At 61.1% G+C, this 55,969-nt stretch carries 53 protein-coding genes and 1 pseudogene (1 of these 54 cut by a window edge); 27 read left to right on the top strand and 27 right to left on the bottom strand.

Annotated elements, in window-relative coordinates:
* A pseudogene (locus CE491_RS09230) lies at nt 1-115 on the bottom strand (energy transducer TonB); the annotation flags it as partial.
* 285 nt (nt 116-400) lie between these two features.
* On the opposite strand from CE491_RS09230, the gene CE491_RS09235 reads away from it, so the two are divergent.
* The 5 genes from CE491_RS09235 to CE491_RS09255 all read left to right on the top strand — a co-directional run bounded on the left by CE491_RS09235 (nt 401) and on the right by CE491_RS09255 (nt 4,837).
* The gene (locus CE491_RS09235; RefSeq protein ID WP_110948125.1) at nt 401-1,375 is read left to right on the top strand and encodes an aliphatic sulfonate ABC transporter substrate-binding protein; all 975 of its coding nucleotides are present in this window, start codon (nt 401-403) and stop codon (nt 1,373-1,375) included.
* Nucleotides 1,376-1,509: 134 nt separating this feature from the next.
* The gene (ehuB, locus tag CE491_RS09240) at nt 1,510-2,382 is read left to right on the top strand and encodes an ectoine/hydroxyectoine ABC transporter substrate-binding protein EhuB (RefSeq protein WP_110948054.1); all 873 of its coding nucleotides are present in this window, start codon (nt 1,510-1,512) and stop codon (nt 2,380-2,382) included.
* Between the two features lie 328 nt (nt 2,383-2,710).
* Nucleotides 2,711-3,406, top strand: coding sequence for an ectoine/hydroxyectoine ABC transporter permease subunit EhuC (gene ehuC, locus CE491_RS09245; protein WP_110948055.1), 696 nt, complete (start codon nt 2,711-2,713; stop codon nt 3,404-3,406).
* Complete coding sequence (ehuD, locus tag CE491_RS09250; protein ID WP_110948056.1) at nt 3,403-4,053, top strand: ectoine/hydroxyectoine ABC transporter permease subunit EhuD; 651 nt, start codon at nt 3,403-3,405, stop codon at nt 4,051-4,053. The genes ehuC and ehuD overlap by 4 nt, the downstream gene beginning before the upstream one ends.
* Nucleotides 4,046-4,837 (top strand): amino acid ABC transporter ATP-binding protein, encoded by a 792-nt coding sequence (locus CE491_RS09255; RefSeq protein WP_110948057.1) that lies wholly within the window; start codon nt 4,046-4,048, stop codon nt 4,835-4,837. The genes ehuD and CE491_RS09255 overlap by 8 nt, the downstream gene beginning before the upstream one ends.
* Nucleotides 4,838-5,442: 605 nt before the next feature.
* On the opposite strand, the gene CE491_RS09260 is transcribed toward CE491_RS09255, so the two are convergent.
* The 5 genes from CE491_RS09260 to CE491_RS09280 all read right to left on the bottom strand — a co-directional run bounded on the left by CE491_RS09260 (nt 5,443) and on the right by CE491_RS09280 (nt 9,477).
* Nucleotides 5,443-6,276: a transporter substrate-binding domain-containing protein gene (locus tag CE491_RS09260; protein WP_110948058.1), complete on the bottom strand. Its 834-nt coding sequence runs from the start codon at nt 6,274-6,276 to the stop codon at nt 5,443-5,445.
* On the bottom strand, nt 6,273-7,034 hold the full coding sequence (locus CE491_RS09265) for an amino acid ABC transporter ATP-binding protein (RefSeq protein WP_110948059.1): 762 nt from the start codon (nt 7,032-7,034) through the stop codon (nt 6,273-6,275). The genes CE491_RS09260 and CE491_RS09265 overlap by 4 nt, the downstream gene beginning before the upstream one ends.
* The gene (locus CE491_RS09270; RefSeq protein WP_110948060.1) at nt 7,031-7,690 is read right to left on the bottom strand and encodes an amino acid ABC transporter permease; all 660 of its coding nucleotides are present in this window, start codon (nt 7,688-7,690) and stop codon (nt 7,031-7,033) included. The genes CE491_RS09265 and CE491_RS09270 overlap by 4 nt, the downstream gene beginning before the upstream one ends.
* Nucleotides 7,671-8,336, bottom strand: a complete 666-nt coding sequence (locus CE491_RS09275; RefSeq protein WP_110948061.1) for an amino acid ABC transporter permease — start codon at nt 8,334-8,336, stop codon at nt 7,671-7,673. The genes CE491_RS09270 and CE491_RS09275 overlap by 20 nt, the downstream gene beginning before the upstream one ends.
* 238 nt (nt 8,337-8,574) lie before the next feature.
* The gene (locus CE491_RS09280) at nt 8,575-9,477 is read right to left on the bottom strand and encodes a LysR substrate-binding domain-containing protein (RefSeq protein WP_199885039.1); all 903 of its coding nucleotides are present in this window, start codon (nt 9,475-9,477) and stop codon (nt 8,575-8,577) included.
* Between the two features lie 127 nt (nt 9,478-9,604).
* Between CE491_RS09280 and CE491_RS09285 the strand changes: the two genes are divergently transcribed.
* Together CE491_RS09285 and tauA are read left to right on the top strand one after the other, a co-directional pair.
* The gene (locus tag CE491_RS09285; RefSeq protein WP_199885040.1) at nt 9,605-10,822 is read left to right on the top strand and encodes an MFS transporter; all 1,218 of its coding nucleotides are present in this window, start codon (nt 9,605-9,607) and stop codon (nt 10,820-10,822) included.
* 157 nt (nt 10,823-10,979) lie between these two features.
* Entirely contained in the window at nt 10,980-11,966 is a 987-nt protein-coding gene (tauA, locus tag CE491_RS09290; protein WP_110948064.1) for a taurine ABC transporter substrate-binding protein, read from the top strand.
* 679 nt (nt 11,967-12,645) lie between these two features.
* On the opposite strand, the gene CE491_RS09295 is transcribed toward tauA, so the two are convergent.
* The 12 genes from CE491_RS09295 to CE491_RS09350 form a co-directional block, all read right to left on the bottom strand.
* Nucleotides 12,646-12,951, bottom strand: coding sequence for a DUF1883 domain-containing protein (locus tag CE491_RS09295; RefSeq protein WP_110948126.1), 306 nt, complete (start codon nt 12,949-12,951; stop codon nt 12,646-12,648).
* A 75-nt stretch (nt 12,952-13,026) separates the two neighbouring features.
* Complete coding sequence (locus CE491_RS09300) at nt 13,027-13,797, bottom strand: ABC transporter ATP-binding protein (RefSeq protein ID WP_110948065.1); 771 nt, start codon at nt 13,795-13,797, stop codon at nt 13,027-13,029.
* Nucleotides 13,794-14,576: an ABC transporter ATP-binding protein gene (locus CE491_RS09305; protein ID WP_110948066.1), complete on the bottom strand. Its 783-nt coding sequence runs from the start codon at nt 14,574-14,576 to the stop codon at nt 13,794-13,796. Before CE491_RS09305 ends, CE491_RS09300 begins: the two co-directional genes overlap by 4 nt.
* Complete coding sequence (locus CE491_RS09310; RefSeq protein ID WP_110948067.1) at nt 14,573-16,519, bottom strand: ABC transporter permease; 1,947 nt, start codon at nt 16,517-16,519, stop codon at nt 14,573-14,575. The genes CE491_RS09305 and CE491_RS09310 overlap by 4 nt, the downstream gene beginning before the upstream one ends.
* A 212-nt stretch (nt 16,520-16,731) precedes the next feature.
* Nucleotides 16,732-17,952 carry an ABC transporter substrate-binding protein gene (locus CE491_RS09315; RefSeq protein ID WP_110948127.1) on the bottom strand — a complete coding sequence of 407 codons (1,221 nt, stop codon included), beginning with the start codon at nt 17,950-17,952 and terminating at the stop codon, nt 16,732-16,734.
* 137 nt (nt 17,953-18,089) lie between these two features.
* A complete protein-coding gene (locus tag CE491_RS09320; RefSeq protein ID WP_110948068.1) occupies nt 18,090-19,325 on the bottom strand; it encodes an FAD-dependent monooxygenase in 1,236 nt (411 codons plus the stop codon).
* Between the two features lie 103 nt (nt 19,326-19,428).
* A complete protein-coding gene (locus CE491_RS09325; protein ID WP_199885041.1) occupies nt 19,429-20,391 on the bottom strand; it encodes a PDR/VanB family oxidoreductase in 963 nt (320 codons plus the stop codon).
* Nucleotides 20,378-21,436: an aromatic ring-hydroxylating oxygenase subunit alpha gene (locus tag CE491_RS09330; protein WP_110948070.1), complete on the bottom strand. Its 1,059-nt coding sequence runs from the start codon at nt 21,434-21,436 to the stop codon at nt 20,378-20,380. The genes CE491_RS09325 and CE491_RS09330 overlap by 14 nt, the downstream gene beginning before the upstream one ends.
* Before the next feature lie 212 nt (nt 21,437-21,648).
* Nucleotides 21,649-22,359, bottom strand: coding sequence for a TetR/AcrR family transcriptional regulator (locus CE491_RS09335; RefSeq protein WP_110948071.1), 711 nt, complete (start codon nt 22,357-22,359; stop codon nt 21,649-21,651).
* A gap of 149 nt (nt 22,360-22,508) precedes the next feature.
* Entirely contained in the window at nt 22,509-23,201 is a 693-nt protein-coding gene (locus tag CE491_RS09340) for an RES family NAD+ phosphorylase (RefSeq protein WP_110948072.1), read from the bottom strand.
* Nucleotides 23,195-23,599, bottom strand: a complete 405-nt coding sequence (locus CE491_RS09345; RefSeq protein WP_110948128.1) for an antitoxin Xre-like helix-turn-helix domain-containing protein — start codon at nt 23,597-23,599, stop codon at nt 23,195-23,197. Before CE491_RS09345 ends, CE491_RS09340 begins: the two co-directional genes overlap by 7 nt.
* Before the next feature lie 65 nt (nt 23,600-23,664).
* Nucleotides 23,665-24,390: a GntR family transcriptional regulator gene (locus tag CE491_RS09350; RefSeq protein WP_110948073.1), complete on the bottom strand. Its 726-nt coding sequence runs from the start codon at nt 24,388-24,390 to the stop codon at nt 23,665-23,667.
* A gap of 156 nt (nt 24,391-24,546) precedes the next feature.
* On the opposite strand from CE491_RS09350, the gene CE491_RS09355 reads away from it, so the two are divergent.
* Nucleotides 24,547-25,758 carry a pyridoxal-phosphate-dependent aminotransferase family protein gene (locus CE491_RS09355; protein ID WP_110948074.1) on the top strand — a complete coding sequence of 404 codons (1,212 nt, stop codon included), beginning with the start codon at nt 24,547-24,549 and terminating at the stop codon, nt 25,756-25,758.
* 102 nt (nt 25,759-25,860) lie between these two features.
* Nucleotides 25,861-27,159: an MFS transporter gene (locus CE491_RS09360; protein ID WP_110948075.1), complete on the top strand. Its 1,299-nt coding sequence runs from the start codon at nt 25,861-25,863 to the stop codon at nt 27,157-27,159.
* Nucleotides 27,160-27,258: 99 nt separating this feature from the next.
* Here the strand turns inward: CE491_RS09360 and CE491_RS09365 are convergent, their stop codons facing one another.
* Nucleotides 27,259-27,966, bottom strand: a complete 708-nt coding sequence (locus tag CE491_RS09365; RefSeq protein ID WP_110948076.1) for a CerR family C-terminal domain-containing protein — start codon at nt 27,964-27,966, stop codon at nt 27,259-27,261.
* 98 nt (nt 27,967-28,064) lie between these two features.
* Between CE491_RS09365 and CE491_RS09370 the strand changes: the two genes are divergently transcribed.
* From CE491_RS09370 to CE491_RS09380, 3 genes are read left to right on the top strand one after another with little or no spacing between them, the layout of a single operon-like run.
* A complete protein-coding gene (locus CE491_RS09370) occupies nt 28,065-29,174 on the top strand; it encodes an HlyD family secretion protein (RefSeq protein ID WP_110948077.1) in 1,110 nt (369 codons plus the stop codon).
* Entirely contained in the window at nt 29,167-30,747 is a 1,581-nt protein-coding gene (locus CE491_RS09375) for a DHA2 family efflux MFS transporter permease subunit (RefSeq protein WP_110948078.1), read from the top strand. The genes CE491_RS09370 and CE491_RS09375 overlap by 8 nt, the downstream gene beginning before the upstream one ends.
* Nucleotides 30,744-32,168, top strand: a complete 1,425-nt coding sequence (locus tag CE491_RS09380; protein WP_110948079.1) for an efflux transporter outer membrane subunit — start codon at nt 30,744-30,746, stop codon at nt 32,166-32,168. The genes CE491_RS09375 and CE491_RS09380 overlap by 4 nt, the downstream gene beginning before the upstream one ends.
* Nucleotides 32,169-32,183: 15 nt before the next feature.
* On the opposite strand, the gene CE491_RS09385 is transcribed toward CE491_RS09380, so the two are convergent.
* Nucleotides 32,184-33,329, bottom strand: a complete 1,146-nt coding sequence (locus tag CE491_RS09385) for an MFS transporter (RefSeq protein ID WP_110948129.1) — start codon at nt 33,327-33,329, stop codon at nt 32,184-32,186.
* A 189-nt stretch (nt 33,330-33,518) separates the two neighbouring features.
* On the opposite strand from CE491_RS09385, the gene CE491_RS09390 reads away from it, so the two are divergent.
* A complete protein-coding gene (locus CE491_RS09390) occupies nt 33,519-34,154 on the top strand; it encodes a TetR/AcrR family transcriptional regulator (RefSeq protein ID WP_110948080.1) in 636 nt (211 codons plus the stop codon).
* Nucleotides 34,155-34,226: 72 nt separating this feature from the next.
* On the opposite strand, the gene CE491_RS09395 is transcribed toward CE491_RS09390, so the two are convergent.
* Nucleotides 34,227-35,618 carry an aldehyde dehydrogenase family protein gene (locus CE491_RS09395; protein ID WP_110948081.1) on the bottom strand — a complete coding sequence of 464 codons (1,392 nt, stop codon included), beginning with the start codon at nt 35,616-35,618 and terminating at the stop codon, nt 34,227-34,229.
* Nucleotides 35,619-35,768: 150 nt separating this feature from the next.
* Between CE491_RS09395 and ptrR the strand changes: the two genes are divergently transcribed.
* A complete protein-coding gene (gene ptrR, locus CE491_RS09400) occupies nt 35,769-36,659 on the top strand; it encodes a putrescine utilization regulator PtrR (protein WP_110948082.1) in 891 nt (296 codons plus the stop codon).
* Nucleotides 36,660-36,664: 5 nt separating this feature from the next.
* Here ptrR and CE491_RS09405 read toward each other — a convergent pair whose 3' ends face one another.
* The 4 genes from CE491_RS09405 to CE491_RS09420 all read right to left on the bottom strand — a co-directional run bounded on the left by CE491_RS09405 (nt 36,665) and on the right by CE491_RS09420 (nt 42,033).
* On the bottom strand, nt 36,665-37,351 hold the full coding sequence (locus tag CE491_RS09405) for a RibD family protein (protein ID WP_110948083.1): 687 nt from the start codon (nt 37,349-37,351) through the stop codon (nt 36,665-36,667).
* A gap of 250 nt (nt 37,352-37,601) precedes the next feature.
* Entirely contained in the window at nt 37,602-38,609 is a 1,008-nt protein-coding gene (locus CE491_RS09410) for a lytic transglycosylase domain-containing protein (protein WP_110948084.1), read from the bottom strand.
* A gap of 30 nt (nt 38,610-38,639) precedes the next feature.
* On the bottom strand, nt 38,640-41,018 hold the full coding sequence (locus CE491_RS09415) for a type III effector HrpK domain-containing protein (RefSeq protein WP_234407558.1): 2,379 nt from the start codon (nt 41,016-41,018) through the stop codon (nt 38,640-38,642).
* Between the two features lie 460 nt (nt 41,019-41,478).
* Nucleotides 41,479-42,033: an RNA polymerase sigma factor gene (locus CE491_RS09420; RefSeq protein ID WP_110948085.1), complete on the bottom strand. Its 555-nt coding sequence runs from the start codon at nt 42,031-42,033 to the stop codon at nt 41,479-41,481.
* 244 nt (nt 42,034-42,277) lie between these two features.
* Here CE491_RS09420 and sctW point away from each other — a divergent pair, with 244 nt between their 5' ends.
* The 12 genes from sctW (at nt 42,278) to sctU (ending at nt 53,100) form a co-directional block, all read left to right on the top strand.
* Nucleotides 42,278-43,399 (top strand): type III secretion system gatekeeper subunit SctW, encoded by a 1,122-nt coding sequence (gene sctW / locus CE491_RS09425; protein WP_110948086.1) that lies wholly within the window; start codon nt 42,278-42,280, stop codon nt 43,397-43,399.
* Nucleotides 43,399-45,492, top strand: coding sequence for a type III secretion system export apparatus subunit SctV (gene sctV, locus CE491_RS09430; protein WP_110948087.1), 2,094 nt, complete (start codon nt 43,399-43,401; stop codon nt 45,490-45,492). The genes sctW and sctV overlap by 1 nt, the downstream gene beginning before the upstream one ends.
* Before the next feature lie 18 nt (nt 45,493-45,510).
* On the top strand, nt 45,511-46,476 hold the full coding sequence (gene sctD, locus CE491_RS09435) for a type III secretion system inner membrane ring subunit SctD (protein WP_110948088.1): 966 nt from the start codon (nt 45,511-45,513) through the stop codon (nt 46,474-46,476).
* Nucleotides 46,473-47,822, top strand: coding sequence for a FliI/YscN family ATPase (locus CE491_RS09440; protein WP_110948089.1), 1,350 nt, complete (start codon nt 46,473-46,475; stop codon nt 47,820-47,822). Before sctD ends, CE491_RS09440 begins: the two co-directional genes overlap by 4 nt.
* A gap of 352 nt (nt 47,823-48,174) precedes the next feature.
* On the top strand, nt 48,175-48,627 hold the full coding sequence (locus tag CE491_RS09445) for a YscO family type III secretion system apparatus protein (RefSeq protein ID WP_110948090.1): 453 nt from the start codon (nt 48,175-48,177) through the stop codon (nt 48,625-48,627).
* The gene (locus tag CE491_RS09450; protein WP_110948091.1) at nt 48,608-49,195 is read left to right on the top strand and encodes a type III secretion system HrpP C-terminal domain-containing protein; all 588 of its coding nucleotides are present in this window, start codon (nt 48,608-48,610) and stop codon (nt 49,193-49,195) included. Before CE491_RS09445 ends, CE491_RS09450 begins: the two co-directional genes overlap by 20 nt.
* Nucleotides 49,192-49,914, top strand: a complete 723-nt coding sequence (locus CE491_RS09455; RefSeq protein ID WP_110948092.1) for a type III secretion system protein — start codon at nt 49,192-49,194, stop codon at nt 49,912-49,914. The genes CE491_RS09450 and CE491_RS09455 overlap by 4 nt, the downstream gene beginning before the upstream one ends.
* Entirely contained in the window at nt 49,904-50,308 is a 405-nt protein-coding gene (locus CE491_RS09460) for a FliM/FliN family flagellar motor switch protein (protein WP_110948093.1), read from the top strand. Before CE491_RS09455 ends, CE491_RS09460 begins: the two co-directional genes overlap by 11 nt.
* Nucleotides 50,305-50,958, top strand: coding sequence for a type III secretion system export apparatus subunit SctR (sctR, locus tag CE491_RS09465; RefSeq protein WP_110948094.1), 654 nt, complete (start codon nt 50,305-50,307; stop codon nt 50,956-50,958). The genes CE491_RS09460 and sctR overlap by 4 nt, the downstream gene beginning before the upstream one ends.
* A gap of 7 nt (nt 50,959-50,965) precedes the next feature.
* Nucleotides 50,966-51,232, top strand: a complete 267-nt coding sequence (sctS, locus tag CE491_RS09470; RefSeq protein WP_110948095.1) for a type III secretion system export apparatus subunit SctS — start codon at nt 50,966-50,968, stop codon at nt 51,230-51,232.
* Nucleotides 51,233-52,027, top strand: a complete 795-nt coding sequence (gene sctT, locus CE491_RS09475) for a type III secretion system export apparatus subunit SctT (RefSeq protein WP_110948096.1) — start codon at nt 51,233-51,235, stop codon at nt 52,025-52,027.
* Nucleotides 52,024-53,100: a type III secretion system export apparatus subunit SctU gene (gene sctU / locus CE491_RS09480; protein ID WP_110948097.1), complete on the top strand. Its 1,077-nt coding sequence runs from the start codon at nt 52,024-52,026 to the stop codon at nt 53,098-53,100. Before sctT ends, sctU begins: the two co-directional genes overlap by 4 nt.
* Nucleotides 53,101-53,260: 160 nt before the next feature.
* Here sctU and CE491_RS09485 read toward each other — a convergent pair whose 3' ends face one another.
* A complete protein-coding gene (locus CE491_RS09485) occupies nt 53,261-54,181 on the bottom strand; it encodes a LysR family transcriptional regulator (protein ID WP_110948098.1) in 921 nt (306 codons plus the stop codon).
* 268 nt (nt 54,182-54,449) lie between these two features.
* On the opposite strand from CE491_RS09485, the gene CE491_RS09490 reads away from it, so the two are divergent.
* Nucleotides 54,450-55,769 (top strand): OprD family porin, encoded by a 1,320-nt coding sequence (locus CE491_RS09490; protein ID WP_110948099.1) that lies wholly within the window; start codon nt 54,450-54,452, stop codon nt 55,767-55,769.
* A gap of 110 nt (nt 55,770-55,879) precedes the next feature.
* Here the strand turns inward: CE491_RS09490 and CE491_RS09495 are convergent, their stop codons facing one another.
* Nucleotides 55,880-55,969 carry the end of an AraC family transcriptional regulator gene (locus CE491_RS09495; protein WP_110948100.1) on the bottom strand. Its footprint extends 429 nt past the window's final position, so only the last 90 of its 519 coding nucleotides appear in the window; the start codon falls outside the window, past its right edge; the stop codon is at nt 55,880-55,882.

Raw genomic sequence — 55,969 nt, forward strand, 5'->3', positions numbered from 1 at the left:
GCAGACGCGACAGCGCCAAGGGGCCGCGATAGACCCGGCCCAGGTCGAGCAGCTCGCCGCCCGGCGCCTGACGCCAGAGCACGTCCCGTGCGTTGGCGGTTTGGGCATTACTCATTCGTAACTCCTGCATGTCCACGAGGGTGACAACTGCATTCCAGAGCGTCTGCCTAGGAAAACGTCACTTTCAGATAATCCACGATTCGACTTATCCCTTAAAAGAATATTTAGCTTGAGGATTATCCAAAACGGGCATAAGCGAACGTTTTCATATAAATGGGCAGTCACGTATAAGCTAATAACCAGACGATATTTAAAAAATACTTTTTAGAACTCTATGATTCGTGACTTGGCGTTCGCCAGCCCCTACTCCGGCCCTCTTGATCCCGAGCACGAATTCATCATGCCAACCGCAACCGACCGCAACCGGAAAAACCTTCGCAGTCCTTTACTCGCAGGACTGGCCATCACCCTCGCCTGCGCGCTCGCATTGCCCGCCCAGGCTCGCGAGACGGTACGCATCGGCTACCAGAAATCCTCGACGCTGATTACCTTGCTGAAGGCTCAGGGCACGCTGGAAAAGGCTCTTGGCAAAGACGATATCGACATTACCTGGCACGAGTTTCCGAGCGGATTGCCGCTGCTGGAAGCGCTGAACATCGGCAACGTCGACATCAGTGCCGACGTGGCCGACACCGTGCCTATCTTCGCCCAGGCCGCACAGGCGAAACTGACGTATTTCGCTGAAGAGTCAGCCTCCCCGAGCGCACAGGCGATCGTGGTCGCCAAGGATTCGACGATCCAGCAGCTGTCGGACCTCAAGGGCAAAAAGGTCGCGGTGACCAAGGCCGCCGGCACGCACTACCTGCTGATAGCCGCGCTGAACAAGGCCGGCCTGACGTTCGCCGATATCCAGCCCGCTTACCTGACGCCTGCCGACGGCCGCGCCGCGTTCGAGAACGGCAAGGTCGATGCGTGGGTCACCTGGGAACCCTTCCTCACCAGCGTGCAACGCCAATTGCCGACCCGCACCCTCACCGACGGCACGGGGCTTGCCAATTACAAACGCTACTACCTGACGAGCACGGCCTACGCCAGCGCGCACCCTGAAGTGCTCAAGCTGGTGTATCGGCAATTGCAGGAAGCCGGCAGCTGGATCAAGAAAAACCCGCGCGATGCCGCCCAGGTGTTAGGTCCGCTGTGGGGCAATCTGGATGTGGAAACCGTCGAATCGGCGAACGCCCATCGCAGTTATCAGGTCGAGCCCGTGAAGGCCGATCAGTTGGGCGAGCAGCAGAAAATCGCTGATGCCTTCTTTGCCGCAGGGCTGCTGCCCAGGGCTGTGGACGCCAAGGACGTGGGCATCTGGAAGCCCTGATATATCGATACACACACTCGCACCTGCTCGGCCATCCAAGACGGTCGATTAAGGTGGGTCGCCATCCGACCCGCCTTCTTTGCGGGCAAGGACGCTGCTACAGGTAAACGTTCATCTCAATTTGAGCATCGTTCATGAAAGGCCTGAAACCTCTGTCGCTGTCAGCATTACTCGGATCCGCAGTCCTGCTGAACGCGCTGTTCGCATCCTCTGCCATCGCCGGTCTGCTGGAAAAAGGTCGCACCCAGGGTCTGACCGCCGGGATCGCCAACGAGCAGCCCTACGCCTACATTGACACCAGCGGCAAAACCGTCGGTGCCAACGTGGAAATCCTGCAAGCGATCCTTTCGCAACTGGGCATCACCAAGGTCGAGACACCTATCACCGAGTTCGGCTCGCTGGTGCCGGGTCTGGCTGCCGGTCGTTTCGATCTGATTGGCGCCGGGCTGTTCATCAACCCGGCGCGCTGCAAGGTAATCGGTTATTCCAACCCGGTGACCCGCTCCGGCGGTGCGTTCATCGTCAAGGCCGGCAACCCGCTGAAGCTGCACAGCCTCAAGGACGTCGCGGCCAATGGCAAGGCGCGCCTGGCCACCCAACCGGGCAGTAATCAGGTCCAGGAAGCCAAGGACAGCGGCATCGCCACCAGTAATGTCGTGCTGTTCGACAAGGACACCGAAGCCCTGGCCGCACTGCAGGCCGATCGTGTCGACGTGGTGTATTTCCCGGATGCGGAGGTCATCAGCCTGGTCAAGAAAGCCAACAGCCCGGCCATCGAACGCGCTCTGCCCTTCGACCAGATCCCGGATGCCGAAGGCAAACCGACCTGGAATTACCATGCCTACGGCCTGCCGAAGAATGACCCTGAGTTTACCAAGGCTTTCAACGAACAACTGGCCAAGCTACGCGCTTCGGGCGAGCTGCTGAAGATTCTGCAGAAATACGGCTATACCGAAAACGAGCTGCCACCGGCCGACATTACTGCCGAGCAGCGTTGCAACCGCTGAGGCTGAGATCAAGCAGGCGCTCAGGCGTTGATTCAGTTGATGCAGTGGAACCTGTGGGAGTGAACTTGCTTACGAAGAGGCTGGTACATGCGCAGCACATGTGGCGGGTAACGGTCGGTCTTCGTGAGCAAGCTCACTCCCACAGGGGATAGCGCTTGCTTACGAAGAGGCTGGTACATGCGCAGCACATGAGGCGTGTAACGGTCGGTCTTCGTCAGCAAGCTCACTCCCACAGGGGATAGCGCTTGCAGTGCAAGAGTAGTGAGCTTCAGCAACCTGGTTAATCGTTCGCACGCCCCATCCGGCCCCGACCCACACGAGTACGGCCATGTTCTTCGATCCGACTGCCGTGGAAACGGCACGCTTCATCGCTCGCCAGCTTGCCAACGGCGCGCTGGTGACCCTGCAAATCACCTTCTTCGCGCAACTGATAGTGGTGTCGATGTCCTTCGTCATCGCGCTGATGCGCCTGTCGCCCTGGCGCGTATTGCGCTGGATCGCCACGGTCTACGTCGAAATCCTGCGTGGCATTTCCGCACTGGTGCTGCTGTTCTACTTGTTCTTTATCCTGCCGTTGTTCGGCATCAGCCTGTCGCCGATGACCACCGGCGTTCTCGGCCTCGGGTTGACCTTTTCGGCCTACGGCTCGGAGATCGTGCGTTCGGCCTTGAGCAACGTCAGTCGCGGCCAGCGTGATGCGCTGCAGGCGCTGGACTTCGATTCGATCACCGCGTTTCGCCGCATCGTCCTGCCCCAAGCCCTCCCCTTCATGCTGCCGCCGATGGGCAATCAGTTAGTCGAGCTGCTGAAAACCACCTCGCTGGTGTCGTTGATCACGTTGAGCGACCTGACTTTTTCCGGCGGCCAACTGATCACCACCTTGGGCCAGCAGACGCTGATCTGGAGCATCGTGCTGGTGTGCTATTTCGTCATGGCCTGGCCGATGAGCTGGCTGGTCAAACGTTATGAACGTCGGGTGACGTCGTGGCGGCGTTCTGTTGCAGCCGAGGGGGCCGCCTCATGAATTTCGATTACGCCTTTGCCTGGTCGATTGTCCCGGATCTGTTTCAGGGCCTCCTGGTTACCGTGCAAGTGGTGGTACTGGGATTTTTGCTCGCCGTGCTGTTGGGCCTGTTGCTGGCCATTGCCCAACGCTCGCGCCTGTGCGTCCTGCGGCGCCTGAGCAGCGGTTACCTGAGTTTCTTTCGTAATACGCCGCTGATGGTGCAGCTGTACGTGCTGTTCTTCGCCCTTCCGCTGGTGGGCATCACGCTGCCAGCGGTGTCCACCGGAGTGATCGGGCTGGGCCTGTATTACGGGTCCTATATTGCCGAAGCCTTTCGCGGCGCCATCGACGGCGTACCGGCCGGGCAGTGGGAAGCGGCGCGCGCACTGGATTTCGATTCGGCCACCACCTGGCAGCGCATCATCCTGCCCCAGGCGTTGAAACCGATGCTGCCGGTGCTCGGCAACTACCTGATCGGGATGTTCAAGGAGACGCCTTTGCTGGCGGTCATCAGCATTCCCGAGCTGTTTCAGGCGGCCAAGCAGATTGCCGGCATGACCTATCGCTACAACGAGCCTTATACCGTCATGGCCCTGATGTTCCTGGCGATCAGCGTGCCGACTTCCCTGTTGTTCAAATACTTCGAAAGGCGCAGTCATGCCTGATCTCGCACAGAGCCCTGCGCTCGCCTCACCGCAAATCAGCCTCAAGGGCGTAGTGAAAAACTTCGGCGCCCACCGGGTAATCGATCATCTGGACCTGAGCATTCCCCAAGGCCAGAAAGTCGCCTTGATCGGTCCCAGCGGTTCGGGCAAATCCACGGTACTGCGGCTGATCAAGGGGCTTGAGACATATCAGCAAGGCAGTATTGAAGTGGCCGGCGCATCGGTGCCGGCGCGCTCCTCCAGCTGGCGTTTGCCAGGCACTAAAAAGGCCCCTGTGGTGCATCGGGTCGGCATGGTGTTTCAGCAGTTCAATCTGTTCCCGCACCTGACCGTGCAGGAGAACATCACCGAAGCCCCGTTCCGGGTGTTGAAGCTCAGCCGCGAAGAAGCGCTTGAGCGTGCGCATCAATACCTCGGGCTGGTGGGGCTGAGCCACAAAGCCGACGCCTACCCGGCGCAGTTGTCCGGCGGGCAGCAGCAACGGGTGGCCATCGCCCGCGCGTTGGCGATGCGCCCGCAAGTGATGCTGTTCGATGAAGTGACGTCGGCGCTGGACCCGGAGTTGGTCGGCGAAGTGCTGGCGGTGATTCGCGCCATCGCCCACGAGCAACAGATGACCATGCTGCTGGTGACCCACGAAATGAAGTTCGCCCAAGACATCGCCGATCGGGTGCTGTTCATGGAAGCCGGGAAAATCGTCGCCGATGGCACGCCAGAGCAGATCCTCGTCAACCCGGACAACGAGCGGACGCGGCGGTTTTTGAATCTGGTGGAAAAGCGGTAATGGAACTGTCAGGAAACGGCGGATCGATCTGGCGTTGTCGTTGCCGGAAGGTCAGCCTTGGTGAGCTTGCTCACGACTGCGGCGTATCAGGCGGCCTTGCGTTGACTGAACGGCCGCGTTCGCTGCCGTCGTAACCTCCGACGTCTCCCACGGGGAATGCGTCAATCCGAAGATGCGCGAGCACCGCTGAATGTCCAACCTTTTGGGGGCAGTCCAGGGAGTGAGTCAATCCGAAGATACGCGGGCACCGCTGAACCTGTGGGAGCTTCTGGAGCTGTGCGACAGCGGCGAAGGCGGCGGATCAGGCAACCCGCGAGCTTGCTCACGACTGCGGTGTATCAGGCGGCCTTGCGTTGACTGAACGGCCGCGTTCGCTGCCGTCGTAACCTCCGACGTCTCCCACGGGGAATGCGTCAATCCGAAGATGCGCGAGCACCGCTGAATGTCCAACCTTTTGGGGCAGTCCAGGGAGTGAGTCAATCCGAAGATACGCGAGCACCGCTGAACCTGTGGGAGCTTCTGGAGCTGTGCGACAGTGGCGAAGGCGGTGGGTCAGGCAGCCCATCTCTAGCAGGCTGACCCACCGCGTTCGTCCGGATGCAGCCTTACGGCTTCCAGGCGCCGCCTTCGACGATGACTGCCGCAGGGTCGGTGCCTTCAGCCAGTTGGCTGCGCACGTATTGGTCGTACAGTTTGAGCAGGTATTTTTCCTTGCCCAGATTGGCCAGCTCGGTGTTGACCCAGTCACGCAGTTCGAGGTTGCCCTTCTTCACCGCCGGCGCGATTGGTGCTTCGTCACCCAGCTTTTGCGCCAATACGCGGTAGCCCGGATTCTGCTTGGCCCAGCTGAACAGCACCAGGTTGTCCTGGGCGTAGGCATCGCCACGACCGTTGGCCAGCGCCTGCAAGGACTCGGAGTTTTTCTCGAACTTCAGCAGTTTCCAGTCCGGGTGGTTCTTGGTCAGCCAGATGTCGGCAGTCGTCCCGGTGGTGACGATGGTGGTCTTCTTCGCCAGGTCATCGAGGCTCTTCACCTCGCTCTTTTCCGGCACCAGCGCCTGTACCGCGACACGCAGGTTCGGGTTGGTGAAATCCACCACCTGGGCGCGTTCCGGGGTCACGGTCATGTTCGCCAGAATCAGGTCGACCTTGTCGCTCTGCAGGAACGGAATACGGCTGGCTGGCTCGACGACCACGAACTCGATCTTCTTCTCGTCGCCCAGCAGGTCCTTGGCGAAACGTCGACCCAGGTCAGTGTCGAAGCCGACGTAATCGCCCTTCTCGTTGACGAAGCCGAAAGGCGGTTTATCGCTGAAGACGCCGACGATCAACTTGTCGCGGGCCTTGATCTTGTCCAGATAGCCTTCGGCATGGGCAGCGGCACCGGCCAACAAACCGATGGCCAGCAGGGGGAAAACGAGGGCAGTTTTAAAGTTCACGATGCATTCCTTTTAGGCATATTTTCCACGTAGGAGAATTTCTCCAGAAACTGCTGCGCGCGTGCGGTCTGCGGGGAGCTGAAGAAGGTTTCGGGGTCGCCCTGTTCGACGATACGTCCGCCGTCCATGAACAGGATCCGGTCCGCCACCGCACGGGCAAAGGCCATTTCGTGGGTGACGATCAACAAAGTCATGCCGCTGCGCGCGAGGTCGAGAATCACCTCCAGCACTTCCTTGACCATTTCCGGGTCAAGGGCCGCGGTCACTTCATCGAACAGCATGACTTTTGGGTTCATGCACAGCGCACGGACGATCGCGATGCGCTGTTGCTGGCCGCCGGACAATTCGCGGGGGAACGCATCGCGCTTGTCCAGCAGACCAATGCGCGCGAGCAGGGTCTCGGCTTGCTGCCGCGCTTCGGCTCTGGGGCGTTTCTGCACGTTCACCGGGCCCAACAGAATGTTGTCCAAGACGCTCATATGGGGGAACAGGTGGTAGCTCTGGAACACCATGCCGATCTGCTGGCGAACGAGGCGCCAGTCGGTATTGGCGGCAAGCTCCCGGCCGTCGAAACGGTAATGCCCGGCGTGCCCGGCCTCCAGCCCGTTAAGACAGCGCAGCAAGGTGCTCTTGCCGCAACCGCTTGGGCCGAGGATGACCAGCACCTCGCCCTCTGTGACCTTCAGATCGATGTCCTGCAACACCGGGACATCGCCAAAACGTTTACTGAAGCCGGACAGCTCTATCAATGCACTCATGAGTGACTCCAGCGTCGCTCGAGCACACGGGATGCGGCTGACAACGGGTAGCAGACGAGAAAGAAAAACAGGAACAGAAAGCCGTAGATCAACACCGACTCGTAGGTCCGTTCGATGATTTGCTGGCCGATCTTGATCACTTCGACCACACCGATCAGCACCGCCAGCGAACTGGTTTTGATCAAGCGGGTGAATACGTTGATCATCGGCGGGGTCATGCGCTGCAACGCTTGGGGCAACAACACCCGGCCATACAAACCGGGCAGCCCGAGGCCGATGGCCAGCCCGGCTTCGCGCTGACCGCGAGGAATGGAGCGCAGCGCACCGCGCACCACTTCGCCGGTCTCGCTGATGCCCCACAGAGACAACACCAGCACCGCGCACCAGAACCCGGGGATGCTCCAGCCGAAGAAAATCGGCAAGCCGAAGAAAAACAGGTACAGCCAGACCAGCACCGGAATCGCTCTGAAGGCTTCCAGGTAGATCAGCAAAATCGTGTCCAGCCAGCGAATGCCCAGGTTACGCAGCACCCCGTACGCCAGGCCGCCGATGCTGCTGAAGACGATAGCCAACAGGGATATCCCCAGCGTGCGCCCGATGCCCGTCAGCAGCTGCGGCGCCGAGACCCACAGCAACTCAAGACCCGAACTGGCCATGCTGGAGCCTCCTTTCGACAACCCGCAGCAATAGCGAAAGCGGAACGAATAGCAGCACACAAAGCCCGGTCATGACCGCGAGCATTTCGTAGGTCTTGTAGTACAGTGCGATGTAGTTCTTGGTGGTGTAGAGAATCTCCGGCACCGCCACGGCAGACACCACCGTGGTTTCCTTGAGCAGAAACACGAAGTTGGCGAACAGCGCAGGCAGGCTGAGGATGCCTGCTTGCGGCAAGATCACGTGGCGCAGCAACTGCCAGCGCGACAGGCCGATGGACAGCCCCGACTCGATCTGCGACTTGGGTACGGCAGCGACACCCGCGCGCAGAATCTCAGTCAGGTAAGCGCCGCCAAGAAAGGTCATGGCGATGATCGCCGAGGCGAATCCTGAAATCCGGATACCAATGCTCGGCAGCGCGAAATAGATGAAGAACAGCTGGATCAGCAGCGGCGTATTGCGTGCCAGTTCGACGTACAGCCGCACCAGGCGCTTGAGCACCGGCACTTCGAAGACAGCGATGGCGGCATTGATCAAGGCGACACAGAGCGAGGTCGCGATAGCAATCAACCCGACTTGCAGGGTGACGCCCACTGCGACGAGAAACGCAGGCAACGTGGAAAGCGCGAAATCGACATCGAAATTCATCTCGATGCGCGCCCTGGCGAGCCGCCAATGGGGTTATGGGATGGAGACACTGAAACTCCTGAACGATCGGCTATGACGCGCGCCATTGGAATGTCGCGTGACGGTTCAGGAGCGATTGCAGGCTTTGTGCCATGCGCAGAAGTAGCGTTTTCCGCGGTATGAATTGATAGAAAAAACGACGTAACTGTTTGTTTTTAAGCCGCTTTGCTGACCAGATGTTGCTACAGCAACAGTTGAGTCAACCTGCGTCTGCGACCTCGCTTTTGAGCCAATCGAGGAAGGCCTGAATCTCGTAGGTATTCTCCTTCCCCGGCGCGCAGAGGAAGTGGTAGCCGGTGGTGGTGTCCAGTTCGTCCACGAACAGCTTCTGCAACGCGCCCGATGCCAGCTCATCGAAAATATGCGAAGTTCGCGCCATCGCCACGCCCAGTCCGCGAAGCGCCGCGTGCACGGCCATGTTGCTATAGGGCACCGTCAGCGCACAGTTGAAGGGTTCGTCGCAAAGACCGTGTTTGTGCAACCAGTATTCCCAGGATGGCGACGACACCCGTTGACCGTTGAGCGTGCTCCGCGAGCGCAGGATCAGCGGATACTTGAGGACGTCCGCTGGCGCAGACGATGCGCCCAACGTCTCGATCAGCGTCGGGCTGCACACCGGGAAGATCCGCTCTGCCAGGATGAATTCAGCACGCAGGCCTGACCAGCTTGCGCCCTGCTCGCCGAGCCTGATCGCGGCCTGAGCGTTGGGATTTTCGAACCGGGAAAACTCGTCGGTGTTGAGCTTGAGCCGGATATCCGGCCGCACGTGGTAAAACTTCGACAGGCGCGGGATAAGCCAGGTGCTGGCGAACGAATCATGCACAAACACTTCGAGAACCGAGCCCTCGCCCCGACTGTGCTCGAACCGATCAACCAACCGGCCCATGTCCTTGAGAAACACCCGCACCACTGGCAACAATTCGACGCCGTGGGACGAGAGCTTCATGGCCCCTGCCGTTCTCTCGAAAAGCTCGACGCCGAGCAATTCTTCCAACTGCCTGATCTGGTGACTGATCGCGCTTTGCGTGACATGCAGTTCGGCCGCTGCCTGTGAAAAGTTCAGGTGCCTGACGCACGCTTCGAATCCTCTCAACGAGGCCACCGATGGAAACCTTTTAAACGCCATCCAGCTGTCCCCCAAACATACTCATGCAGCATGAAATCCTTTCATTGGCGGCACGTTCCCGAGGCGCGCCACAATGGGCGCACCTCATTTGCGTTGCAAACATATGACATTTTCCACAACGGTACATAAAGTCTCCGACGCTGACAGCACAGCGAAGAAAAAAACGCTGGTCGCCGCCTGCACTGCCCACGCCACTCATGATGGGTTGAGCGACCTGGTGTATGTCCTGCTGCCGGTGTGGCAGGAAATGTTCATGCTCAGCTACGTCTGGCTCAGCGTGTTGAGAAGCGCCTACGCTCTGACGCTCGCTGCGCTGCAAATCCCGGCGTCGAGCCTGTCGACCCGCATGAAACCCGCCTACGTGCTGTCGATCGCCACGGCCATGACCGGTTTCGGCTGGCTGGCGGCAGGGTTTACCGACAGCGCGCTGGCATTGGGCGCAGCGCTGGTGTTCGCCGGCATGGGCGCCAGCGCGCAACACCCCATCGCCTCGGCCATGGTGTCCAGAGCCTACGCAGGAAATGCCAAGCGCCCTTTGGGCGTCTACAACTTCGCCGGGGACATCGGCAAGTCCCTGCTGCCTGCGTGCGCGGCGTTTCTGCTGACCTTCACCACCTTCCATATCACCGCCACCGTGTTCGCGGTAACAGGCCTGCTGGCGGCGGTGCTGATCTGGACCCTGCTCAAGGATGTCACGCCCCGGTTCGCGCCTGCGCAAAAAGCCTCGCCATCGCGCCCTGTAGAGCCCGCCGTCAAAGCCGGTCCTGGGGCCTTTCGTGTGCTGCTGTGCACAGCGGTAATGGACAGCGCGGTACGCATGGGCTTCCTCACCTTCCTGCCCTTCATCATCAAGGGTAACGGCGGCTCGCTGCCACAGGCGGGCCTGGCGTTGACGCTGGTGTTCATCGGCGGCGCGGTGGGCAAATTCGTCTGCGGCTGGATGTCGGACAGATTCGGCACTCTCAACACCATCCTCGTCACCGAGCTGGCCACCGCTTTGCTGATCGTCGTGGTGTTGCTGTCACCCCTGCCTCTCGGGTTGATGGCCTTGCCGTTCCTGGGGGCGGTGCTGAACGGAACGTCGTCGGTGCTCTATGGCGCAGTGACCGACGTGGTCGACCCTCACCGGCTGGAGAAAGCATTTTCAGTCTTCTACACCGGCACCATCGGCTCGGGCGCCCTGGCGCCGGTGCTGTATGGATTTGCCGGGGACCATGCAGGTGTGTCCTCGGCCGCTGTGATCGTCGCGGCAACGGCGGTGCTGTCGGTGGTTCCGGTCTGGATTTACTCGTTGCGCCATCGGGGCACGTTCAACGGGTAGATCAGGTACCCGTCACTTCGGACTGCGTGCTTCATGGCGTAGCCTAAGCTAATGCCAAAATGATATTTAAAACTAAATTGATAGAATCTTATGATCCATGCCTGACCGCTGTTTGACCTCGACGGCGCCACATACAACATCAAGGCATTTCATCAAGATGATCAAGAAAAACTGGACCGCGACCGTCTCTGTGGCGCTGGGTGTATTCGCCCTCTCAATGGCTGCGCACGCCGCCGACCTGACCTTCGGTTACATCACCGGTATCGACCCGGTCAAGCGCGCCATCGCTGACGGTGAATACGAGAAAGCCATCGGCCAGAAAATCGACTGGCGTCAGTTCGATGCCGGTCCCGCGGTGATCGCGGCCATGGCCTCCGGTGACGTGCAGATCGGCAACCTGGGTTCCAGCCCTCTGGCGGCAGCGGCGTCGCGCAACGTGCCGCTGGTGGCGTTCATTGTCACTTCGCAGATCCAGAGTTCCGAAGCTCTGGTGGTGCGCAATGGCAGCGGTATCGACAAACCTGAAGACCTGATCGGCAAGAAAATCGCTGTGCCGTTCGTTTCCACTTCCCATTACAGCCTGCTCGGCGCACTGAAGCATTGGAACATCGACCCGAAGAAGGTAACGATCCTCAATCTGACCCCATTGCAGATCACCGCTGCATGGAAGCGCGGCGACATCGACGGCGCCTTCACCTGGTCGCCTGCCTTGGGGGAGGTCCGCAAAACCGGCAAGATCCTGACCGACGCTGGTCAAGTATCGCAGTGGGGCTCGCCGACGTTCGAGGTGTGGGTAGCGCGTAAGGATTTCGCGCAGAAGCATCCTGAGATCGTGGCTGATTTTGCCAAGGTGAGCCTCGCGGCGATTGCCGATTACACGGCGCATCGGTCCGAATGGACGGCGGATTCGCAGCCGGTGAAGACCATTGCTCGCTTTACCGGGTCGAACGCGGCGGATGTGCCGGAGCTGCTGGATGGGTCGCACTTTCCGACTGCGGCAGAACAGAAGTCACCTGAGTTGCTGGGGGGTGGGACGGTTACGGCGATCGCCAAGACAGCCGAGTTTCTGAAGGATCAGGGGAAGATTGAGAGTGTTCTGCCGGATTATTCAGCGTTTGTGAGTGACCAGTTTATTGGGGAGTAGGAGCACTGGCGTCTCTCGCTGGCGCTTGGGTTGTGTGCAGATCCGTTATCGGCGGTGGCGCTGATGTGGGTTCGTCCTAACGTCGGAATGGTTTCGACTTCGTCGAGTTACTTTTGAACAGCGACGACAGTAACCAAAGTCGCTTGCGCCTGGTTGGCCTGCGGCCAAGTCGCGTTTGGCGGTGTCTGGACTGGCGTGGCATGAAGATCAAAAGCAAAAAAAGAAGCGAGCGCTGACGCGGGAGAGCGGCAGATCACCGCAATGTTTTTGATTCTGCCCGTAGGGCGTAGGAGTCGCGTATTAAACATGGTTCTCTGTGGGAGTGAGCTTGCTCACGAAGACTGGCGTTCAAATTCCATATCTGCTGCAGATGGACCGGCCCCTTCGTGAGCAAGCTCACTCCCACGGGTATGTGTTTATCCAGTCAGTGAAGTGCCAAACAAAAAGCGCGAACAAAGCGCGAACCACGCTGTTGCTGTTCTAGCGCAATAGTCCAAACGCCGCAAATCGCGACTTGGGTGCAGGCCAAACCAGGAGCAAGCACCCTTGGTTACTTGGGTTGGTCCGGCATTTCGGCTTTTTCAGGTAACTCGACGAAGTCGAAACCATTCGGACGTTAGGACGAACCCATATCAGCGCCACCCCAATAATGGATATACATGCAAAACCCGACGCCGAATCACCGAACCGCCCCACTCCCACCCCGCCGCACGATCCTGATCGAATGCTTCAGATTGGGCTTACGCGTCACACTGATCGCTCGCTGCGTCACCGTATCGATCGTAATATTCCAGAACCCGCTGCTGGGCACCACGATCTTCGCCGGAAACCGATCGAACGCCCCGCCGTGATACGTATGCCGCCCACCATTCTTGAAACTGCGAAAGTTCGCATCGCTCATCAGACGAATATTGCAAGTATTCGAAGACTCGATAACGACCACGTCACCCTCGTTCAGATGCTCGCGCTGATGGATGAATTTCATGAAATCCCACAGACCAGACAGACAAGCCGCGAGAATATCACCCAGCCCCGCGCCCGGCACGGACACATAACGCGTCTACATCGTCAGATACGCCTTGCGCACCGCCTCATTGGCCGCCAGTTCAGCCATGCTGCCCTCGTATCGAACCAGCCCTTTCTCAAGCACGTAAGCCCGATCCGAAACCAGCCCGGCGAAATGCAGGTTCTGCTCGGAAAGCAGAATGCTCGCCCCCTTGGCCTTGAGCGCCAGAATCATCTGTGCCATCTGCTCGACGATCACCGGCGCGACGCCTTCCGACGGTTCGTCGAGCAGGATCAGGAACGGATTGCCCATCAGCGTGCGCGCTACCGTCAGCATCTGCTGCTCACCCCCGCTCATCTGCCCGCCTGGACGATCCTGCATCGCCCCCAGGTTGGGAAAGAACTCGAACAACTGCTGTGGCGTCCAGTTCAGCGCTTCGCTGCCATCGGGCCAATGCCGATCGGACTGGCGACCTACCTCCAGATTCTCGGTCACCGTCAGGTGGGTGAACACACGACGATCCTCCGGGACAAAGCCCAGCCCTCGTCGTGCCCGCTCAAACGGCGCCAGCGTGGAGATCTCCTGGCCCATGAAACGAATGCCGCCCTGACGCCGCGCCAGCATGCCCATCAAGGCCTTGAACGTCGTGGATTTGCCTGCACCATTGCGTCCCATCAATGCCACCACTTCGCCTCGGCGTACGTTCAGGTTCAGCTCATACAACACCTGCGCGGCGCCGTACCAGGCGTTGAGGGCGCTGACTTCCAGCAACAGCTCTGACGCAGCGTGGGCCACTGGCTGCTGCGTTGAATGCACTGCGTTCATACCTGCACCTGCTGTTGAGCCATTTCATGTTCGAAGGTCTTGCCAGTGCCGAAATACACTTGCTGCACCTTGGGGTGATTGCGGATGTATTGCGCGTCGCCCTCGGCGATCAAGCGTCCACGCGCCAGCACGATCATGCGGTCGGCATAGGCAAACACCACGTCCATGCTGTGTTCGGTGAACAACACGGCCATCTTGCGTTCGACCACCAGCCGCTTGGTCAGGGCCATCAGGTCGTTGCGTTCTTCCGGGCCCATCCCGGCGGTTGGCTCGTCCATCAGCAGCAGTTTGGGATCGTTGGCGAGCCCCATCGCCAGCTCCACGCGTTTCACGTCCCCGTACGCCAGCTCACTGCAGGGGCGCTCGGCGTGGCGCTCCATGCCGACCTGAGCGAGCAGAGCCAGCGCCTCATCGCGATACATCTTGCGTGCCGACCTGAACAGCGAAAAGCCTTTTCCATGATGTGAAAGCAATGCCATCTGCACGTTTTCCAGCACCGTCAACGAGGCGAACGTTTCGGCGATCTGGAAGGTGCGACCGACCTGCATGCGGCAGATGTCCCGAGGACGCCTGCCGACCAGTTCCTGGCCCAGCAGCTGGATCGAACCACCGGAAGCCTTGAGCTGACCACCGACCATGTTGAATGTGGTGGACTTGCCCGCGCCGTTGGGTCCGATCAGCGCCAACAGCTCGCCCTCGTGGAGATCGAAGTTGATGCCATCGACCGCGCGCACGCCACCGAAGGATTTGTTCAAGTCACGTACTTGCAGAAGAGTCATGCCTGCTTCTCCAGTGTTCGGGGCAACGCCGCAGCCTTGACTGCAGCGCGCGCGCGCCAATGACGCCACGCCTCGGCCAGTTGCTGGAAGAAACCGGCGATGCCTTGGGGAAAGACCAGGACCAGCAGCAGAATCACGCCGCCGAAGACCGCGCGCCAATAGTCGGTGGCGCGCATGATGGAGTCCTGCAATACACTGAAGACACTGGCGCCGACCACCGGCCCCAGCAGGTTCTGGATGCCGCCGAGAAGCACCATCACCAGACCGTCGACCGACTTGCCAACGGCCATGGCGTCCGGCGAGATGCTGCCTTTGGAGAAGATGTACAGCGTGCCCGCAAGGCCTGCGAACAGCCCGGCGATGATGAATGCCAGCCATTGGACGCGCTTCACATCGATGCCGATCGCATCGGCGCGCAAGGCCGAGTCCCGCGCCGCGCGCAGGCTGTAGCCAAAAGGCGCAAAGAGGATCCGCCTGACCAGAAAGAGGCTGGAGACCACCAACACCAACGTCAGGTAGTAGTAGCGCGTGCCATCGAGCCACGCCGACGGCCAGATACCGGTGATGCCGTTGGAGCCGCCGGTGACGTCTTCCCACTGAAACACTACCGACCAGACGATCTGCGAAAACGCCAGGGTCAGCATCGCCAGATAGACCCCGGACAGACGCACGCAGAACCAGCCAAAGACCAGCGCCCCAAGCCCTGCCACCAGGGGCGCGAAAGCAAACGCCAGGGGCATGGGCATCGTCAGCACCTTGAACAGAATGGCTGCGCCATATGCGCCCAGGCCGAAGTACGCGGCATGACCGAACGAGTGCATGCCGCCCGGCCCCATGATGAAGTGCAGGCTCACGGCGAACAGCACAGTCACCAGTACATCCTGGGTCAACACGCTGGCATAGGGCAGCCAGGTCGACAGCAGCGGCAGCACGGCGAGCGCCAGCAACAGTGCGCCCATCAGCCATTTGAAATGCGTCGAACCGGGCCGCAGCGGCGCTTCCACCGGCGCCGAGTTGCGGCTGGTGGCCTGCGGTTTGCCCATCAGGCCCCACGGGCGAAGCACCAGCACCACGGCCATGACCAGAAATTCGATGACCAGCGTCAGCTTCGAGAACGACACCGGAATGCCGAACAAGGTGGTCGAACCCAGGCCGATGCACAGGGCCTTGATTTCTGCGATCAACAAGGCCGCGACATACGCACCCGGCAACGACCCCATGCCACCTACGACGACGATGACAAAGGCTTCGCCAATGGTGCGCAAGTCCAGAGAAAGGCTGGCAGGCTCACGGGGCAACTGCACGGCCCCGCCCAACCCGGCGAGCATGGCGCCGAGGGCGAAGACGCTGGTGAACAGCCACGCCTGATTCACCCCCAGAGCGCCGAGCATTTCCCGGTCCTGGGTTGCGGCGCGCACCAGCACGCCCCAACGGGTGCGCACCAGCAGCAGCCACACCAGGCCAAGGATCACAGGGCCGATAGCGATCAGAAAGAAGTTATAGGAAGGAAACTGACGACCGAGGATATCGATCGAGCCGGACAAGCCAGGGGCGCGGCGACCCAGCAGTTCCTCGGCGCCCCAATAGCCCAGCACCGCGTCGTTGATGACCAGCACCAGGGCGAAGGTGGCCAGCAACTGGAACAATTCCGGCGCCTTGTAGATACGTCGCAGCAGCACGATTTCCACCACCGCGCCGATCAAGCCGACGGAGATTGCCGCCAGTGCCAGCCCCAGCCAGAACCCTGCCGCGCCCATCGAGCCCATCAGGTGTTCGACGATGGAGTAGGCGATATACAGACCCAGCATGTAGAACGAGCCGTGGGCGAAGTTGACGATGCGGGTCACGCCGAAGATCAGCGACAATCCCGCCGCCACCAGAAACAGTGACGACGCTTCGGCAAGCCCGTTGAGTAACTGAGAAAGCAACGCTGAAAAATCCATGACGCCCTCGATCAAACAGGCCTTTGACAGGCGTGCTGTGGGAGCGAGGACAACGGCTGTGGGAGTGAGCTTGCTCGCGAAGCGGTCGGTACACTCGCCGGATCAACGGTGGTTGAACCCAAATCTTCGCGAGCACGCTCGCTCCCACAGGTGCCTCTGCGCTCCTGCCTTCGACCTCGCCCGCAGCATGAGGCGGGCAGGTCGTTACTGCCTCACTCAGCCGGCCGCAGCTTGCGCACTTCATCATCCGAAGGCAGCAGCGTATTCCCCGGCTTGAACGTGTAATCGAGCATCACGCCCGAGCCATCCTTGACCGCCAGCTTGCCGACGTACAACCCCCAGGTGGCCTGATGATCGATCTTGCGGTATTCCAGCGGGCCGTCCGGGGTGTTCACTTTCAGGCCGCTGAAGGCATCGACCATCGATTCGGAATCGGTCTTGCCACCGGACGCCTTGATCCCCGCAGCGATGGACTGGATCGCCGAGTAGCCGATGATCGAGCCGAAACGCAGGTTCTCGGTGCCGTACTTGGCGTGGTAGGCGTCGACGAACGCCTTGTGCGCAGGCGTATCGATGCTGTACCAGGGGTAGCCTGTGACGGTCCAGTTCGGTGGAATCTCGTCCTTGAGCGGTTCCAGGTATTCAGGCTGCCCAGTGATGATGCTCAGCACCGGCAACTGCTCACCAAAGAAACTGCGGGTGGTGCCCTCACGAATGAATTTCGCCAGATCTGCGCCGAACAACGCGTTGAACAGCGCATCGGGTTTGGAATCGACCAACGCCTGCACCACGCTGCCCGCATCGACCTTGCCGAACGGCGGCGCCTGCTCGGTGACGAATTCGACATCCGGCTGACGGGCCTTGAGCAAGGTCTTGAAGGCGCTGGCCGCGGCCGTGCCGAACTCATAGTTGGGATAGACCAGCGCCCAGCGTTTCTTGTGCAACTTGACCGCTTCGTCAACCAGCGAGGACGTCAGCATGTAGGTCGACGCGTCGAGGCGATAGGTATAGCGATTGCCCGCGCTCCAGACGATGTTGTCGCTCAGGGCCTCGGTGATCAGCACGAAGCGTTTCTTCTGCCTGGCATAGTCCGACAGCGCGGTGCCGATGTGCGCATAGAAGGCGCCGGCCAATACGTCCACATGCTCGCGGTTGATCAGGTCTTCGGCCTGGCGGATGGCGTCGCCGGGGTTGGCATTATCGTCGCGAGTGACCAATTCCAGCTTCTTGCCAGCGACGCCACCCGCTGCATTGATCTGCTCGACTGCCAGCTCCATGCCCTTTTTATAGCCATCGGTGAAAACCGGCTGCGACTTGTAGCTGTTGATGTCACCGATCTTGATCGTGTCCGCCGACCAGGCAGCGCCGCTGATAACCAACGCGATCGCTCCCGCCAACAGGCTCGACTTCGTGAAACGTGCACGCATGTTCATGGTGTTCTCCAAGCTGATCATTTCAAAGGCTTGCACAGCATTAGGGCGTTCCAGGCTCGGACCACCGTTCTCAAACGGGCAGTTAATTAAATTGCAACACGTGTGCCAGACGGCTTGTTTTGGGTTTTGAGGGCCGATCAGGCGGGAATTTTCTGCGCCAACGGGAAGCGCCTTTCACACGTGCGGGCGTCGTATTCGTAGACCCAGTTCGCCTGAATCCCCACCGCGTTGGGATTGAGCAACTGGCGCCAGCGGTAAGCCATGTCGCGCTTGAGCTGCGACCAGGCTGAGGGCAGGTGATACGTTCGGCCGCGCTCGCGGGCCTCCAGTTGAACCCGACTGGTGCGCGGCAGACGTTCCAGCTCGTAGGCACGCAACGCCTGTTGCAGCTGGCGCGGGCCGTGAAACGCCAGGGACTGGGCCAACACGTAGCCGTCCTCGATCGCCATGGCCGCACCTTGGGAAAGAAACGGCAGCATCGGGTGCGCCGCATCACCGAGCAAGGTTGCGTTGCCCTTGGACCAGGTCTGCATCGGATCGCGGTCGAACAGTCCCCATTTGTAGATCGCGTCAGGATCAGTGCGCTTGAACAGCTCAATCAGGTTCGGATGCCAACCCTCGAAGCCTGCCAGCAACTCCTGCTGGGTGCTCTTGGCGTTCCACGATTCCTCGACCCACGCCGGGCTTTCGTTGACCGCCACGATATTCACCATCGACCCGCCTTTGACGTAGTACGTCACCACATGGCCCTTGGGTCCCATCCAGAAGCTCGAATCGGGGCTGACAAAAGGCAGCGGGTGCTTGTCGACATTGACCAACGCACGCCAGCACATATGGCCGGTGTAATTGGCCGCTTCCTGGCCCCACAACTGTTCGCGGATCACCGAGCGTACTCCATCGGCGCCAACGATCAGGTCCGCCTCGAACTCGGAACCATCGGCGAACTGCGCCACGGCGGTATTGGCATGCTGCTGCAAGCCCACGCAGCGGGCACCGAATGCGGCCTGGCCCGGGTTGATATCGCTTGCCAGCGCAGCGTGCAGATCGGCGCGATGAACATGGTAGAACTGCGCGCCATACAGCGCGGGGGATGACTCTTTCAACGGCGTGCGGAATAACTCTCGTGCGGTCTTCCAGTTACGTCCGACCATGGCTTGGGGCAGGAAACCGATCTTCTTCAGCCGATCGTCCAGCCCCAGTTCGCTCAGGACCTTGACCGCGTTTGGGGTCATCTGCACGCCTGCGCCAACTTCGCCGAACATCGCTGCGCGTTCGAAAATCTGCGCTTCGATCCCCCGCTGCTCCAGCGCTCGGGCCAAGGTGACGCCACCTATACCGGCGCCAATGATGCCGACTCGCAATGTTCTGTCCATGGGTGCTCCTCCGGGCGCACGATCTGAAATCGTCTCGACGCCTCGTAATAATTGATCAGCCAATTAATTAATGGGCGAAAAAAACCCTGCTGTTTTTCGGGCGCTAAATATCCACCACCAGGCTATCTCCGACGCCCCGTGAACAGCAGATCATCATGCTTTCACTGCGCTGCCGCTGCCCCGGTGTCAGCACGGTGTCCCGGTGTTCAACCTGCCCGGCGAGGACCTTGACTTCGCACGCGCCACACACCCCCTCCTCGCAGGAATAAGCAACGTCCACCCCAGCCGCTTCACAAACCTGCAGCAGGCTCAGTTCGGCGGGTACGGTCAGGGTCAGCCCCGAACGCTGCAGACGCACACGGAAGCTGTCGCCAGGCTGCAGCGCATCGGTGGTGGCGCTGAAGCGTTCGCGATGGGTATTGGCTTCGGGTCGATCGAGAGTCAAGCGGTCAAACTCGTCGACCATACCCTGCGGGCCACAGCAATACAGCTGCGCGCTGGGGGGCAACGTTGTCAGCACGTCCTTGAGCCGTGGCGGCACCGCGCCGCTGCTGCGGGTGTGGAACAGCCTCACGTCGTCCTGCCGCTCCCGACACAGCTGGTCATGGAACAGCATGTGTTGCGCGCTGCCGGCCCAGTAGTACAGGGACACCCGACGGCCGCTGGCCTTCAACTGGCGGTACATGGAGATGATCGGGGTAATCCCGATTCCGCCAGCGAACAGGTGGAACTCGTCATCGCTCGGCACCAGCGGGAAGTGATTGCGCGGCTGCGACATCTCATACACGGCCCCCACCACCGACTCGAAATGCAGCTTGCGCGAGCCACCCTTGCCGACTTCCGATAACTGCACGGCGATCTGGTAGCGAGCCGGGTGCGTGGCAGGCCACAGCAGCGAGTACTGGCGCAGCAGATCGGGGCCCATCACGACATCGACATGGGCGCCAGGCTCGTAAGCGGCCAGGGGCTGGCCGTCGAGGGCTTCGAAGGTGTAGAGGTTGATGCCCGGCGCACCATATTCGATGGCTTGCAGGCGCACCTTGAACACGCCGTCAGATAACGCCATAGCTGATGCCCTTGTTGCGCAACCAGGTACGGTAGCGCTGGCCCATGAGATCGGTGCGGTGATGTAGCTCATAGCGCAGCTCGGTGGGAATGCGTTCCGGACGCTGGCTTTCGACGATGTCGCGGTCCTGACCGAAGACCACATCGGCTCTTGCCCTGACGGCGTCCGGATCAGGGCGCGGGCTGACGTTCATGGCGGCGCACACGCGGACGATGCAATTGACTGCATCCAAAGGCTGCACGGTAAACAATGTGGCAAAGGTGTCGGACTTGTCGCTGATGACATTGCCGTCGGCGTCGGAATCCTGGGTACGTTTGGAGAAGTAGCCCACCAATGGACGGAACGCGTGGTAGGTGTAGAAAGCCACCAAAGGCTTACCCCGTGCATCGCCCCAGGGCTGAAACACCCGGACCTCGGATGAGCGCAGGCCGGTGTCGACTTCTTCCACGGTGTACGGTTCGAGGCGGTCCGGCTTGTCCATCACGCCATTGAGCCCGGCATGCACGAACGGAAAGTGCGAGGCATCGATGAAGTTCTCTACGGCGCGAAACCCGTTGGCGGCGTAGTTGTAAGGGCCGCTGTGGACCTTCATGAACGCCCCATCTTCCCACTCCGGGAACAGCGGAATATCCGAGGCGGGTTCACCCAGGCAAGTCCAGACAAACCCATAGCGCTCGACCGCCGCATAAGGGAACGCTCGGGCTTTCTTCATCGGCTTCTCGTCCGGAGCGGCGGGCATCAGCGTGCACGCGCCGCTGCCGTCGTATTCCCAGCCGTGATACGGACAGACCACCGAGTCGTTCTTGATCCAGCCCCTGGACAGCCGTGCGCCGCGGTGAATGCACAAATCCTCCCAGACATGAATCTGATCATCGGCGCTGCGCCAGACGATCAATTCACGCTCCAGCAAGCGAACCGGGTAAATCGTGCCTGCAACGAAATCGCTGCTGTAACCCACGACGTGCCAGTCGTTGAGCAGTACCGGGTCCTGGCACCCGTCCGCGGCGGTGACGGGTTGATGAGATGAGACGGCTATCAGGTTCATCACGACTCCTTTGCGCTTTTGGGTGTAATCACCCAAACACTGCAATTAATTAATCAACCTTTTAATTAATCGATAGCAGGAGGCGTGCCAAATGCAAAAGATCGTCACATCTAACTGATTCTTATCACTTTTTGGTTTTTTAGCTGGTTCCATGTTTCGTCAGACGCGCACCATTGTGGTGAATAACCCCCAATCTGGTGCTCGCCGCTGCCTTAACCGCCCTGGGCTGACATACCACCGACCACAAAACTGGTGACCTGTTGAATTAGCGACTGCCAGTCGTCGGGGTTGTACTCGCCGTTGGGCAGACGTTCTTCCATGCGGTGGCTATCGGAAAACGCATACAGGTAAGTGCCCACCATCAACGTGATCCGCCAGTTGGCGTCCAGCTCGCTCAGCCCCGGCAATGCGTCCTTCAATGCGTCTACATAACGCTGAGTCGAGGAGCCATAGGCTTTGTCGCGCAGCGCGTAGGAAATATTCGGCGGCTCGGTGTGCAAACGCGCCTGAAGCCGAAGGAAGTGCCTTCCCTGAATGGACGTACGCAACACCACCGTTGGCAACAGGAAGGCTTCGACAATCGCTCGAACTGCCGGGGTCTGGCCTTGAGCCTGCAGCGTATCCAGATTTTTCAGACGCTCATCGGAAATGGCGCTGCCGCGACGCAGAAACACCTCTTCGAACAGCCCGTATTTGGAGCCGAAATAGTAGCTGATCAGTGCCTGGGTGACTTTGGCGTGCTGCGACACTTCGCGCATCGTCGTGCCCGCGTAGCCCAGATTGGCGAACAATTCTTCGGCAGCATCGAGAATCTCGTCGCGCAGGTTGCTGGCACCTTCCGGTCGGCCCGGTCCTTTTCTTGCGGTCTTGCCCTTCCCTGCCGCAGAAACTGCGTTGCCGCGACGGCCGATGATTGTCTGCATGGGTCCACGTTACCTTGAGGTTCCAACATTGATCCCGGCTGCACGGCAGAACGCTCTACCTCGGCGGAACCGGAAAAACAAATTAATTGATTAGCTCTTTAATTTCCAGCAACGATCCTGCCAGCGCTCTTTTGCAGCCTTGGGAGACTTCACGCGCCGGAAAGGCGATTGACGCTGGTGATCCGGCCGTTCCAGATCATTTCGTAGTGGGCGCTTTGGTGGATTGAGATGACATGCCGGGGGGTCAACAATGCCCAGCAGTGGTTGCCCGGCGAGCGGACAGAGTTGTAACGCAGCCCTGCCAGCGCCTCGTGTTTCAGGGCACTGCCCAGCTGATGCGAGTGGCTGTAATCGTCAGGGTCGTAGATCGGATGGGAAAGTTCAAGCGCGGTGGCATCGACACTGCCCGCCTCGCGAAAACGACAGGACAGGCTGCGAAACACGAAACGCTCATAGTTCAGTTTGTCTACGCCGGACCAGTAGCGCTGCTGATGGTGTCGCACTTCGGCGATCGCCGTTTCCATCGTATCCGCCAGATACAACACGCCGAAAGCGCCATCGCTGAAGCGCGAACCCGACGGGTTGACATGGGTAAACGGCGCGGTGGCATAGGAGCAACCAGGGATGCCGAAAGGAATGTCCTCGCGAGGAATCAGCTCCAGCCGCCCCACCTCGTTCAATAGCCGCGGATTGGTCATGGCCTGGATCTGGTACAACGTCTCGAACTCCTGCGCATCGGCCACATCATTGAACAGATCGATCGGCGGAAATTTGGAATTCACCAGACGATGGGCCTGCTGCTTTTCATCCGCCAGTGCAGGCAGCGCCTTCAGCGTCACCATTGTGCGCCTCGCAGCGCGTCGATCCGGCGGAAGGTCTCGTACAGGGAAATCATGTCGCCCTGAGCCATCACCTCCAGAGGCTTTCTGCCGTTGAAGAACTCGTTGTGGTTCTCCATGGTCGGGAAGCCGTAGACATTGTCAGGGTTGTCGAAAAGGGTTCGCAGCGTCGCGTGGATGTTCAGGACGAAGCTGATGCGCAGCGTTTGATCCAGGTCCAGGGCAACAGACCATTGGCTGTCGTCCTGCCTGGCACGGGTATAGGTACTACGGGAAATGCGCAGGATCCGACATGCCTGGTCGCTCGACGCTTGCCATTTATCCATGACACGCAGGGCCGTGCGCAAACCGACCACGCCTTGGGATCTGGAAAGTTGCGGAGTGTGTAAAGCAAGTGTCATGGCGGCGCCCATCTGAGTCTGTAGACGCCAATGTAGACTATATGATCCTGCAGACGCAACCCGCTTCAGCGTCGAATCGAGCCCGGATGCTCGGCATCGTCGCGCACCATCAGCATGATGGCGTCGCGTTTTTCCAACAGGTGATGACGAAGGATGCTGCTCAGGCGCTTGCCGTCGCGAGTTTCCAGCGCGTCGATCATTTCCTCGTGGTCGTGCAACGCGCGCTCCCATTTCGGCGCCTGCTGGTTGGAAAGAAAGCGCAGCGCCTGAATGCGTCTGTTCAGTGAAAGGTAAACCTGACGCAGCGCGGTATTACGCGCGGCCTGGTTGATGAGATCGTGAATGGCGCGGTTGCGTTGGTAGTAACCGGGCAAGTCATTCTGATTCTTGCTCACCACCATTGCGTAATGCAGGGCCTTGATCTCGTCGAGTTCTTCGGCGGTGATGCGCTCACAGGCCAACTCCCCGGCAAAGGCTTCTATACCGCTCATCAGTTCGAAGGTTTCGCGGATTTCCAGCTCCGACATGCGTGCGACCGTGGCGCCGCGGTTAGGGTTGATCTCGATCAGCCCCTCTACCGCAAGGACTTTCAGTGCCTCGCGCAACGGTGTGCGGGAAATCCCGAGGGTTTCGCACAGCTCCCGCTCGTTGAGCTTCTTGCCAGGGGCAAGAACACCCTCGGTGATGAAGCTGCGCAGGTGCTCGACGACCACGTCGTGCAGGCGCTGCCGCTCGACCTTGAGCATCGGCCTGGCGGTGCCCTGTTCGGCGACCTCTTCGAAATTTTGCATACAAGATCCTCTACAGCGGCGTCTGGAAGCCGTCGCCTTATGCTTGAAACACTCATCAGGTGCCGAATATTAGCCCACTTTGAACGTTTGACACAGTGAGGGTGAGTGCTACTGTATTTTGCATTCAAAACACAAAAAACAAAAAGGAGTCACCGTATGCTGAAGCTCGACTATCACCCGGCCGGTCGTCACTTCCTGCAGATCCCCGGTCCCAGCCCGGTTCCGGACCGCATTCTTCGCGCGATGAGCTACCCCACTATCGATCATCGCGGCCCGGAATTCGGCGAGCTCGGACTCAAGGTGCTATCGGGCATCAAGCAAATCTTCAAGACCCAACACCCCGTGATCATCTATCCGGCCTCCGGAACCGGCGCCTGGGAAGCGGCGCTGTGCAACACCCTGAGCAGCGGTGATGAAGTGCTGATGTTCGAAACCGGTCACTTCGCCACGCTCTGGCAGAAGATGGCGCTGAGTCTGGGCCTCAAGCCGCAGTTCATTGGCAAGCCGGGTATCGAGGGCTGGCGCGGCGGGGTCGATGCGCAGATGATCGAGTCGCACCTGCGCGCCGACAGCAGTCACCGCATCAAGGCGGTGTGCGTGGTGCACAACGAAACCAGTACCGGCGTGACCTCCGACATCGCTTCGGTACGCAAGGCCATCGATGCCGCCGGTCACCCCGCGCTGCTGCTGGTCGACACGATTTCCGGGCTGGCGTCGGCAGACTATCGGCATGACGAATGGGGCGTGGATGTCACGGTGTCCGGCTCGCAGAAAGGCCTGATGCTGCCGCCGGGGATCAGCTTCAACGCGTTGTCGCCCAAGGCCATCGAAGCCAGCAAGTCCGCGGGGCTGCCGCGGAGTTTCTGGGCCTGGGACGAAATCATCGAGATGAACAAGACCGGCTACTGGCCGTACACGCCGAACACCAACTTGCTGTATGGCCTGTCCGAAGCGCTGGAAATGATTCTTGCCGAAGGCCTGGACAATGTGTTCAGCCGGCACAATCGTCTGGCCCAGGCCTGTCGCACGGCGGTCAATGCCTGGGGCTTGCCGATCCAGTGCGCTGACCCGGCCGTCTACAGCCCGGTGCTGACCGGCGTGATGATGCCTGAAGGCGTCGATGCCGACGCCGTGCGCAAGACGATCTATGAACGCTTCGACATGTCGCTGGGCACGGGCCTGGGCAAGATGAAGGGGCGCATGTTCCGCATCGGCCACCTGGGCGACTGCAACGATCTGACGCTGATGGCGACCCTCACCGGCTGTGAAATGGGTCTGCAAATGGCCGGGGTCAAACTGCAATCCAGCGGAGTGCTGGCGGCAATGGATTATCTGGGAGGCCAATCCGTACCCCTGCGACGCGAATGATCCAGAAGGCACTGCGCCTGTGCGCAGTGCCTTTGCAGCACACACGCACTATCCCGACTCAATCGCCACCCGGCGTGAACAATAAGAAACTGGAGATAGAACATGAAGCTGTTACGTCTGCGCCCCACCACGGTGGTGCTCTTCATGCTGTGCGCCATGTATTTCATTACCTACCTGGACCGCGTCAACGTCAGTACCGCAGCCGTCGGTTTCGGTGCCGAATTCAACCTCAGCAAAACCCAGATCGGTCTGGTTTTTTCTGCCTTCGCCTACCCCTACCTGGTTTTCCAGATCATCGGCGGCTGGGTCAGTGACCGTTTCGGCGCCAAGCGCACACTGGTGGTCTGCGGCCTGATCTGGGCCGCCGCGACGGTGCTGACCGGCCTCTCCGGCGGCTTCGTTTCGCTCCTTGTGGCCCGCGTGTTACTGGGCTTGGGTGAAGGTGCGACGTTTCCGGCGGCGACGGCAGCGATGTCACGCTGGGTGGCCAAGGATCAACGCGGTTTCGCCCAGGGCATCACCCACGCGTTTGCCCGACTCGGCAACGCCCTGGCCCCGGCGGCCATGATCGCGGTCATGGCCGCGTATGGCTGGCGGGAATCGTTCTATGTCTGCGCCGGCATCAGTTTCGTTTGGGTCATGCTGTGGATGGTGGTGTTCACCGAACACCCGAAGGATCATCCACGGATCTCGCAACCGGAACTTGAAGTGCTGCCGCCGCCCAAGCCCAAGAGCAAGATCGCCCTGCCCTGGGGTCGTCTGTTCAAGCGCATGGCGCCGGTCACCATCGTGTACTTCTGCTATGGCTGGACGCTCTGGTTGCTGCTCAGCTGGGTGCCGATGTACTTCATGAACATGGGTCTGGACCTGAAAAATACGGCGATTTTCTCCTCAACCGTCTTCTTTGGCGGCGTTGTCGGCGACACCCTCGGCGGCATCGTCAGCGACCGAATCTACAAACGCACAGGCGACTTGAACAAGGCGCGCAGTCGGATGGTTGCGATATGCCTGTCGCTGACCCTGGTCGCTCTGGTGCCGCTGATGTTCACCCATGACATGTACGTGTCACTCGCCTGTCTGGCGGTAGCATTCTTCTTTTCGGAAATGACCATCGGCCCGATGTGGGCCATCCCCATGGACATCGCCCCGGACCACTGCGGCACCGCCAGCGGCATGATGAACACGGGCTCTGCGATGGCGGCGATTGTCAGCCCCGTGGCAGCCGGGCTGTTGATCGACAAGTTCGGTAACTGGCAGCTGCCGTTTCTGGTCAGCATCGTGTTGCTGGCAATCGGCGTGATCCTGTCGTTCCGGATGCGCCCACAGAACAGGTTCGAGTACAGGAAGCCGGTGCGCCCGCAGATGCCTGAGCCACCTGTGGCCGTCGTTGCCAATAAATGAAAAACCACCTGTAGCACGGCTTGCCGGCGGGGGCGCTATTGAAATCGCTGCCGCCGGCAAGCCGAGCTACAGGTTGCATGCGCCCCCGAGCCAAATCCGTCAGCAATGCCCCTCTCTCTGCCGGACCAACCCCTCCAGGGTAAATCGTGCCTGGGCCAGGATCACCTCGCGCACCAGCTCCATTTCCTTTTGATCGATCGCCGTCCACTTCAGCGCTTCGAGCAGCTTGGGCTTCTGAACCTTGAACGCCAGCCCCTGGGTGAACAGCGCCATTGAGTGAATCACTGTGCGCTCATCCTCGACCGGAAACCCGGCCAGACGCGCGATCAACTGCCGAATCACGTTGCCGATACGCGTTTTGAAACGTTCCTCGAAAGCCGACGTCGCACTTTCGGGGCACAGTCCCGCCTGATGGCGATCGAGAAATGCGCGCCAGGCCGTGGTCTGCGGGCTGTCCTGAATGGTCGAGACCACCGCGCTAAGAATGCCCAGCGAGACCTCGATCAAGGCTTGATCGCCGGTGTCGACCTCGGCCAATGCCTGCTCCGCTTCTTGGACGGTATCGCCCATTTTTCGCCATAGCAGCGTGATCAAGTGCTCGACGCATGCCAGATAGACGCCTTCCTTGCCATCGAAGTAGTACTGCAGCGCGGGCGAATTCACCCCGGCGGCGTTGGCGATGTCCCGCGTCGATGCGCCGTCGTAGCCACGCTCACCGAACACCGCGACAGCGGCCTCGATCAGACGCGCGCGGGTTTCTTCACCGCGCTGGTAACCACCCTCGGTGGCAGGTTTATGTCGTGCCATGTGCAGCTCCCTTTCAGTACCGGGCCAAAATATACCAGTTGACAAAAATTCGCGAAAAAACGAATTTATTCCACCTGATATAAATTTGGAGCGACCTGATGTCCGCTGCACAACCCTCACCTCAGGTCATTCCTGAAGAAACCGCCAACGGCCAGCGTGGCAAGGCTCGACGAATATTGCTGGCGCTGGGCATCGCCGCGCTGCTAATTGGCCTGGGCTGGGGCATGTGGTGGTGGCTCACCGGACGCTTCATCGAAACCACCGACGACGCCTATCTGCAGGCCGACAGCATCAGCGTCGCACCGAAGATCAGCGGCTATGTCGGCGAGGTGCTGGTCGCGGATAACCAGACCGTCAAGCGCGGCGACATCCTGGTGCGGCTCGATGCACGCAAGTACCAGGCGGTCAGCGATGAAGCGTCGGCGACCATAGCGGCACGCATCGCCGACCTGGCCAAGGCCGAGGCGGATCTGCTGCAGCAGGACTCGACGATTGCCGAGGCTCGTGCCCAATTGCAAGGTGCCGAAGCCGACGCAAAACATGCGCAGATCGAAGTCGCCCGTTATGCGCCACTGGCACGCTCGGGCGCTGAACCGCAAGAGCGCCTCGCCCAACTGAACAACGAACTGGCCCAGGCCCGCAGCACCGTTGCGGCGAAACAGGCAGCGTTGCGCTCCAGCCAGACGCGTTATGGCACCTTGCAGGCCCAGCTGAAACAGGCCCAGGCGCAATTGGGGGTGGCCAAGGCCAGCGAGGCGCAGCGTCAACTGGATGTCGACGACGCGGTCATTCGCAGTCCGCTGGACGGTCGAATCGCCGACCGCGGGGTACGTGTCGGCCAGTACGTGCAACCGGGTACTCGCCTGCTGACCGTGGTGCCGGTGAACGCGATCTACCTGACCGCCAATTACAAGGAAACCCAGATCGGCGACATGCGCGCCGGCCAGGCCGTGACTGTGCATGTCGATGCGCTGCCGGGCCACGAGCTGCAGGGCCACATCGACAGTCTCGCCCCCGGCACCGGCGCTCAGTTCGCATTGCTGCCGCCGTCCAACGCCACCGGCAACTTCACCAAGATCGTGCAGCGGGTGCCGGTTCGGATAGCCCTGGACGTGACCGACGATGTTCGCCCGGCGCTGGTGCCCGGCCTGTCTGCGACAGTGGACGTGGACACCCGCACCGGCAAGGCAGACGCGAGCCATGGCTGAAGCGACGCTGACCGCCCTGCCCGCCGACAAGCCCCGCAACGCCTCGCTGACTGACTGGATCGCAGTCGCGGCAGGCTCGTTGGGGGCCTTGCTGGCGACGCTGGATGTCTCGATCACCAACTCGGCGCTGCCGCAGATTCAGGGTCAGATCGGCGCAACGGGCACCGAAGGCACCTGGATCGCTACCGGCTACCTGATGTCGGAAATCGTCATGATCCCCCTCGCCGCCTGGCTGACCCGAGTGTTTGGCCTGCGCCGCTTTCTGATCGGCACCGCGCTGATGTTCACCTTCTTCTCGCTGTTCTGCGGCCTGTCGTCGAGCCTCGGCGCGATGATCGCCGGACGCATCGGCCAGGGTCTTGCCGGCGGCGCGATGATTCCGACCGCGCAGACCATCGTCCGCACGCGCCTGCCGCCGCATCAGTTGGCAATCGGCACCACGTTGTTCGGCATGACGGCGATCCTGGGGCCGCTGATGGGGCCGGTGGTCGGTGGCTGGCTGACGGAAAACATCAACTGGCGCTGGTGCTTCTTTCTCAACCTGCCCATCAGCATCGCACTGATCACCTTGCTGCTTACCGGACTTCCCGCCGAGAAGATGAACCTTGAGCGTTTCATCAAGGCCGACTGGCTGGGCATTATCGGGCTGGCGATGGGTCTCAGTTCGCTGACGGTTGTACTTGAAGAAGGCCAGCGCGAGCACTGGTTCGATTCACTGCTGATCATCTGGCTGAGCATTGCCGCGGTGGCCGGCTTGTTCCTCATTGTCGTCGGCCAAATCAGGTCGAGCACGCCCATCCTGCGTCTGCAACTGCTGCTCAACGCCAGCTTCGGCAGTGTCTTGCTGATTGCCACGGCAGTCGGTGCCGGGCTGTACGGCACGGCTTATCTGGTGCCCCAGTTCCTCGGCATTCTGTCCGGCTACAACGCGCAACAGTCAGGCTCGATCATGTTGCTCTCGGGCATTCCGGCGTTCCTGTTAATGCCGGTGCTGCCGAAAATGCTGGGCCGCTATGACCTCAGGCTGATGGTTGGCCTGGGTCTGCTGCTGTATTGGGGCAGCTGTTTTCTCGACACGCAGCTGACCTCTGAAAGTGTCGGCCATGATTTCGCGCTTTCGCAATTACTGCGCGGCGTCGCGCAGATCCTGGTAATGATGCCGCTGAGCCAGTTGTCCATGCGCTCGGTGGAGACCAGGGACGCGGGGGATGCCGCCGGGCTCTACAACATGTCCCGCAACCTCGGCGGCACGCTGGGCCTGGCGCTGCTCGGTGTACTGATGGATCGGCGCAGCCACTTCCACGACGATGTATTGCGCGAGGGTATCCTGGCCAACAGCCAACTGGCGCAGGACCACATGGCGAGCAACACCGCGAGCTATCTGGCGCAGACCGGCGACCCTTCAACGGCGCAATTGCAAGCCTTCGCGCAGCTGGCCAACGACATCGCGCAGCAAGCCTCGGTGCTGGCCTACAACGACGCGTTCCATGTGCTGGGCCTGGCGATGCTGGCTTGCCTCCCTCTGATCTTCATCTTGAAAAAGCGCGCGGCGCAGGCAGGCTCACCAAAATGATTGCTCGTTCATTTCCTCTTCTGCTGACTCTCGGCCTGTTATCTGCCTGCACCGTCGGCCCGGATTATCACGGTGCGCCTGTCGTCGCACCGAAAACCCTGGCCGCCGGGCGTCTGCCCCATGCCGACGAAGCGGCCTCCAGGGAACCGGCGGTCGCGCAGTGGTGGTGGTCGCTGGGCGATCCACAGCTCAATGAACTCATCAGCCAGGCCATGCAAAACAGCCCGGACATCGCCACGGCGCAAGCACGCCTGCGGCAATCGCGCGCCAGCCTGAGCAACGCGAACGCCGATCTGATGCCGAAAATCAGTGGCGATGCCGCGATGCTCAAGTTGCGCTCGCCCGACACCTCGGCGCTTGGTGGTAACAACGGAGGCAGCGGTCGCGGCCCATTAACGCTGTACCTGGCCGGCTTCGATGCCAGCTGGGAAGCCGACCTGTTCGGCGGCACCCGCCGGGCCATCGAAGCGGCGCAGGCCGAAGCGCAGTCGTCAGAGGCGCGGTTGGCGGACGCTCAGGTACAGCTGGCCGCCGAAGTGGTGCAGAGCTACGCCGATCTGCGCGATCAACAGGCGCGATTGGCGCTGGTGGACGCCAGTGTCGATATCGAACAACAGGCCCTGGACCTCACCCGTCAGCGTCGCAGCCGCGGTGTGGCCTCACAGTTGCAACTGGAGCAAGTGCTGACTCAAGCGGAAAACACTCGCGCCCAGCGGCTGCCGCTGCAGGCGTCGATTGTCGAGTCGGTGGATCAGTTGGGCCTGCTCTGCGGCCTGGAACCCGGCGAACTGGACACTCGCCTCAATACGGCGCGGCCGTTGCCATCGATTCCCGCCCACGTGCCGTTCGCCGACCCTGCTGCCATTCTCAAGGCGCGGCCGGATATTCGCGTCGCTGAGCGTGCGCTGGCTTCAAGCAATGCGCAGATCGGCGAAAAGAAAGCCGACTGGTTCCCGAAACTCAGTCTCATGGGTGACCTGTCGTTCTCGGCCGCCGACCCCGGCCATCTCGCGCGCAAGGACAACGGCACTTGGCTGCTGTTGCCGCGGCTAACCTGGAACGTCCTTGATTTCGGTCGCGTGGCGGCCGGCGTCGAGGGCGCGCAAGCCGGGCGTGACGACGCCCTCGCGCAGTACAAACGTGTGGTCTTGAGTGCGCTGCGGGATGCCGATGTCGCCCTGGCCCGTTATGGGCATCAGCGGGAAAACGTCGTCCTGCTGCGTAACGTCGAAGCATCGGCGGTACGCGCTGCCGATCTGACTCGACAGCGCTATCGCGCGGGCACCGCCAGCACCCTGGACTGGCTGGACGCTGAGCGCACCCGGTATCAGGCGCAAGAAAGCCGAATCTCCGGCGATGCCGCCCTGCTCAAGGACTTCGCTTCGCTGCACAAATCGCTGGGCCTGGGCTGGACACTCTGACAGCCCATCTCTCGATCAGTGTCCCGCCACGACGGTGTTGCCATGTCGCGCGCCGGCGGGAAAGCCGCTCACACGGGCGTTCAGGGCGATCGAAAAACTGATCAGCAACAACGCCAGCAGCACCCACGGGAACGAGACCACGCCGAACCGATCGAGCAGCACACCGCCGAGCAATCCTGCGGCGGCAATGGCGCTGTTCCAGACCACCACGTTCATCGACAACGCGACATCCGCGCCGCTGCCTGCCGAGTCAGCGAGGGCGGTTTGCAACAGCGTGGCGGCGCCGCCGAAGGTCAGCCCCCACACGAACACGCCGACGAAAATCGCCACGGCAGAGCTTGAAGCGATGCCGAAAAACACTGAAACCACCGCGAAGCTCGCCAGGCTCATCAGCACCGCTGTTCGTAGATGACCATCGACCAGCCGCCCCGTGATCCAGATGCCCAGCAACGCTGCAATGCCGAACACCAGCAATACCACGTCGACCCTATCTGCCAGCCCGGCCGCCGAGACGAACGGGGCGATGTAGGTATAGAGAATGTTATGCGCCAACATCCAGGTCACGACCACGCCGAGCACCGGACGCACGCCCGGCGTCGTGAACACCTGACCAAGTGCAAGACGTTGCGAGGAGGATTGGCCGGGGTAATCAGGCACCTTGATCAGCACCCAGGCAATCAACACCAGGGTCAGGCCGGACATCAGCGCGAACGCCATGCGCCACCCTACCAACCCGCCGAGCCAGGTGCCCAACGGCACGCCGAGGGACAGCGCAATGGGCGTACCGACCATCGCGATTGCCAGCGCTTTGCCCTGCAGCGGCACCGACACCATGCGCCGCGCATAGCCGGCCAGCAGGCTCCAGGCGAGCCCGGCAGATACGCCGGCGAAGAAGCGTGCGACCAGTGTCAGCGTGTAGCTGGAAGACAGTGCGGTGATCGAGTTAAACAGCAGAAAGCCGATGATCGTCGCCAGCAGTACCGTACGGCGTCGCCAGCCTTGTGTCGCGATGGCCAACGGGATGGCGGCCAGCAAGGAACCCAGCGCATACACGGTGACCATCTGCCCGGCCCACGATGCCGAAATATCCAGCCCCCGGCTGATTTCAGGCAGCAAACCGGCCGGTAGCGTTTCCGTCACGATGCAGATGAAGCCGGTCATTGCCAGCGCCAACAGCGCTCCAAAGGGCAATCGCTCGGCCTGCTGCTGTAGTTGTGGCTCGGGTGTCGTCACAAGTCTGTACCTCGTAATTTACGTATCGATTGGTACAGATATTGGGCAATGGCAAAAATTTGGTCAATGACTTTTGTATCGAGTAGTATCGATCTCGTCACTCTGAAGGAGTCTCGTATGGCGCAGATGGGCCGCCCTCGCACTTTCGATCGCGAGCAGGCGATCGAACAAGCCATGCACCTGTTCTGGGAGCATGGATATGAATCAACCTCGCTCAGCCAGTTGAAAGCCGGCATTGGCGGCGGGATTTCCGCGCCCAGTTTTTATGCGGCGTTCGGGTCAAAGGAGACGCTGTTTCAGGAGGCGGTCCAGCGCTATCTGGACACCTTCGCTCAGGTGACCGAGTGCCTGTGGGATCCGGCATTGCGCCCGCGCGCGGCCATCGAGCTGGCCCTGCGACGCTCGGCCAAAATGCAGTGCGAACGCCACCACCCCAAGGGCTGCATGGTGGCGCTGGGCGTGATGAGCGCGCCGACAGCGGAGCATGCGCAGGTCACGGAAAAACTGACCATCTCGCGGGCCAGGACCCGTGCCGGCTTCATCGCCTGCGTCGAGCGGGGTGTTGCCGATCAGGAGTTGCCTGCCAGCACCCACCCGCGTGCACTGGGAGCGGTGTTTGACAGTTTTTTGTTGGGGCTGTCGACGTTGGCCAGGGATGGGGTCAAGCACCGCGTGTTCGAGGCCGCGATCACCCAGATCATGACGGTCTGGGATGCTCAGGCGACGCAGCGAATGACGTCGCTAAGCGATTGAGTAGACGTTCCAGCGATCGCTACCGCCGACAAGCCGCGCCACTGGTTTTCCAAATGGCTGAGCCCCACGGGTTTACCGACGATCCAACCAAACCGTCTGCGCATTACAAAACTCACGAATCCCGAAATGCGACAGCTCACGACCAAAGCCGCTCTTCTTCACCCCGCCGATCGGCACACGCGCATCAGACGCCGTGTAACCATTGATGAACACGCCGCCGGTCTCAAGGCGCGCAGCGATATCACGCGCCTTACTCACGTCAGCCGACCACACACTGCCCGCCAGACCGAACTCACTGTCATTGGCCAGTTCCACCGCATGCTGCGCATCACGCGCGATGATCAGGGATGCCACCGGACCAAACAGCTCCTCCTTGAACGAGGTCATGCCGGGGCGCACATCGGCAAGAATTGTCGGCGCGTAATAGTTACCCTCGCCGGCGATTTTCTCCCCGCCGAACAACAACGTCGCGCCTTCGCCGAGTGTCTTCAGCACCTGCTCATGCAACTCGTCACGCAAGTCATAACGAGCCATCGGGCCGATATAGTTGTCCTCAGCCAGCGGATCACCGACCTTGAGCGACTTGACCGCTGCCACGAACTTCTCGGTAAACGCCGGCAGCACACTTTCCTCGACGATGATGCGCTTGGCCGCTACACAGATCTGGCCGCTGTTCTGATAACGCCCGATTGTCGCCGCCTTCACTGCTTCATCGAGATCAGCATCGGCCAGCACGATAAATGGATCGGAGCCACCCAGCTCCAGCACGCATTTCTTCAACGCAGCGCCTGCCTGGGCGGCAATGGCAGAACCTGCGCGAACGCTGCCGGTGACCGCGACGGCAGCGATGCGCGGATCGGCGATAGCCCTGGAAACGCCCTCGTTGCCAACGTTGATCACTTCGAACACACCCTCCGGCAGGCCGGCCTCGGCCCACGCATCACGCAGTAGATACGCGCTGCCCATGACGTTCGGCGCATGCTTGAGCACATAAGTGTTGCCCGCAAGGATCATCGGAATCGCACCGCGCATGACCTGCCAGATCGGGAAGTTCCACGGCATGACCGCCAGGATCGGCCCCAGAGGCAGGTAGTCGATCCAGGCCTTGTCGTTTTCCACCGGGGTCTTTTCCGGGGCCAGCATAGCTGGGCCGTTTTCGGCGTACCACTCGCAGGTCGCGGCGGTCTTTTCCACTTCGCCACGGGATTGAGCGATAGGCTTGCCCATTTCGGCGGTCATCATCTGCGCCAACGCTTCGGCATTTTTGCGCAGGACCTTGGCGATCTTGCGCAACTGCTCGGCACGTACGCTCACCGGCTCTTTGCGCCATGCCTTGAAACCTGCAGCGGCGCGGCTCAGGGATTGCTCGAGATCAGCGGCTTGTTCGAACGGGTACTCGGCGAACACCTTGCCGGTGGCCGGATTCAATGAAATGGCATGAGTCGGGGATGCATGTTGTGACATGACGATGCGCCTTCTGTAGGGGTTGATCTTCACCACCGGGCTGACACCCGTTGCCGAAGTCTTGGGACCACGATAGGCTCTCGCAGAAATTTTCGATAATGAATAATTATCAAAAATACATTCTCTAAACGTGAAAGACTGAGATGCCCCATGGACCTGACCCAACTCGAGCTGTTCAAGGCCGTCGCCGAAGAAGGCAGCATCACCGCCGCCGCCCAGCGCCTGCATCGGGTGCCGTCCAACCTGACCACCCGCATCAAGCAGCTGGAGCAGGAATTGGGCGTCGATCTGTTCATCCGCGAGAAGCTACGCCTGCGCTTGTCGCCTACCGGGTGGACCTTCCTTGACTACGCCCGCCGCATCCTCGATCTGGTGGAAGAGGCCCGCCAGGCCACGTCAGGCTCCGAGCCACAAGGCGTTTTCTCTCTGGGTTCGATGGAAAGCACCGCCGCGGTACGCATTCCCTCCTTGCTCGCTGAATTCCACCAGCGCTACCCCAAGGTCGAGCTGGACCTGTCGACCGGTCCCTCCGGCGACATGATCGACGGCGTGCTCTCGGGTCGACTCAGCGCGGCATTCGTCGATGGCCCGCTGCGGCATCCAGAGCTGGAAGGCATCGAGCTGTTCGAAGAAGAGATGCTGCTGATCACGGCGGCCAGTCATGAACCGATGACGCGAGCGCAGGAAGTGAGCAGCAAGACCGTGTATGCGTTCCGTCAGAACTGCTCATACAGGCGGCACTTCGAAGCCTGGTTCAAGGCGGACATGGCCACCCCCGGTACGATCTTCGAGATGGAGTCCTACCACGGCATGCTCGCCTGCGTCACGGCAGGCGCGGGGGTGGCGATGGTGCCGCGCAGCATGCTCGAAAGCATGCCTGGGAGTCGTAACGTGCACGCCTATCCGCTCAGCGAGGAGTTTCGTTATCTGAACATCTGGCTGACCTGGCGACGGGGCGTGCGTTCACCGGCGCTCAGCGCATTCATCGATCTGGTGCAGAACGCGGTGCAGCGCGACGCCGAACCGCGCCTGGCCGGTTAACCCGCTCAGGGCTTCTTGTAGCGCAACCAGACCGCGCCGCCTTCCTGAACCTCGGCCGAGGTCAGCGCCAGGTGGGCGGGTTGCTTCCAGGCATCGGCCGACACTTCGAAGGACGCCGGATGATCGCCCCGGCCATCCACCAGCGGCAGGATCAGTACGCTCACTTCGTCCACCAGTCCGGCGTTGACGAACGAGCCACTGACGTGAGGACCACCCTCGACAATCAGCCGTTTGCAGCCCAGTTCCTTGCCCAGAATGTCGATTACCTGCTTGAGGTCGATGTCGGTTTTGCCGGCGAAGATGTACGACACGCCCACCGATTGCAAATAGGCCAGGTAATCGTCCGAAACCCCTTCGGTCAGCACTTCAACCACGTGAGAATCAAGGGCAACGTTCTTCTTCCAGGCGACCTTGCCGTGAGGATCGATGGAGATGGCGTAGGCCTTGGCATTGCGCTCGACGAAGTGATGGGTGCGAGCGATCGGCGCTTTCGCCAGGCCCGTGGGATAGCCATCGTCGTGAGCGATTTCCTGCATCGTCACTCGGCCGCAGATCCATGCGTCGAACTCGAAGGTCTGGGCGAGCTTCTCGTAGAGATCGCCGGCGTCCTTCTTGAATGCGCGATCCCAGCCGTCGGTAAGGGCGTGACCGTCCAGCGACGACATCATGTGGCAGATGACATAAGGCTGCATGACTGACTCCATAGTGGGTGAGCGATGGATGGATGAGCGATGTAGAACCGACCGGGAATGCGAGACGATAGTTCAGCGCATTCCGACCGGTTCCCGCCGATCATCCTTTGCGCCGCACCGCCGCGCATTTGATCTCCACCAGAATGCCGGGGTGCGCCAGCTCGCTACACCGATGCAGTTCAGGCGCACAGGCCGCAAGGAATCGACGGTGGCTGGCTCATAAGCGCCGCCTTCGACAAGCGCGCGATCATCACGCCGGAAGCTGCCCCTGCCCGCTCTCGATGATTTTTGCGAAATTCATCACGTTGTTCACGTAGTTCGGATCGCCGACTCCACCAGCGTTGGACAGATCGCTCTTATCCACTTTGTCGGGGCCTGAGTTGTAGGCCCTCAGCGCCGAGCCCACATCGCCGAATGCCTTTTGCTGGTCGCGCATGTACAGCGCACCGGCCATGATGTTGTCGTGGACGTTGTTCACGTCGGCGTTACCCAGCAGATCGGGGTTTTCCTTTTTAACGCCGGCGAAGGTGTCCGCGTTGACCTGCATCAGGCCCGCATCGGTCTTGCCGTTGACGTTGGTGGTGTCCTGACCCAGCTGACCGCGAGACTCGGCCCAGATCTGCCCGGCCAGCACGCTTGCCGGCACGCCGGTCGCATTGGAAGCATCCATGATGTCCGCGCGGTACGGTTCGAGTTGCTTGGGCAAATGCAGATCGCCGGGGCCGCTTGGCGAGCTATTCTCCGACACAGCGCTGGCAGCATCATCGGTCGGTGCGCTCACTCCCGAGCCAGCGTCCGCCGAAGCTACGGAATCGCCACCGCCCTCGCCTGCTCCGCCTTCGCCACCCGCGCCATCGACACTACCGCTCCCTCCACCACCACTGCCACCGCCGCCTTGAGTCGCCAGATTGTTGGCGTTCGGTTGATCGGGGTTGTTCTGCGTGAGCATCTGCATCAGCTCCATCAGCAGGCTCATGATCTGCTGGACGATTCCGGTCTGATTCAGAGTGCTCTGATTGTCATTGCCCGACAGCGGATTGCCCGCCTGCACTTGCGGATCCTGGCTATTGGGCGGCGCGAAGTTGACCTGCGATTGGGTGGAACTGGCGAACAGCAATGTGCTCGGATCAATGCTCTGATTGCCACTGCCACCGCCATTCAACGGGTTGTGCTGCGCTGACTTGCCACTCAGCGACGAGAAGTCCGTGGGCGTACTCAGATCCTGCAGCGGGCGAACCGACGAAACACCGATACTCATGATCGTTTACCTCTTTCAGGTCAGGGGGAATCAATGGGCCTTGGGAATGCCGAACTGGTCCAGAACCGGATCGACGTTGTGATCGAAGGCTTTCTGCGCCTTGTGTTTTTTCACCGCTTCGATGATGGCCGAGATGCCGAAACCCAAACTCATGGCAGCGTCGGCGATCCAGCCGACCACCGGGATCGAGGCGCCGATCGCAGCGCCGGCAGCCATGCCTGCGGCCTCCCCGGCCACCATGCCCGCGACCCGTCCGCCCACCTTGGCCGCGACCTCACCCAGCCCCGCGCGGCCAGCGGATTTGGCCACTGCGTCGTACCCCTGCTTGGCCGCCGAGAGGCCGGATTTGGTGCTGTCGTAGATGGTTTTTGCCGCGTCGGTCTTGTCGCCACGGGCCAGCATGTCCGAGACCGAGGCGAACCCTGCGACTGACTGCAACGCCTCCGGCCCCATCCGTGACGCGACCTGCGCGGCCATGGACGGCGCATGGTCCTTGTCACCCTTGGCGCTTTCCAGCAGTTTGCGCCCGACCTTGGAATCCTGAAGCTGGGCGAAGGTGGACTGCACGTAGCTCGATTGCTGGCCCTGGACGAAATCCTCGGGCAGCACGCTGTCGTAGGCCGCTTTCTGTGCATCGGCGCTGTTAAGGGCCTGCTCGCCGTCGGCTTTCTTCTGGTGCAACAACTGCTTCGCAGCGCCACCTTCGCTGAAGTTGCGCACGTAGGACTCCTGAACCTTGCCCTGCAAATCCGGCCGCTGCCCCAGTACCTGTTGTGCGCTGGGTACGTTGGCATCAGGCCCGAGCAAGTCTTTCTGCATCTGCAGCTGTGCCGACAGCCCGCCGATGGCGCTGCTGTAATCGGGATTAGGTTTGTCTTTGCTGGTGGCCTCGTCGGCGGTCTTCAGGTCGGTCTGCAGCGCCTCGCCGCTGTTGACCTTCTGCATCTGCTCGTTGACCGCTTTTTGCAAGGTCGGGGTGCTGTTCACCAGGGCGCGCGATTGCGCAGGGATCTGCTTGTCGAGAAACGCCTGAACATCCGGGTCAGCCTGCAGCTGGGAGATTTTCTCGTTCAGTGCGTCTTCGGTTTTTTCAGTTTTGCGCAGGTCATGTCCGGCGACCACGCTTTGCTGGGTCTGCTGCAACTTGACCATCACCGCAGCCTTCTGCTCGCCGCTGTATTTCGATGGGTTATCGAAGACGTCCTTGCCCAGCTTGCTGATGTCGGTGTTGGCCACCGAGTTGAGGGTCGCCGCGTCACTTAGCACGCTGGCGAATTCCCCGCCATTGGTGGGCGCCTGTTTCTTGATCCAGTCGCTGATATTGCTGGCGCTGAATTGCTTGTCAGGGCTGTGGGCTGCCAGTGATCGTCCCTCAAGGCCGCCCTGATCGATCTGCGTGAGAAAGCCCGGTTGCGACCAGGTTTTGGCCGCCTGCTTGAGTGGCCCGCCCAGGCCTGGGTTGTCGTTCTGAATGGCTTTCAGGCCATCAGCGTTGGTCAGGTTGTTGACCTTGGTCTTGTCGTCGGCATCCAGCGCGTGTTTGGGGTCGGCGGCCCGGGTCAGCGGCTCGTTGGCGCGCATCAATGCGGCGCTGCGCACCAGTTCCAGCGATTGCGGATCGGCATCGGGGTGGTCCTTCTGGTAGTTGGCGATGTCCTTGTCGCCGCTGTCAGCGGCCTTTTGCATGTTCTTGGCGAAAGCCTTGAGATCGCCGTCGGTGATCTTGCCGTCAGCCTTGCCGCCATGCTTGCCGGTATCGACAGCGGTTTTCAGCGACGGGTTGGCGTTGATGAAGTCCATGGCCTTGGCCGCATCCGGGCCTTTCTCGGCGGCCATGCGCGCTGCGGCGATGGGCCTGTTCAGCTCTTTCGCCGCTTGCTCACGCTGATCCGGCGGCAAGTTGGCAACCATCGGCGCCCAGCGCTCCAGTTCCTTGGGCGAAGAATATTTGGAGTCGTCGAGAAAACTTGCCTCAGCGGCCTTGGGCTGATCCGCGGATTTGGCGGTGTCGGTGGGCACTGTCGGTTTAATTACCGTGACGTCACTGACCGCTGCCGGTTTGCTGGCTGCAGTCGGCGCCTGAGTGGGCGTGTTGGCGGGCGGCGTCTGAGTGCGGTCTGGCCGAGTGGTATTAGGCTGCGAGGCATTCGGCTGGGCCTGGGCATTGCCTTTGAACAGCTGCGTGAGTTGCGTCAGCAGGGACGACAGCTGTTTTTTCGTTGATTCCACATCGCCGGCAGGTTGCGCGGTGGCAGCACCGAACTGCACGTTGGGGTTGACCGCGCCGCCCTGGGCCAGCAGCGTTTTTGGCCCATTGAGCGCGGATTTGCCGAGGGGCGATTGCTTGATGGAATCACCGCTGTCGGACTGGGGCGCGATACCGCTGTAAGGGCTGTTCGAAATACGCATGGGAGTCGCCATCCGGGAATGAAGGATGGCAACTGTGTGGTTCGAAAAGGAAGTCGGTTCCGGAAAATGTTTCTGTTTGTGTCGGCCATGTTCGATTCGGCCGGCCTTACCAACGACCTTAATCGTCATCCGTCGCCGGGCCCTCAAGGCCAGTTGCTTCCAGCCCTGACAGGGGGGGCGGTACCCGTCCCATCAATCCCGTTGATGAACACCATAACGCCGAATGTCTTCAGGTTCCGTGGGGCTCGCGTAACATCGCCCCATCACTTCCCCCCTTATCGACACGGATTACCTACCATGACTGTGCATCTGATCAACGCCGCCGCTCTCACTGTCGTCACCGTATTTCTGGTCAATCGCGCCTTTGCGTTCTACGACCTGGTCACCGCTGCGACGGTCTCCGAGCACATCTGAAACGGTCTCGCCGTTTCGGCTGCGCTCGGCCCACGCTGGCACAGCCTCAGGCGAACGGGTCCATCTGCCGTTTCAACTGCTCCCTTGCCCGGGACAGCCGTGAACGCACCGTGCCGATGGGCACGCCCAGCGACGTCGCGGTCTCCTGATAGTTACCGTCCATTTGCAGTGACACCTCGATCACCCGCTGCATGTTCGAAGGCAGCGTGCCGATCGCCTTGACCACCCGAACCAATTGCCGATGCCCGTCCACCTGATGGCCGATATCGCCGTGGCTGTCGAGTTCGGAATGGGTATGGTCTTCCCAACTTTCCTGATAGGGCTGACGATAAAGCTTGCGAAAGTGATTACGGATCAGGTTCAGCGCGATGCCGCAGAGCCAGGTTTGGGGTTTGCTCGCATTCTGGAATTTATGCTCGCTACGCAGCGCTTCGAGAAACGTGCATTGCAGGATGTCATCGACATCGTCCGGGTTCATCACCCGCTTCTGAATAAACGCGCGAATCATCTTTACCTGATCGCTGGACAACTGGCGGATTCCTTGAGTCGAATGACGGCCGGCGGAAGGTTCAATGTCGAGTATCGCGAGACTTGGAGACATCAGGGCTCTTCCTTGTTTGAAGTGTGTAAGCCCTATAGCGATATGCATGCCAGCCGATTTACTGCCGCAACCTATTGATTTTATTACCTTATTAAATTATGCACCTTTCACGCTGTGCAAGATCTTGCGCGAGCACACTGATTGGCAAACGATTTTTGGCACAGACTCATCGAGCGGCGACTTGATGGAACCGTAATCCCCGCACGGCCCACTCAGAGCGCATGACCACGCTCAGAATCGTCCTATGAAGATCTCCGCTCCCGTTGTGACACAAGCGCTGCGCGCCCTCGAAACCGCCTCTGCGAATGCAGTCAAGGGCGCGGCGACTCCCGTCATGGCGCTGCGCACCAACACGCCTAATATGGGCGGCACCTCGCCGCAACAGGTGTCGCGATTCGCTGCAGCGCTGGTGCAGCAGACCCGCAATCTCGGGCAGCGGGAACTGCTGGCCAGCAGCAATGCATTGCAGTCCCGGGCCGTGAAGCTGGGCGAGTTGTATCAGCTGCTGATGGGCAGCCAGGACAGCGGGCTCGACGATGCGGCGCGCAACATGCGCAAGCAGTTGCAGAAACAGCGGGCCGCCAGTCTCGAGCAGGTGCTGGGCTTCGCCGAGGGCGACCCGGCCCGGGCCCATGTGGTGCTGCAAGCCGCGCGCAAGCAGGCCCAGACCGATGGCGCGACGGGCGAGCATGTAGTCCTCACCCAGCAACTGAAGCTGCTGCGCCGCAAGTACGGCAAACGCGCCCGCGCAGGCATCAACAGCGCCAAGGCCTTCGCCAAGTCAGGAATCGACAGCAAACGTCGCGGCGCCCTGCGTAATTTGTACGATGTTGCGATTGCCGGGCAGCAAAACATCAGCGGCCTGATCGACGCCCTGCTCAACGACCAAGAGCAAGTCGGGGAATTCGAAGTCAATCTGCGTGACATGCGCTGCGCCATCGCCGACGACCTGTCGGCGCTCACCCCCTCCACCTCGCCCCAGCAGTTGCGCACGCTGATGCACGGCCTCAACACCGCGCGCCACGTCGCCACGCTGCTGCAAAGCTGCGAGCACCTGCTGGGGCGCATGCGCAACAAGAATCCCGGCCTGCAAGTCGACTCGGCCGCGTTTCTCAAACACCTGCTGGCGCTGTCCGGCAAGGGCATGAGCCTCAATGAAACCCTGCAACTGACCCAGCACATCGGCGGCAAGAAACTCAAGCATCAGCTGGCCTTCCTCAACGGTTTGCGACCGATGCTTCAACAGCTGCCGATCCTGCTGTGGCGCGACATGAAAAGCCGGCAAAACGCCTTGGGCAACCTGCTCATCCTCATGGCCGAGCTGACTCGGCTGGAACAGAACCAGCTGCATGGGGGCCTCGCCTGATGGATCGTGTCATCAACCTGCTCAACCAACTCGCCCTGGCTGCGATGCGCCGTTCGGAAATCGTCGGCGCCTTCGTGGTCATCGCTATCGTGTTCATGATGATCACGCCGCTGCCTACGGGCCTGGTGGATGTGCTGATCGCCATCAACATCTGTATCTCCTGCCTGCTGATCATGCTCGCCATGCACCTGCCCCGGCCGCTCGCGTTCTCGACCTTCCCGGCGGTGCTGTTGCTGACCACCATGTTTCGCCTGGCCTTGTCGATTTCCACCACGCGCCTGATCCTGCTCAACCAGGACGCCGGTCACATCGTCGAAGCGTTCGGCCAGTTCGTGGTCGGCGGCAACCTGGCGGTAGGCATGGTGATCTTCCTGATCCTCACCGTGGTCAACTTTCTGGTGATCACCAAGGGTTCGGAACGGGTCGCTGAAGTGGGCGCACGCTTCACCCTGGACGCCATGCCCGGCAAGCAGATGTCCATCGACAGCGACTTGCGGGCCAACCTGATCAGCGTCTTCGAAGCGCGCAAGCGTCGCTCGGAACTGGGCAAGGAAAGCCAGCTGTTCGGGGCCATGGATGGCGCCATGAAGTTCGTCAACGGCGACGCTATCGCCAGCCTGATCATCGTTGCCATCAACATGATCGGTGGTATCGCCATCGGCGTGGTCCAGCACAACATGAGCGCAGGCGATGCACTGCAGGTTTATACCGTACTGACCATCGGTGACGGCCTGATCGCACAGATTCCGGCGCTACTGATCTCGGTCACCTGCGGCATGATCATCACCCGCGTCCCCGATGAGGAGCGCGCCGAGGCTAATATCGGTCGCCAGATCGCCGAGCAGATCACCAGCCAGCCGAAGGCGTGGATCATTGCCGCGGTGGCGATGCTCGGGTTCGCCGCCCTGCCCGGCATGCCGACAGCGGTGTTCATCGTCATCGCGATCATATGCGGCACCGGCGGGCTGCTGCAGTTGCACAGGGCCAGGCCCAAAGCCGAGCAAGCCCAGGCGGTGGCGGTGGCACCCGAGATGAATGGCCGTGAAGACCTGCGCACCTTCTCTCCCAGCCGCCAGTTCGTGCTGCAGTTTCACCCCAGCCAGAATCCGGCGCAGGTCGAAGCGCTGGTCAGCGAAATCCGCCAGCGCCGCAACCGTCTGGTGGTGCAATACGGCCTGACCCTGCCCTCGTTCATCATCGAGCAGGCCGAGCATCTGCCACCGGATGAGTTTCGCTTTTCGGTCTACGAGGTGCCGCTGCTCAAGGCCACGTTCACCCAAAGTCACGTCGCGGTGGATGCGCGCCTGCTTGAAGAATCGCCAGACGCCGGCGTGTATGGCAGTGTCGAGCGCCAGGAAGGCCATTGGCTGTGGCTGCCGGCGGACGATCCGCAGTTGCAGGACATTGATGTCGAGCAGGTCGACGCCATGACCCTGATCATCGAGCGCATGGAGCGTGCGTTGCAGTCTTGTGGCCCGCAGTTCATCGGGCTGCAGGAGACCAAGGCGATTCTCGGCTGGCTGGAAAGCGAACAGCCGGAACTCGCCCAGGAAATGCAGCGGGTGCTGCCGCTGGCGCGGTTTTCGGCGGTATTACAGCGTCTGGCATCGGAATGCGTGCCGCTGCGAGCGATCCGGGTGATCGCCGAAACCCTGATCGAACATGGCCAGCACGAACGCGAAGTGACCGTACTCGCCGACTACGTGCGCATCGCCCTGAAATCGCAGATCTACCACCAGTACTGCGGCGCCGAAGGGCTGCTGGTCTGGGTCCTCACGCCGGAAAGCGAAGGCATTCTGCGTGACGGCCTGCGCCAGACCCAGACCGAAACCTTCTTTGCCCTGGACAACGAAACCAGTCAGCTGCTGGTGCAACAACTGCACATCGCCTTCCCGGTGCGTACCGCCGAACGGGCCGTGCTGTTGGTGGCACAGGATCTGCGCAGCCCGCTTCGTACCTTGTTGCAGGAAGAGTTCTACCACGTGCCAGTGCTGTCCTTCGCCGAAATCAGCAACGCGGCGCAGGTCAAAGTGCTTGGCCGCTTCGATCTGGAAGAAGACCTGGATGAGCTGGATAACGAGTACGCCGCTTGAGTTCCTGGAGAGCCTCGCATGTTTGAATTACGGGTATTGACCGGCCTGCATCAGGGCGCCGCGCTACCGTTGGTGGGTGAGCAATGGGCGATCGGTTCGAATGCCGAACAGGACCTGGCCCTGCATGATCCGGGCGTCGAGCAACTGCACTGTCGCCTGCAACGTCGGGGTGAAAGCTGGGTGCTGAACGCCGCTGACGGCGGCATTGGCGATCAGGAAGGTCATCGCCATGAAACGGCTGAACTGACGCCCAACATAGCGTTCGTGCTCGGCTCGGTTTGGCTCTGTGTGTCGGCGGCTGACGATGCCTGGCCGTCGGTGCCGGCGGTCATAGCGCAGCCTGAGGCCGAGCCTCAGCCGGAACCGCAACCTCAGCCCAGTGCTCCGCCGCTGGAGAAAGTCGAATCCCGTTCGCGTCTGCTCAATCGCACCACCGGCGTAGTCGTCGGCGTATTGCTGGGGATCGCTGGAAGTGCGTGGAGTCTGACCCGCAGCAATGGGCCTGAGCCACTGGTGGCAACCGCGGTCGTTCAGCCGCACATGCAGCCTGCCGCAAAAGCGAAACCCGCGGCCGAACCCGCGCACAAACGCATTCAACTGACCAGCATCGAAGACACCCGGCGCCAGCTCAACACCATGCTCAACGACCGCCTGCTCAGCAGCATCAATGTGCAGCAGACGCCCGAAGGGCTGGCATTGAGCGGTAATCTGAAGGCCGAATCGCAGCTCGTCTATCAGCGCATGCTGCAGCGTTTCAAGGATCGCTATGACTCACCCGTGGCCCTGATCGACAACGTCACCACCTCAAGCAATGGCTTGCCCTTCACCATCGTGCAGATCATGTCCGGGCCTCATGCGCATCTGGTCACCGCCGACGGTCATCGCCTGTACGTCGGCGATGAGCTGGCCGGCCTGCGTCTGACCCGCATCGATGACAATCACATCCAGTTCGATGGCGAGCGGCACTACGAGGTGAACTGGTGAACGCCGCCCTGGATCAATGGAAAACCCGCCACGCCAGACGCCTGAGCGGCTTTAGCGCAGTGCAGGTTAGTGGGCGGGTGAGCGCGGTCAGCGGGATACTGCTGGAATGCCAGATTCCGGCGGCCAAAATCGGCGATCTGTGCGAGGTGAGCAAGGCCGACGGGAGCACCATGCTGGCGGAAATCGTCGGTTTTACCCGCGATTGCACGCTGCTCAGCGCCCTCGGCACACCCGACGGAATTCAGGTCGGCGCGCACATCCGGCCACTGGGCATGGCGCATCGCATCGGCGTCGACGACAGTTTGCTCGGCAGCGTACTCGACGGCTTCGGCAGGCCGCTGCTGGAGGACTGCCAAGGCGCCTTCGCTGGCCCCGGCGACCGGCGGGTGACCTTACCGGTGATCGCCGACGCCCTGCCGCCTACCCAACGCCCGCGTATCACTAGCGCCCTGCCCACCGGCGTGCGCGCCATCGACAGCGCCATTCTGCTCGGCGAGGGCCAGCGTGTCGGGCTGTTCGCCGGCGCCGGTTGCGGCAAGACCACGCTGATGGCAGAGCTGGCGCGCAACATGGCCTGCGACGTGATCGTCTTTGGCTTGATCGGCGAACGGGGCCGTGAACTGCGGGAGTTTCTCGATCACGAGCTGGACGCCACGCTGCGCAGCCGCTCGGTGCTGGTCTGCGCCACTTCTGACCGCTCCAGCATGGAACGCGCCCGCGCGGCATTTACGGCCACAGCCATCGCCGAGGCCTATCGTGCGCGCGGCATGAAGGTGCTGTTGTTGCTGGACTCGCTGACCCGGTTCGCCCGGGCCCAGCGTGAAATCGGCATTGCGGCAGGTGAGCCTCTGGGTCGTGGCGGTCTGCCGCCTTCGGTCTACACCCTGCTGCCGCGTCTGGTCGAGCGCGCGGGAATGAGCGAGACCGGCTCGATCACCGCGCTGTACACCGTGCTGATCGAGCAGGATTCGATGAACGACCCGGTGGCCGACGAGGTGCGCTCACTGCTGGACGGCCACATCGTGCTGTCGCGCAAACTGGCCGAGCGCGGTCACTACCCAGCCATCGACGTGCAGGCCAGCATCAGCCGGATTCTCGGCAACGTCACCGGCCGCGAACACCAGCAAGCGAACAACCGGCTGCGGCGGCTGATGGCGGCCTACAAGCAGGTGGAAATGCTCCTGCGCCTGGGCGAATACCAACCCGGCGGCGACCCCGTGACCGATTGCGCGGTGCAGCTCAACGAGCCGATCAACGCCTTTTTACGTCAGGACCTGCGAGAACCGGTGCCGCTTGAGAAGACCCTGGACGCCTTGATGCGCTTGACCTCGCAACTGCCGGAGTGACGTGTGGGTCATGACGCCTGTGAACGTAAGCGCGGCTGCCAACGGGCTATGAAGCTTGCAAATACATTGCTGTGGGAGCTGCCGGAGCTGCGCGCCAGCCGCGAAGGTGGCTGGTCAGTCAACTTAAGCAATGGCTTGAATTGCGCGTTCGCTGCCGTCATAACCTCCGGCGTTTCCTACAGGTGCGAGGTCGTTGGCCGGGAATGGCTGTGAAGCTTGAAAATACATTGCTGTGGGAGCTGCCGGAGCTGCGCGCCAGCCGCGAAGGCGGTGGGTCAGGCACCTTATGCAGTGGCTGGATGATGCCTGCGCGTACAGGTGCGAAGTCGTCGGCTAACAAGGGGTCTGTCTGATGGAAGAAGAACTGGAAATCGACCCGCAGCACCTGGCCATGGAGCAGGTCATCGGCGTGCTCACCCCCCTGCGCCAACATCGCCAGGCCAGCGCCGAGCGGGCGCAACGCAAGGCGCAGCAGGCGTTGGAGGACATGCAGGTGCATTTGCACGAGACCCGTGAAGCCCTGAGTCAGGAGCGGGCCAATCAGCGCGAACGGCGTCAGGTTCTGAGCGACGCAAACCTGAATAAACGCATGTCGCTGAATGAACTCGATCGCTGGCACGAAAGGGAGAATCGCATGCTCGATCGACTGGCCTACATCCGCCAGGACATCGAGCAACAAAGGCTGGGCATCGACGACCAGCAACAGCGCCTGCAGCAGGCCAAAGATGCAGCGAAAGCCTCTCAGCGCGCCGTGGAAAAGCTCGCTTGTCTGGCCGAAGCCCTCGATGAACGAGCCTCTCAATGAACAAGGTCGAGTCCCGATGAATACGCCGATCAAGTCCCCGCCCCGCCCGCAAACCCCAACCGCCCAGCGCCCGGCGCCAGTCGAACCGGCAGCGCCAAACGCCAATCGCGCAGGTGTCGCCGGGCTGCGTCGCGGTGAGCCTGAGCGTTTGCGTTCCGCCTGGAATCAACCAAATCAGTCCGAAACGCTGAATGCGGACGGCCTGTTCTTTTCTCAGTTGCTGGTACCCGCGGTCGGCGAAGCGCCCGACCACTCAACCTTTGGCGGCAGTGGTCTGAACCTGATGCCCCCCAGCGATGGCGTGCCGACCGGCTTGATCGACGAGTTGGCAGAGCGTCTTCCCGTGCAGCCCGACGGCCCGTTCAGCGTGACCCTGCTGATGCCCCACCTGGGCCGGGTGCAGGTCAATGCCCACAAGCGTGACAACCAATGGAATGTCGAACTGGGCTTCGCCCGACGCGGTGTGCTTTCACGTCTCAAGCCCCATCAGCGCGCTTGTGAACGCGCCCTGGCCGATGCCCTGGGCCATGACGTCGGCCTGTCTTTCCATGAGGAGCGTGAAGCATGAATGCGTTGGCGTTGCGCAAGGTCGATCCGACGGCAGCCCGCTTCAGTCGCCAATTGGGCGCGGGGGTGAGTCTGCCATTCAATACGCAAGGAATGGATGGCGAACTGAGGCTGCGCCCGTTGACAGCCAGCAATGCCCTGGAAATCCCCATCTGCTGGTTCGACAGCGCCATCGGCGTATTCGGCCTGAGTGACGCCGAAGCCATGCTCAGCCTGCTGGGGGAATTGCCCGTCACCCTCGGCGGCGACCCCCAATCCTGGTACTGGCAGGCACTCAATCAACGATTCAGTCCCGCCATCGCGGAACTGCTTTCACCCCTCGCGCCACTCACTGACAACACTGCGCTGTCGGCCGCTGCGCTCACTTGCCGAATCCAGCTGCATCTGGGCGATCAGTCGCTGCATAGCGTGATCTGCGCCGATGCCGAGGTGCTGCTGCGTTTGCTGGAGAGCCCGCGCTGGCAAGCCCACCGCCAGACGCTCGATGAGCAATGGCCGGTCAATCCACCGCTGGTGTTAGGCCAGCTGTCGCTGAGCCTGGCGCAACTGTCGTCGCTGCAACCGGGTGACGTATTGCTGCCGCCGCTGTGCCATTTCGACAGCGACGGCCATGGCCGTCTGCAACTGGGCGGGCGGCAATGGGCAGTGCAGACCGACAGCCACGAACGACAGCTGTATGTACGGCTCAGCCACGAGGAAGACCTGGAACATGGCCAATGAAGCGCTCTATGACGAAGAGCTGGAAACCTGCGCCGACGATTACGAAGAGTCGTCTCGGGCCTACGACGCCTACGCGGATGACGAGGAGCAGCCAACGGGCGATGCTCGATGGCAGCAACCTGATCAATACCAACAGGATTTTGCCTCGGCCGAGTCCAGCCCTCTGGATGCCATCGACCAATTGCCGATGGCCCTCACCCTGCGCTGCGGCAGCCTCAACCTGACCCTGGGCGACCTGCGCCGGGTTGCGGCGGGCACGGTGCTCGAGGTCAGCGGCGTCACCCCCGGTTTCGCCACCCTGTGCCACGGCGAGCGTGTGGTCGCCGAGGGTGAGCTGGTGGACGTCGATGGCCGACTGGGCCTGCAAATCACCCGGATGGCGCCGCCCGCATGATCATGGATGGGATGAATCCGGTGCTGCTGGCGCTGTTCCTCGGCGCCTTATCGTTGATTCCGTTTCTGTTGATCGTCTGTACGGCCTTTCTGAAAATCGCCATGACCCTGTTGATCACCCGCAACGCCATCGGTGTGCAGCAGGTGCCGCCGAACATGGCGATGTACGGCATCGCACTGGCCGCAACCATGTTCGTCATGGCACCGGTGGCCCATGAAATCCAGCAGCGAGTTCACGATCATCCGCTGGAAATGGGTAGCACCGACAAGCTGCAAGCCAGCGCCAATACGGTCATCGAGCCACTGCAACGCTTCATGACCCGCAACACCGACCCCGATGTCATCGCCCATCTGCTGGACAACACGCAACGCATGTGGCCCAAGGAAATGGCCGATCAGGCGACCAAGAGCGACCTGCTGCTGGCGGTCCCGGCTTTCGTGCTCTCGGAGTTGCAGGCCGGGTTTCAGATTGGCTTTCTGATCTATATCCCGTTCATCGTCATCGACCTGATCGTCTCCAATCTGCTGCTGGCGCTGGGCATGCAAATGGTCTCGCCGATGACCATTTCGCTGCCGCTCAAGCTGCTGCTGTTCGTACTGGTGCAAGGCTGGACGCGCTTGCTCGACAGCCTGTTCTATTCCTACATGTGAGGCAGCAATGGAAGCGTTGGCATTGTTCAAGCAGGGCATGTTTCTGGTGGTGATCCTCACCGCGCCGCCGTTGGGTGTCGCGGTGCTGGTAGGCGTGATCACCTCACTGGTGCAGGCCTTGATGCAGATCCAGGATCAGACCCTGCCCTTCGGCATCAAACTGGCGGCCGTCGGCCTGACCCTGGCCATGACCGGACGCTGGATCGGCGTCGAACTGATTCAGTTCATCAACATGGCGTTCGACCTGATTGCCCGCTCCGGGGGCGCACACTAAATGCCATTCGACGCCCAAGGGCTGTTCGAGTTGATGCTGGGCATGGGACTGGCCGCCGCGCGTCTGCTGCCGTGCATGATCCTGGTCCCAGCGTTCTGCTTCAAATACCTCAAAGGCCCGTTGCGTTATGCGGTGGTGCTGGTGGTGTCGATGGTTCCGGCGCCAGCCATCAGTCGGGCGCTGTCTTCGTTCGAAAACGACTGGTTTTCCATCGGCGCGCTGCTGCTCAAGGAAGCCGTGCTCGGCACGTTGCTGGGCCTGTTGCTGTACGCGCCGTTCTGGATGTTCGCCTCGGTCGGCGCGCTGCTCGACAGCCAGCGCGGTGCCTTGAGCGGCGGCCAGCTCAACCCGGCACTGGGGCCTGATGCGACGCCGTTGGGCGAACTTTTTCAGGAGACCCTGATCATGCTGGTGATCCTCTCCGGCGGCCTGTCGTTGATCACCCAGGTGATCTGGGACAGCTACCAGGTCTGGCCGCCCACCGCGTGGTTGCCGGGCATGACTGTCGAGGGCCTGGACGTGTTTCTCGAGCAGCTGAATCAGACCCTGCAACACATGATGCTTTACGCGGCGCCGTTCATTGGCCTGCTGTTGTTGATCGAAGCGGCGCTGGCGATCATCGGGCTGTACGCGCAACAACTGAACGTGTCGATCCTCGCCATGCCAGCGAAAAGCATGGCCGGGATCGCCTTTCTGCTGATCTACCTGCCGACCCTGCTGGAACTGGGCAACGGCCAGATTCTGCAGTTCGCCGATCTCAAGCACCTGCTGACGCAACTGGTGCCGGTGCCATGAGCGAAAAAACCGAAAAGGCCACGCCCAAGCAACTGCGCGACGCCCGCGAAAAGGGCCAGGTCGGGCAGAGTCAAGACCTGAGCAAACTGCTGGTGCTGCTGGTGGTCAGCGAGGTTACGCTGGGGTTGGCCGATGAAAGCGTCGCGCGTCTTCTGCATCTGTTGTCGCTGTCGTTTCAGGGCATCGGCAAACCCTACATGCACACCATCGAGCAGGTCGCCAGCGAGGGCACGACGGTGTTGATTGGCTTCATTCTCAGCAGTGTCGGCGTGGCCATGTTGATGCGTCTGGTCGGCAGTTGGGTGCAGATCGGCTTTCTGTTCGCGCCCAAGGCGTTGAAACCCGACATCAACAAGCTCAACCCCTTCGCCCATGCCAAGCAGATGTTTTCGGCGCAGAACCTCACCACCCTGCTGCTGAGCGTGCTCAAGGCAGTGGCGATCGCGACGACGCTGTATGCGGTGGTCAAACCGTCGCTGGGGGCGTTGATCCTGCTCTCCAATACCGACCTGACGACTTACTGGCATTCGCTGTTGCAGCTGTTTCGCCACATTCTGCGCGCAACCCTGGGCTTGCTGCTGGTGATCGGCATGGTCGACTTCGCGCTGCAGAAGTATTTCCACGCCAAGAAGCTGCGTATGAGCCACGAGGACATCAAGAAGGAATACAAACAGTCCGAAGGCGATCCCCACGTCAAAGGCCATCGTCGGCAGCTGGCGCATGAACTGTTGAATCAAGCGCCCACCGCTGCTCCGAAACCGGTGGAAGACGCTGACATGCTGGTGGTCAACCCGACCCACTACGCTGTAGCGCTGTATTACCGACCGGGGCAGACACCGCTGCCGCAGATTCACTGCAAAGGCGAAGACGACGACGCCCTGGCGCTCATCGCTCGGGCGAAAAAGGCCGGAATTCCGGTGGTACAAAGCATCTGGCTGGCGCGCACGCTGTACAAGGTCAACCCCGGCAAATACATCCCCCGCCCTACATTGCTGGCGGTTGCGCATATCTATCAGGTGGTGCGGCAGCTGGAAGAAGTGACGGATGAGGTGATTCGGATTGAGGACGAGTAAAGCGAGGTATGGCTCACAAGTCCCTGTGCGAATGAGCTGACTCACCTAGGAGTATCAGCCGCTGAAGATGTTGCGACTGTGCCGTTGTCTTCGTCCGATGGCGGCCCCGACAAGCTCGCTTCCACAGGCCCGGAGGACACGGGAAGTCAGGCTGCGCACCTTACTGCGTCGGGCGGGTTTCCTGGGACATGAACTCGGTAATTCGCGAGCGCAGCCAGCGTTCGGCAGGGTCATTGTCGTGGACGCCGCTCCAGACCATCGACAGTTCCGCCGGCTCGATCGGGAACGGCGGGTCTTCGGCTCGTAGCGTACAGCCTTCCACCAGCGCGCAGGCCGCATAATCCGGCACCGTGGCAATCAATTCGGTGCCCGCCAGCAAGGCGCGCAAGCCACTGAACTGCGGCACGGCCACCACCACCCTTCTCGCCCGGCCGACCTTGGCCAGATCGATGTCGATGTTGCCACTCAAGTCCCCCGAGAACGAGACCATGGTGTGCGGCCGTGCGCAGTAGTCATCCAGGGTCAACGGCTCGGGGCGCATGTCGCCGCGCAGCACTTTGCAACCGATGTCGCGCAGTTTTTTGCGCTTGGCGTTGGCCGGCAGTTCGGTGGTATAGCTGATCCCCACGGAAATCTCGCCAGAGGCGAGCAAGGCCGGCATCAGCAAGTAGTTTGCCCGTCGCACCACCACGATGATTCCCGGCGCTTCTTCTCGCAGTTGACTGAGCAACGGCGGAAACAGGCCGAATTCGGCGTCGTCGGACAGGCCGATGCGAAACACGTCGCAGCTGGTCGCCGGGTCGAACTCCTTGGCCCGACTCACTGCGCCGGAAATGGTGTCCAGCGCCGGTTGTAGCTCTTTGAGGATGTCCAGCGCACGAGCCGTCGGCTCCATCGTCCGGCCGTTGCGCAGCAGCAAGGGATCATCGAACAGGTCACGCAGCCGCGCCAGCGCCGCACTGATCGCCGGTTGGCCCATGAACAGCTTCTCGGCCACGCGCGTGAGGTTGCGTTCGAACATCAACGCTTCGAAGATCACTAGCAGGTTCATGTCGACGCGGCGCAGGTCGTTGCGATTCATGGATCGATTCCGGAGTGAACGTAAGGAAAGGATGGGGTGCCAACGCTCCAGGCCGCTGGCTGCGGCCAATAGACCTCGGCAGATAAACACGGCAAGTGCTCACGCGACTTGAACAAATGTGCTTTTCCCGACGACCCCGCACACCTGTCGCGCTCTTTTCCCTGAACACAGCACCCCCGGACTAAATCGCGCACAGGCCAACAATCCGTAATGCCGTGGGCCCTGTCAGATTGGCCGCTTGCGTTCTCCTCTCTCAGAAGGCCGTTTCATGGCAAGCCGATTGTCCCTGCTCACCCTGACCTTGCTCGCAACCACTTCGGACCTCGTGGCCGCCAGCCAAAGCGCTGAACACGGTTTTGTGGCCGACACTTCGCTGATCGTCACAGCACGTAATTTCTTTCTGCAGAACGACTACCGTACCGGCCAGCGCGACCAGAGCTATCGCCAGGAATGGGCGCAGGGTTTCATCGCCAACCTGCAATCGGGCTTTACCCAGGGCACGCTTGGCGCTGGGGTCGATGCTCACGGGTTCTATGGCCTGAAGCTCGACAGCGGACGGGGTCGAGCGGGCACCGGGCTGTTGCCGCTGGACAGCGACGGTCGGGCCGAAGACGACTACGCCAGTGCGGGTGGCGTACTGAAGCTGCGCCTGTCGCAGACCACATTGAGAATCGGCGAAATGGAAGTCGAAACCCCGGTGCTGGATACCGGCGACAAGCGCTTGCAGCCGGAATACGCCACCGGCCTGTTTCTCGACAGTCGCGATGTCGAAGGGGTGAAGCTGATCGCGGGGCATTTCAGCGCCTTCAAGAACGAAAACGCCTCAACCGCCAAAGGCGACTTCGACGGCTACGGCGCCAGCACTCGGGACCGTTCGATGACGCTGGCCGGTGTGGAAACCACCGGCAGCACACCGGTCGGCGGCTCACTTTACGCCTCGCAGCTGACTGACACCTGGCGACAGTACTACGGCAACCTGCATTACATCCATGTGCTTTCCGACAACAGCTCGCTGCTGCTGGACAGCAATCTCTACCGCACCCTGGATCAGGGCAGCGCGCGCGCCGGGGCCATCGACAACACGGCCTACAGCCTGTCGGCCAAATACAGCGTAGGGGCTCAGGCATTCACGCTGGCCTGGCAGAAAATCGATGGCGACACGCCTTTCGATTTCGTCGGGGGTGACTCGATCTATCTGGCCAACTCGGTCAAGTATGCCGACTTCAACGGCGCCCATGAGCAGTCCTGGCAACTGCGCTACGACCTGGATGCAAGCGTGTTCGGCATGCCGGGCTTGAGGTTCATGACCCGCTACGTGCGCGGCAGCCAGATCGACGGCACCCATGCGCCACAGGGCGCGGTGTATCAGCCGTTCGACGAGGACACGGGGCGTTTCGAGCCGATCCAGGGCAAGGACGGCCGCCACTGGGAGCGCGATATCGACCTCAAATACGTGGTGCAGTCGGGGCCAGCCAAGGATCTGTCGTTGAACGTTTCCCACGTATCCCATCGCGGCAACGATGCGCAGGGTGGGGACGATATCGACCGGTTGTATGTCGTGGTGCAGTATCCGTTGAGTGTGCTCTGACGTCCGCGCCGACCCGGTAGCAACCCCGCTTGCCGGCGATGGCGTACGCAAGATGAGTGCCGCTGGCAGCCTGCGATGCTACAGGGCGCGGGAAGTTCAGGTGCTCCAGCTCAAACTGATTCCGCACCACACACCAACGCCTGCGCCCTGAACCGCCGCCAGTTGAACGGCGTTACCCCCACTACCCGGCTGAACACGCG

The organism is Pseudomonas bohemica, from assembly GCF_002934685.1.
GTDB lineage: Bacteria > Pseudomonadota > Gammaproteobacteria > Pseudomonadales > Pseudomonadaceae > Aquipseudomonas > Aquipseudomonas bohemica.

Excerpts from the sequence above, each read along its gene's own strand:
- CE491_RS09415 (WP_234407558.1), bottom strand. The coding sequence starts at position 41,018 with ATGCGTATTTCGAACAGCCCTTACAGCGGTATCGCGCCCCAGTCCGAC.
- CE491_RS09455 (WP_110948092.1), top strand. The coding sequence starts at position 49,192 with ATGAATGCGTTGGCGTTGCGCAAGGTCGATCCGACGGCAGCCCGCTTC.
- CE491_RS09275 (WP_110948061.1), bottom strand. The coding sequence starts at position 8,336 with ATGAATTTCGATGTCGATTTCGCGCTTTCCACGTTGCCTGCGTTTCTC.
- CE491_RS09410 (WP_110948084.1), bottom strand. The coding sequence starts at position 38,609 with ATGAGTATCGGTGTTTCGTCGGTTCGCCCGCTGCAGGATCTGAGTACG.
- sctW (WP_110948086.1), top strand. The coding sequence starts at position 42,278 with ATGAAGATCTCCGCTCCCGTTGTGACACAAGCGCTGCGCGCCCTCGAA.
- CE491_RS09320 (WP_110948068.1), bottom strand. The coding sequence starts at position 19,325 with ATGGACAGAACATTGCGAGTCGGCATCATTGGCGCCGGTATAGGTGGC.
- CE491_RS09385 (WP_110948129.1), bottom strand. The coding sequence starts at position 33,329 with ATGACCGGCTTCATCTGCATCGTGACGGAAACGCTACCGGCCGGTTTG.
- ptrR (WP_110948082.1), top strand. The coding sequence starts at position 35,769 with ATGGACCTGACCCAACTCGAGCTGTTCAAGGCCGTCGCCGAAGAAGGC.
- CE491_RS09445 (WP_110948090.1), top strand. The coding sequence starts at position 48,175 with ATGGAAGAAGAACTGGAAATCGACCCGCAGCACCTGGCCATGGAGCAG.
- CE491_RS09335 (WP_110948071.1), bottom strand. The coding sequence starts at position 22,359 with ATGCAGACAATCATCGGCCGTCGCGGCAACGCAGTTTCTGCGGCAGGG.
- CE491_RS09235 (WP_110948125.1), top strand. The coding sequence starts at position 401 with ATGCCAACCGCAACCGACCGCAACCGGAAAAACCTTCGCAGTCCTTTA.
- CE491_RS09395 (WP_110948081.1), bottom strand. The coding sequence starts at position 35,618 with ATGTCACAACATGCATCCCCGACTCATGCCATTTCATTGAATCCGGCC.
- ehuC (WP_110948055.1), top strand. The coding sequence starts at position 2,711 with ATGTTCTTCGATCCGACTGCCGTGGAAACGGCACGCTTCATCGCTCGC.
- CE491_RS09390 (WP_110948080.1), top strand. The coding sequence starts at position 33,519 with ATGGCGCAGATGGGCCGCCCTCGCACTTTCGATCGCGAGCAGGCGATC.
- sctV (WP_110948087.1), top strand. The coding sequence starts at position 43,399 with ATGGATCGTGTCATCAACCTGCTCAACCAACTCGCCCTGGCTGCGATG.
- sctR (WP_110948094.1), top strand. The coding sequence starts at position 50,305 with ATGATCATGGATGGGATGAATCCGGTGCTGCTGGCGCTGTTCCTCGGC.
- CE491_RS09325 (WP_199885041.1), bottom strand. The coding sequence starts at position 20,391 with ATGGCGTTATCTGACGGCGTGTTCAAGGTGCGCCTGCAAGCCATCGAA.
- CE491_RS09285 (WP_199885040.1), top strand. The coding sequence starts at position 9,605 with ATGACATTTTCCACAACGGTACATAAAGTCTCCGACGCTGACAGCACA.
- CE491_RS09345 (WP_110948128.1), bottom strand. The coding sequence starts at position 23,599 with ATGACACTTGCTTTACACACTCCGCAACTTTCCAGATCCCAAGGCGTG.
- CE491_RS09315 (WP_110948127.1), bottom strand. The coding sequence starts at position 17,952 with ATGAACATGCGTGCACGTTTCACGAAGTCGAGCCTGTTGGCGGGAGCG.
- CE491_RS09420 (WP_110948085.1), bottom strand. The coding sequence starts at position 42,033 with ATGTCTCCAAGTCTCGCGATACTCGACATTGAACCTTCCGCCGGCCGT.
- CE491_RS09270 (WP_110948060.1), bottom strand. The coding sequence starts at position 7,690 with ATGGCCAGTTCGGGTCTTGAGTTGCTGTGGGTCTCGGCGCCGCAGCTG.
- CE491_RS09485 (WP_110948098.1), bottom strand. The coding sequence starts at position 54,181 with ATGAATCGCAACGACCTGCGCCGCGTCGACATGAACCTGCTAGTGATC.
- CE491_RS09295 (WP_110948126.1), bottom strand. The coding sequence starts at position 12,951 with ATGAAATTCATCCATCAGCGCGAGCATCTGAACGAGGGTGACGTGGTC.
- CE491_RS09490 (WP_110948099.1), top strand. The coding sequence starts at position 54,450 with ATGGCAAGCCGATTGTCCCTGCTCACCCTGACCTTGCTCGCAACCACT.
- CE491_RS09305 (WP_110948066.1), bottom strand. The coding sequence starts at position 14,576 with ATGACTCTTCTGCAAGTACGTGACTTGAACAAATCCTTCGGTGGCGTG.
- CE491_RS09355 (WP_110948074.1), top strand. The coding sequence starts at position 24,547 with ATGCTGAAGCTCGACTATCACCCGGCCGGTCGTCACTTCCTGCAGATC.
- sctD (WP_110948088.1), top strand. The coding sequence starts at position 45,511 with ATGTTTGAATTACGGGTATTGACCGGCCTGCATCAGGGCGCCGCGCTA.
- sctS (WP_110948095.1), top strand. The coding sequence starts at position 50,966 with ATGGAAGCGTTGGCATTGTTCAAGCAGGGCATGTTTCTGGTGGTGATC.
- CE491_RS09330 (WP_110948070.1), bottom strand. The coding sequence starts at position 21,436 with ATGAACCTGATAGCCGTCTCATCTCATCAACCCGTCACCGCCGCGGAC.
- ehuD (WP_110948056.1), top strand. The coding sequence starts at position 3,403 with ATGAATTTCGATTACGCCTTTGCCTGGTCGATTGTCCCGGATCTGTTT.
- tauA (WP_110948064.1), top strand. The coding sequence starts at position 10,980 with ATGATCAAGAAAAACTGGACCGCGACCGTCTCTGTGGCGCTGGGTGTA.
- CE491_RS09265 (WP_110948059.1), bottom strand. The coding sequence starts at position 7,034 with ATGAGTGCATTGATAGAGCTGTCCGGCTTCAGTAAACGTTTTGGCGAT.
- ehuB (WP_110948054.1), top strand. The coding sequence starts at position 1,510 with ATGAAAGGCCTGAAACCTCTGTCGCTGTCAGCATTACTCGGATCCGCA.
- sctU (WP_110948097.1), top strand. The coding sequence starts at position 52,024 with ATGAGCGAAAAAACCGAAAAGGCCACGCCCAAGCAACTGCGCGACGCC.
- CE491_RS09255 (WP_110948057.1), top strand. The coding sequence starts at position 4,046 with ATGCCTGATCTCGCACAGAGCCCTGCGCTCGCCTCACCGCAAATCAGC.
- CE491_RS09365 (WP_110948076.1), bottom strand. The coding sequence starts at position 27,966 with ATGGCACGACATAAACCTGCCACCGAGGGTGGTTACCAGCGCGGTGAA.
- CE491_RS09370 (WP_110948077.1), top strand. The coding sequence starts at position 28,065 with ATGTCCGCTGCACAACCCTCACCTCAGGTCATTCCTGAAGAAACCGCC.
- CE491_RS09460 (WP_110948093.1), top strand. The coding sequence starts at position 49,904 with ATGGCCAATGAAGCGCTCTATGACGAAGAGCTGGAAACCTGCGCCGAC.
- CE491_RS09405 (WP_110948083.1), bottom strand. The coding sequence starts at position 37,351 with ATGCAGCCTTATGTCATCTGCCACATGATGTCGTCGCTGGACGGTCAC.
- CE491_RS09310 (WP_110948067.1), bottom strand. The coding sequence starts at position 16,519 with ATGGATTTTTCAGCGTTGCTTTCTCAGTTACTCAACGGGCTTGCCGAA.
- CE491_RS09380 (WP_110948079.1), top strand. The coding sequence starts at position 30,744 with ATGATTGCTCGTTCATTTCCTCTTCTGCTGACTCTCGGCCTGTTATCT.
- CE491_RS09340 (WP_110948072.1), bottom strand. The coding sequence starts at position 23,201 with ATGGTGACGCTGAAGGCGCTGCCTGCACTGGCGGATGAAAAGCAGCAG.
- CE491_RS09450 (WP_110948091.1), top strand. The coding sequence starts at position 48,608 with ATGAACGAGCCTCTCAATGAACAAGGTCGAGTCCCGATGAATACGCCG.
- CE491_RS09375 (WP_110948078.1), top strand. The coding sequence starts at position 29,167 with ATGGCTGAAGCGACGCTGACCGCCCTGCCCGCCGACAAGCCCCGCAAC.
- CE491_RS09360 (WP_110948075.1), top strand. The coding sequence starts at position 25,861 with ATGAAGCTGTTACGTCTGCGCCCCACCACGGTGGTGCTCTTCATGCTG.
- CE491_RS09300 (WP_110948065.1), bottom strand. The coding sequence starts at position 13,797 with ATGAACGCAGTGCATTCAACGCAGCAGCCAGTGGCCCACGCTGCGTCA.
- CE491_RS09350 (WP_110948073.1), bottom strand. The coding sequence starts at position 24,390 with ATGCAAAATTTCGAAGAGGTCGCCGAACAGGGCACCGCCAGGCCGATG.
- sctT (WP_110948096.1), top strand. The coding sequence starts at position 51,233 with ATGCCATTCGACGCCCAAGGGCTGTTCGAGTTGATGCTGGGCATGGGA.